The sequence below is a fragment of the Rhizobium sp. CF142 genome (assembly GCF_000281145.1).
In the GTDB taxonomy this organism is placed as follows: Bacteria; Pseudomonadota; Alphaproteobacteria; order Rhizobiales; family Rhizobiaceae; genus Rhizobium.
The window spans coordinates 110,728-167,243 of record NZ_AJWE01000098.1 but is presented as its reverse complement, the minus strand read 5'-3'; the positions used below and the strand labels follow the sequence as shown (position 1 = coordinate 167,243).

Sequence of the window (56,516 nt, the reverse complement as noted above, 5' to 3'; positions counted from 1 at the left end):
TCGAAGCGATTGGCGGTCGCAACGGGTGACGTCTCGGAGAGGCCGTAGCCCTCGGTGACATGCGAGCCCGTCACCTTCAGCCAGCGCTCGGCCACCGGCCGCTGCACGGCCATGCCGCCGCCGAGCGACATGACGAGAGAGGAGAAATCGAGCTTGGCGAAATCGGCATTGTTGAGCAGCGCGTTGAAGAGCGTGTTGAGGCCGGGGAAGATATGAATGTTCGACTTCTCGAATTCCTTCACCAGTCCCGGAATATCGCGCGGATTGGCGATCAGCACATTATGGGCGCCAAGCGACATGCCCATCAGCGAGTTCACCGTCAAAGCGAAGATATGATAAAGCGGCAGCGCGCAGAGGAAGTTCAGTACGTCAGGCTGCTTCTTCTTGTCGAAGGCGGATTTCAACCAGAGCTGCAACTGCATCTTGTTGGCAAGCAGGTTCTGGTGCGTCAGCATCGCGCCCTTGGCAATGCCTGTCGTCCCTCCCGTATATTGCAGGAAGGCAATATCGCTGCCGGTGAGCGCGACGGGCGCAAGCGCCCTGTTCGCTCCCTCGGATAGTACCTGCCTGAAACTTTTATGCTGCGGAATGGACCAGGACGGAACGAGCTTCTTCACCCGGCGGACGACGAAATTGACGATATGCCCCTTGAGCCCAAGCATTTCGCCGAGAGAGGTGACGACGACATGGCGCAGGTCCGTCTTGTTGATGACCTGCTCGACGGTGCGGGCGAAGTTCTCCAGAACGAAGATCGCCTTGGCGCCGGAATCGTTGAGCTGATGCTCGAGCTCGCGCGGCGTATAGAGCGGGTTGACGTTCACGACGACGAGCCCGGCGCGCAGGATGCCGTAGACCGCGACGGGGTTCTGCAGCACGTTCGGCATCATCACGGCGACACGGTCGCCCTTCTGCAGGCCTACACTTTGCAGCCAGGCAGCCACCTTGCGGGTTTGCACCTCGAGCTCGCGATAGGTCATCGTCTTGCCCATGCTGGAAAAGGCTTTGCGGTTGGCAAAACGGGCACAGTTCTTTTCCAGGAGATCCGGAAGCGATGAGAATTCCAGTGGGGGAATTTCGGCCGGAACGATGTCCGGATAGGTGGCAAGCCATGGTTTTTCCGGTTTCGCACCACCAGGGTGGACGGAAATACTGTTCATTGTGTCTCTCTCCCATTCGGCCGCCGAAACCGGATGACACCGGTCGATCGGAAGATCCTCCATCCTCCGTCAAGGCAGCTTATGCCATTGCTTGAGCGGTTCAAGCGGATTGAGGCTACAATAACCTTAACGTAAACGTCAATATCGCGAGTGTCGCATATGAACGGCATGCGGCAGGGAACTTTGAGGCATAGGGCACGTTTTCTCGATGTGGAAGAACCACGAGGAAACGACAAGGAGGTGCACAATGCTGAATCAGGATACTGACGCCACCCGACGCGACCCGAATGTGAAGGATACCCCGACGCTGATCGCCAGCGACCGCGTTGAAGGCACCCGCGTCTATGGCGCCGATGGCAAACACATCGGTTCCATCGAACGCCTCATCCTCGGGAAGCAGGACGGCCGCGTCGCTTATGCTGTTCTGAGTTTCGGCGGCTTTCTCGGCATCGGCAGTGATCACTATCCGCTGCCGTGGGAAAAGCTGACCTACGATACCCAGCTGGACGGCTATCGCATCGATCTCACCAAGGAGCAGATCGAAGGCGCGCCGAGCTACGCGGATGATGATGACACCTGGTACAACGATAATGGCCGCCGCGTTTATGATTATTATGGCGTGCCGCCCTACTGGATGTAACACCGTCCGCGAGGACGAGCCGGTAGAGGCCCCGCCAGAGCGGGGCCTTTCAGTTTTTGTTCACGAGATCATTGGCAGTGCGAAGCACTGTGCCAACCACGATATCTTCGGCCGACAGGGACTTGTCGGTCGTCACACGGAAGATATGGCTTTCACCCGGCAACAGGGTCACCAGCATGGAATCCACCACCGCCGCCGGATCGAGCCGATCCGCCATCAGGCAGAGATCTTTCAGGAAGCTCTTGGCGGTGACCGTAACCTCATAGCAGCCAGCCGATTTTGCCAGTGAAATGTCGAGATCAGGGGCCGGCAGCTTCAGGTCGATATCCTCGACGAAATAGTGGAAGGCGCGCTTGTCGAGCATCTGGACAACGATGACTTCCTCATCCGCCGTGCCGGCTTTTGCGATATCCTCAGGCAGCGGGAATTCCTTCGCTTCGAACCGGTCGCAGAGCAGCCGCCAGAATTCGAATTCCGCCAACACCGTGCCATCGAGCCGCATCCGCCTGCCGCTGATCTTTGAGCGCCAGAACAGTGTCTGCTCGTTGACCGCGACAGCCGACAGGCCGTCGCCACGCGGCTGGATCGTCAGCAGGCGAGGATGGAACGCCTGTTGCATCGCATACCAGAGCGGCTTGCGCCGACCGGCAGAATCCAGCGCTGCCCATGACGTGACCGGCCAGCAATCGTTGAACTGCCAGATAACAGCGCCCTTGCAGATATCGCGATGCGAGCGCATGTGCTCGACGGCGAAGCGGATGGCACGCGCCTGATTGAGTTGCGTCGCAAAATGCCAGTCATCCATCGTCTGCGGCACGGGCAGGTGTCCGGCAAGCCCCTTGATGAGCTTGTCATTGCCTTGCGTCGCCTTTTGATGATGGAAGACGCCCCGCGATTCCGGCGTCAGCGGTTCGTCATGCACGCTCTCCTGCAGCGTCGCCCATGCCGGCGGCGCCTGCCAGCCGAATTCCGAGCAGAAGCGCGGAATGTAATTGCGGTAGACCTCGTAACCGACGTCGTTCCACACGTCCCAGATATGCTTGCAGCCATGCCGGTCGTCATTCGGCTCGATATTCATGGAGCCGGAATAGGGGCTGCCGGGATAGTAGGGCCTGATGGGATCGAGTTCGGCGCAGAGCTTTGGCAGGACATCGAGATAATAGCCGAGCCCCCAGCTGACACCGTCCTTGATGATCGGCCGCCAGCCCCACTCGTCGAAACCCCAGATATTCTCGTTATTGCCGTTCCAGATGATGAGCGATGCATGCGGCATCAGTCGCACCACATTGTCCCGCACCTCGGCGACGATTTCGCTGCGCAGCGGCTCTTCCTCTGGATAGGAGGCGCAGGCAAAAAGAAAATCCTGCCAGACGAGCATGCCGGCCCGGTCACAGGCTTCGTAGAATTCGTCCCGCTCGAAGATGCCGCCGCCCCACACACGCAGCAGATTGATATTGGCAGCCTTCGCCTCATCGATCCGCGCCGCATAGCGTTCCGCCGTCACGCGCGAAGGGAAGCAATCGTCCGGTATCCAGTTGGCGCCACAGGCAAAGATCGGCACGTCGTTGATGACGAAGGTAAAGGCCGAGCCATGCGCATCCGGCGACGTATCGAGCCGCAGCGACCGGAAGCCGATCTGCTTCGAATAGCCGTCGAGGACATCTCCGCTCTCGTCTTCCAGCCGGATCTCCAGCGGATAAAGCGGCTGCGCGCCGAGATGATGCGGCCACCAGAGCTGCGGCGAGGGCACGCGAACCTCGAAGGAAACCTCATCGGCATCCGCTTCGACCGTGACCGTCTGCGTCACGCCGCCGATTTCGGCCGTGAGTTTCGTTGGCCCGGCCTCGCCGTGTCTTGCGAGCCGCGCATGCACCTTGACCAGCCCATCGCGGCCCGCAAGCGCTGCCGAAACCCTTGTAGCGGCAAGCCGCGCCCGATCCCAGCTCTCCAGCCGCACCGGCTTCCAGAGCCCGGCCGTGACAAGCGTCGGACCCCAGTCCCAACCGAAATTGCAGGCCATCTTGCGTATCAGGTTGCCTGGTCCCGGATAATTGTTGGGCCGGTAGCCGTAATGCTTCTCCATCTCGGCGCCATAGGCATAGGCGGAATGGAAGGTGATGCTGAGCTCGTTTGCACCTTCCCGCAGCAGCGACGAAACGTCGAAGCGATAGGTGCGGTGCATGTTGAAGGTGCGGCCGATCTCCTCGCCGTTCAGGCGGATCGTCGCAATCGTATCGATGCCGTCGAAGACGAGTTCCTGCACCTGGCCGTCATTAGGCTCGGCTTCGAAATCCAGCCTGTAGACCCATTCCGTCTTGCCGATCCAGTCATTGGTGATCTCGTTGATATCGAGATAGGGATCGGGGATCAGCCGGTTTGCGAGCAGGTCCAGATGCACGCAGCCAGGCACCGTTGCCGGAATCGAAGCCGGCAGGTTGCTTCTTCCTGTATCGTTACAGGAAAGCGTCCAGCCGTTATGAAGGTCTCTCCTCCCAATCATTTCAGCCTCTTATGTTCATTGAAAACGGCCGTGGCGCTGCAGCACCTCGATCTTGTAGCCGTCAGGATCGGTGATGAAGAAGAACAGCCCGAACAGCTTGCCGTCGCGGTTGAGTTCCACGAGCTTGCCGGGGTTGAGGCCGAGATCCGTCAGCCGCTTGTGCTCGACCTGCACTTCCTGAACGGAAACAGCGAGATGGCCATAGGCATCGCCGAGATTATAGGGCGCCGTGCGACCCTTGTTGATCGTCAGCTCCAGCTCGAAGCCGGTCTCTTCATTGCTCATATAGATCAGCGTGAAGGTCTCGAAATCGACACGGTCGGCAACCGCGAGCCCGAAGACTTTGCTGTAGAAATCGACCGAGCGCGCCTCGTCCAGAACGCGGATCATCGAATGGATCATCTTGGCCAAGGCGGTCTCCCATCGCTGACATTACCGCTGCCTTGGTAGCCGTCCTCTCAAGCCGGACGCAAGCCCATTCTGCGCGTGATGACGCCTTCGAGCATGCCGACGACATCATAGATCAGCACAGCCATCAGGCCGACGATCAACCCACCCTGCAGAATGAAGGCGGTATTGTCGGAGATCAGGCCGGCAATGATGACCTCGCCGAGACCTTTTGCCGCAACCGTCGAGCCGATCGTCGCCGTGCCGATATTGATGACGGTTGCGACCTTCAACCCTTCGAGGATCAGCGGCAATGCCAGCGGTAGCTCAACCTTGAAGAGACGCTGCGTCCCGTTCATGCCCATGCCATCTGCGGCATCCAGCACCTGTGGCGACACCTGCTTGAGGCCGGCGACCGTATTTTCGAAGATCGGCAGCAACCCGTAGAGGAAGAGCGCGATCAGCGTCGGCGCAGCACCAAAACCGGTGGCGGGAACGGCAAGCGCCAGCACCGCCACGGGCGGAAAGGTCTGGCCGGCATTGGCAATGGCGCGCGACAGCGGCAGGAAATCTGCTCCGCTCGGGCGGGTGACGAAAATGCCGCCGAGCACGGCAAGCACCGCGCTGCCGATAATCGAAATGAAAACCAGCTCCAGGTGCCCGAGCGCCAGCGAGGCGAGGCTGTTCTGCATATAGACCGGCGGTGCATTGTTGTTGGTCAGCGGCACCAGCATGAAGGAGAGCCACTCTGTCCTGAAGATCAGGATGAGCAGCATCACCAGCGCCAGCGCGCGAAACAGGTTGGCGAGGATGAATTTCATGCCTTGCGGCCCAGTTCGAGCAGCCGACCCATGGAGATCGAACCAACGGGCGCCTTGTTCGCATCCTGCACGGCCGCCTCGTCGACACCCTGCCAGATCATTTCGGCGAGAGCATCGCGAAGACTGAGCGACTGCGCCAGCGAATAAGGCAGGCCCGGCTTGGCCGGCTGCATGCTGTCCTTCAGTGGTGTCAGCGACATCAGCTTCAGCGCCCGGTCGGATGTGCCGGTCAATTGCTGCACGAAGGGATCGGCCGGTTCTGTCAGGATCTTCTCCGGCGTCGAGCATTGCAGAAGCTTGCCGCCGCTCATGACGGCGATCTGGTTGCCGAGATGAAAGGCCTCGTCCATGTCATGCGTGACGAGCACGACCGTGGTGCCGAACTGCTTCTGGATCGCCAGCAGATCGTCCTGCGCCTTGCCGCGAATAACGGGGTCGAGCGCGCCGAAGGGCTCGTCCATCAATAGCAGCTCAGGCTCGGCTGCCAGCGCCCGGGCGACGCCGACGCGCTGCTGCTGGCCACCGGACAGCTGATGCGGATATTTCTCGGCAAAGATCGCCGGGTCGAGATTGAAGAGGCCGAGCAGTTCCGTCACCCGGCTGCCGATGCGGGCCGTATCCCAGCCGAGAAGCTCCGGCACGGTTGCAATATTCTGCGCCACCGTCCGGTGCGGAAACAGGCCGTGTCCCTGGATGGCATAGCCGATCTTGCGGCGAAGCTCGGTCGCCGGCAGGTCCATGATGTTTTGCCCGCCGACGAAGATCTGTCCCTCGGTGATCGGCACCAGCCGGTTGATCATCCGCATCAGCGTCGACTTGCCGGAGCCCGACGTGCCGACGATGACAGTGATCGAGCCTTTTTCGACGCTCATCGAGACATTGTCGACGACGGTTGCAGAGCCGTAGCGCTTCGTGACGTTCCTGATCTCGATCTTGCTCATGCGGCTGGCCCCTGGATGCTTTCGATGACCGCATCAAGGATGACGGCCGAGGAGAAGGCGAAGAAAACGGTCGGCACGGCGCCGAGAAGAACGAGGTCCATGGCCGTCTGGCCAAGCCCCTGGAAGATGAAGATGCCGAAGCCGCCACCGCCGATCAGCGCGGCGATCGTTACCATGCCGATCGCCTGCACCAGCACGATGCGGATGCCCGTGAGGATGACGGGAAAGGCGAGCGGCAGGTCTATGCCGGTCAAGATCTGCCGGCGTGTCAGTCCCATGCCGGCTGCAGCATCACGCACTGAGGGATCGACGCCTTCGAGGCCGACGACCGTATTGGCGACGATCGGCAGCAGTGAGTAGAGCACGAGCGCAATCAGCGCCGGCGCGGTGCCGATGCCGCGAATGCCGATATCGGCCGCAAGCGGTACGTTTGCGGCGAGATAGCCGAGCGGCAGCATCAGGAGGCCGAAGAGTGCCAGGCTCGGAATGGTCTGGATGAGGCTCAGTGTCCGCAGCACGATCGCCCGCAGTTTCGGCACCCAGAAACAGAGGATGCCGAGTGGCAGCCCGAGAATGATGGCGATTGCGAGCGAACCGAGCGCCAGGAGCAGGTGAGAGACGGCTTCGGTCCAGAACTGGTCGGCCCGTGTCGAAAATTCCCGGAGGATCGACAGGCTGTCGAGCAGGCCGGACGAGAGGCAGATGGCGAGCAAGGCTGTGTAAGCGACAAGGGACGCAACACGCATCCACGGCGTCAGCTTTATCTTCACCAGCGCGTCGGAGATGATGAGGCCGATGACGCCGAGGAGCACCCAGAAGCTGCCGCCGGGCGTCATGCGCGCCACGGTGCTGCCTGATGGTGTCGCGGCCGTCGCCGCAAGGCCGATTGCAGCAATCAGTGCGGCAAGGCAGAGCGTGCCAAGTCCCAGGCGAATGAAAGCGTTGCGCAGGAAAAGCGTCGCCAGGGCAGTGGCAACAAGGAGGACCATCAGGATGACGACGGAAGGCTGGGGAAGAAGCTGTGTCAGCAGCATCGGCTTGCCGGCAGCGATACGGTTTGCCTTCACATAGATGAAAGGCAGAAGAGCCGTCGCCACAATGCCGCCTGCCACCAGTACCACGCCGAGCCGGTCCAGCTTGCGGACCGCTAAGGTTTCTTCCATCGATCCAACCCTGTCCGGAGAGTGCCCCGCCCGAATGCCGGGCGGGGCACTACAGCGCCGCGCGTCTTTTCAGACGCGCAAAGGACGCTATAGCACTTGAAACTGCTGCATAATTTTATCCTTAAATCGATTCCGATTTAAGGAATTAGGCAGTAGGCAATTACTTCAGGAACCCTTTTTCCTTCAGATAGGCTTCGGCAACGGACTTCGCCGGCTCACCATCGACCTGGATCTTGGCGTTGAGCTTGCGCAGCTCGTCTGCCGTCAGGCTCTGGAAGATCGGGGTAAGGATTTCCTGGATCTTCGGGTTTGCCTGCAGCACGGCTTCGCGGATGATCGGGGTCGGTGCATAGACCTGCTGCACGCTCTTGTCGTCTTCGAGAACCGTCAGCTCGGCCGCCTGAATTGCGCCGTCAGTACCATAGACCATGGCGGTATTGACGCCGTTGGTCTGGTCGGCCGCAGCCTTGATCGTTGCAGCGGTGTCACCGCCCGAAAGCACGACTTCCTGATCCGGCTTCAGCGTGAAGCCATAGGTCGTCTGGAAGGCAGGCAGGGCGCCGGCGGAGTTTACGAATTCGGCCGAAGCCGCGAGCTTGGCGGCGCCGCCGCCCGAAACCCACTTGCCGAAGTCGGACAAGGTCTTGAGCTTGTTCGGGCCGGCAACGTCATTGCGCACGGCGAGCGCCCAGGTATTGTTGGCGGGCGAGGGTGTCAGCCAGACGATCTTGTTGGCGTCATAGTCCAGCTTCTTTGCCAGCTGGTAACCCTGGTCGAGGTTCTTCCAGGCGGCGTCATCGGCCTTGTTGAAGAAGAAGCCGGCATTGCCGGTATATTCCGGGTAGATATCGATTTCGCCTGCGGTGATCGCCTTGCGCACGACAGGCGTAGCACCAAGTGCGATGCGGTCCTGCGTCTTGATGCCATTGGCATTGAGCGCCAGCGCGATGACGTTGCCGAGCAGCGTGCCTTCCGTGTCGATCTTCGATGAAACGACGACGTCTGCGGCGTGGGCCGCGCCGGCCGCAAAGGCGGCAAGCGAAACGGCAAGTGCGAATTTCTTCAGCATGATTATCCCCTTGGTTGAACACCGTTAAACGTCGCGAAAGCCCCGGACGCGAAGCCTGCGCGCATAAAACCCGCCGGCATGGTCAGCCATCAGGCCATCATGCCGGAAATACGTGCGTCATGGAAATAGTGTGCCCGCCCGAAAAATCGATGACCGAAAAATCGATGCCCGAAAATCGAAGCAGCCCCCTCCAGTATTCGCTCTCGCGACGCGATTATGGCGGCGAATGCAAACCGTTGCGCGGAATTGCATTCCCTTTTCCAAGGTCGGCGCGATTTGTTTTTGTCCCCTTGCGTGTTTCCACGGTGTTCCGGTGCTTTTGATCGGTTCTGTCGCCGCCCGGATTTCTTATGGAGTGAACGATAGCCTGCACCTCTATGGGCAGGGATATCTTTTTTCACGAACACGTCATATCCTCCGCCTTTTCAGTAGTTTCCGGAGAAAGCCTTGCATCTCGGCGCCCTCTTCATCGCAAGCCATGTTCTCTCTTCCGGCTCCATGCGCGAAACGGCGCGTCGCTTCAACATCTCCGTCTCGACCGCGTCGGCAGCGATCGATAGTCTGGAGACGGAACTCGCCCTGAAGCTCGCCGAACGTTCCTCGGGCGAACTGGTCATTCTGCTTGCCGGAGGCAGAGTTCTGGAGGGATTGGCGCCGATCCTTGCTGCTACAGCGCAGCTTGGCGACAAGCTTGGCTATCGTGAACCGGAAGCTTACGGACAATGGGCCGCCCGCATCCCCGTCAAGCTCGTCACCATGGAGCGTTATCTGGAGGTTGCCGATCAAGGCAGCATCAACAGGGCAGCACGCCGCCTTCGTCTTGGTCAGCCGCAGCTTTCATTGCAGATTGCCAATCTTGAGAAATTCTTTGGAGACCGGCTCTTCGAGCGTCAGGCACAAGGCTCGGCGCTGACGGAGGAGGGCCGCTTTGCCTATACCGTCTTTTCAACCATCAGCCTCGCCTGGAACGAGTTGAAATCCGCTGCGGACGAACGCTATCAGCGCACCGCCCGGTCGCTCCGCATCGGCGCCATTATCCCCACAGGCTCGGAAAGCTGGGTTGCGCGCTGCCTGGGTAGCCTCGTTGCCGAGTGGAATGCCGGCCGCAACAAGAATGCTTTATCGCTGGTCTCGATGACTGCCGACGATCTGCGTGAGGCGCTGAAATCCGGGCGCATCGATGTTGCGATTCTCGATTCCGTCTTCGGCCTGGAAAGCTTCCGTCATCGCGAATTGCTGCGCACCGATATGGTGGCGATCGCCCCGCTCGACAGTATGGAAGCAACCGCCAAGGAACTTGTGGCCAGCCATCCGATCTGCACGCCGAGCCCACGCACTGGCATCGGCCACGCCGCCATGACCTTCGGCTACGACCGCACCCTGCATCGTCGTTTGAGGGATCGCGATATTACCGCGGCGGATTCACTGCCCGTCATCGTCGATCTCGTCGCCAATCACGGCTACGTCTCCTTTCTCGGCCGCGTCAGCGCCATGCCGATCGCAGACCGGGTGCGTATCGTCGAACTCGCCGAGCCGATGCTGATGTCCTACCACGTGGCCTTCAATCATCGGAGAGCCGCCGCTGACGCTTGCGACCTGCTGATTGCGACCGCGGCAAAAATTGTCCCGGCACCCGTCGCGCAAAATGCCGCCTTCGCATAAACAAGCTGTGGCAGGCCGCAGCCTGCGAAGATGAGTACGACATGTACGCCATTGGCACCGTACAACTTCAGTGATCGGCGGAACTCGAATGCACGCTCTCCTATACCTTCTGGCCGGCCAGGCGTAACGCTGCCTGCGCTACGAGGTGGGCGATGCGGTCCGACAACTCCGGGTCCGATACGGCTCGGGCAACCGTAACGCCGCCGCTCAACATGGCGAGCAGCACGATCGCCCGATCTTCTTGCGAACCGATGGGAGTGCCTGAAGCATCGTTCTCCGGCAAACCTGCGGCGACCTCGTCGATTAGGCGCATCAACTCCGCCGTATAAGCAGCGCGGGTATCGTCATCGGCGCGCATCACGTCAGTGGAAAGGCTCGGCAAGGCGCAACTTTCGCCGAGATCGCAGGTCCGTTTGTAACCGAGATAGAATTCCACGAAGGTCGTCAGCCAGTTTGCCTGGTCGCTGCCTTTGAGCGCTGCAATCCCTTGCCGCAACTCTTCCAAGCCTGACAGCACGGCGGTGCGGAAGGCTTGGCTCTTGGACTTAAAGTGCCCATAGAAGGCGCCGTTGGTCACGCCAGCAGCCTTGGTCAATGCTTCGATGCCGCCGCCACCGTAGCCCTCCTTTCGGAAAACTCGACCCGCTGCTGCCACGATCTTGGATTTGGTCTCCTCTTTATGCTCTGGACTGTAGCGCATAGTCATCCTTATTGAGAGTGATCACTCTTTATGGCTTGCATAGAGAGCGATCCATGTTTATGGATAGAGAGTGTTCGGTATATATGAAATGCCGTTCTCGTTCAAATGAGGAGAACCCTATGCCCATTACGCTCACCGTGCCCGAAGGACTGCTATCGTCACAAGCGCAGGCTGAGGTCTTTTCCGGACTGACAGACGCGCTTCTCGAAGTCTCGGAACTGACTGGAAATGCCTTTATGGCGGCCAACATCGTCGGCTCGATCAACGTGTTGCCGAAGGAGCACGTACTTGCCGGTGGCAAGATGGCGGCGGCAGCTTTTGTCGAACTCAAGCTTCCCGAGATCGCGCTGACGACGCCCGAGGCGAAAAGCGCTTTCATTAAAAAGGCAACGGATATCGTTGAAAAGGCAGCCGAGGGACGGCTGAAGCGTGAACATATCTGGTCAAATGTCGTCTACGCTCCTGAGGGAGCTTGGGGCATCGGTGGCCGCAGCTACGACAATGCCAGCTTGATCGAGGCCATAGTGGGCACCGATGTCGCCCCGTAGCGTTTCGCATCACTAGTTCCTCAAGGCCAGACTGCGAGACGCGAAGATTTCGCGGTCTGGAAGATTATTGGGAGGTCACGCCATGCAGCTTGCCAACTACCTCTTTTTTACCGACCAGTGTGAAGCAGCGCTCGACTTCTACACCAAATGTGGCCTTGGTCGGGTCTCCGCACTCATGCGTCATGGCGACCACGGAGTGCCGCTCGCCAGCGAAGGCATGCGCGGAAAAGTCATGCATTCCCGCTTCGAGGGACCGGGTCTTCTTTTCTTTGCCTCGGACAATCACGATGCCGAGCCGATGCGAGGCTCCGCCCACATGCTCATCATGGACGATCGCGCCACTACAGATGAATTATTCGCGACACTTGCAGATGGCGGCAAGATTACTACACATCTCGCGGTGCAGCCGTGGGGGAGTTATTACGGCAAACTCACCGATCGATTCGGTGTCCAGTGGATGTTGGACTGTCTATCGTAGACTGCCCTGCGATAGACATACAGTGATCGAAACGTAATAGCTGCCACGCAGAATATCGCGCCGTAGCCGGCAATTGGCGGCATTTGGCGGAAGAAGAGGGATTTGATGACAGTTTTGCTGGAAGTATGCGTCGATAGCGCTCAGGGCCTCGAGGCGGCAATCGAAGGCGGCGCCGGCCGCATCGAGCTCTGCTCGGCGCTGGAGCTTGGCGGGCTGACGCCATTGCCGAGCCTGATGCGGATCGCGGCGCAAGCGCCGATCCCCGTCTATGCAATGATCCGCCCGCATGCCGGCCCCTTCATCTTCGATACGACGGATGAAAAGGCGATGCTGGCCGATATCGATGCTGTCAGGGCCGCAGGCCTCGCCGGCGTCGTCATCGGCGCCAACCGACTGGACGGCACGCTCGACATGCCGCTCATTCATCGCCTGAAGGCGCATGCTGCCGGCCTCGGTTCGACGCTGCATCGCGCTTTCGATCTGGTGCCCGATCCGGATGCAGCACTGGAACAGGCGGTCGAGCTCGGCTGCGAGCGCATTCTCACGTCGGGCTGCGTACCGAAGGCGGTGGATGGGCTCGAAACGCTGAAGCGCATCTCCGCCAAGGCAGCCGGCCGCATTTCCATCATGCCGGGCAGCGGCGTGCGCCCCACAAACGCCGTCGAGATCCTGCGAGCAACGGGTGCGCACGAGATCCACGGCTCCTGCAGCTCCGCCGTTGCCAGCGCCGATCCGCGCGCCGTCTCCTTCGGCTTCGATGTGCCGACCTCGAACCGCACCGATGTCGCGGTCGTCAGGCAGATGCGCGCGGCGATCGATACGCTTTAATCAGCGACCTTGATGACGGCCTTGATGAGGCCGCTCTTCTCATGCGCCCAGCGGGCGAGATCGCGCGGCGCATCGGCAAGCGTCGTGCGGTGCGTGATCAGCTTGTCGACCGGAACGAGACCCTTGGCGATCGAATCCGCGACGTGTTCGAAATCGACGCGCGTCGCGTTGCGGCTGCCGATGACCATCATTTCCCGCTTGTGGAATTCCGGATCGGAGAAGCGGATATCGTCTTTCACGACGCTGACGAGCACCAGCGCGCCGCCATGGGCCACAAAGCTGAAGGCTTTCTCCATCGAAGGTCCATAACCCGTCGCATCGAAGACGACATCGAAACCGTCGCCGTCAGTCTTCGCCTTCACGGCATCCGCTGTGCCATCATTGGCGACGATCCCCGACGCAAAGCCGAAGCGCTCCGACGCCATCTGCAACCGGTCAGCGCTCGTATCCAGCAGTGTCACATCATGACCGGCAATGCGTGAGAAGATCGCAGCACCTAGGCCGATCGGACCTGCGCCGATAACGAGCGAGCGGCAACCGGCTGATGCCATGGAGCGGCGCACGGCATGTGCTCCGATTGCCAGGAATTCGGTGGTTGCGGCCGCCTCGAGGCTGAGGCCCTTGGCGGCATAGAGATTGCCAGCAGGCACTACGATTTCCTCGCAGAAAGCACCATCCGTATGCACGCCGAGAACCTTGATATTGGTGCAGCAATTGGGCTTGCCCTGCCGGCAGGCGACACAGGTTCCGCAGGAGAGGTAAGGATTGACGATGACGGGCGTGCCGACCGCCATCGCCACTCCGTCGCCGGTCTCCAGCACCGTCGCTGAGATCTCGTGTCCCATGACGCGCGGATATTCGAGAAATGGGTGCTTGCCTTCGAAGATATGATAATCCGTGCCGCAGATGCCGACATGGCTGACCGCAAGCCGCACCCAGCCGGGAACAGGTTTTTCGGGGGAAGGGCGCTCGACGAGATCGAGGACGCCGGGTTCGCGGCAAAGGACAGCTTTCATGATGGTTCTCGCATGGCTGAAATGAAGAAAGCCGGCCTTTGGGCCGGCTTCGTTTTGCATCCCGCTCAGTTCGTCCGGCGCCGGCGAAGCTGGTCGAAGTAGACGATGACGATGATCAGCAGGCCGGTGATGATGCGCTGCCAGAATGAGTTGACGTTCAGGAGGTTTGCGCCGTTGTTGATGGTCGCCAGAATGAAGGCGCCGATCAGCGGACCATGCACGGAGCCGACGGCTCCGAAAAGAGAGGTGCCGCCGATGACCGAGGAGGCGATCGCCTGCAGTTCCCAGCCGTCTGCCTGCGTCGCGTTACCGATGGCGATACGCGAAGCGAGCAGCACACCGACGAAAGCCGCAAACGAAGCCGAAAGTATATAGGCCAGGTAGATCATCCCCTTGACGTTGACGCCGGAAAGGCGCGCCGCTTCGGCATTCGAACCGACGGCGAAGAGATAGCGCCCCCAGCGGCTCAGATGCAGGAAGACGAAGGAGGGGATCGCAACCAGGATGACCATCCAGAACAGGCTTGGAACGCCAAGGAAATCGGCGCGGGCGAAGTTGCTGAAACCCTCGTCGGTGATGCTGATCGTCGAGCCGTTGGTGATCAGCAGGCCGATGCCGCGCAGCGATGTCAGCGTCGCCAGTGTGATGATGAAGGGCGGCAGGCCCATATGCACGATGCCGAAGCCATGGAAGGAGCCGATCGCGACACCGATGGCGAGCGTCAGCAAGATCGCCGCCCAGAGCGGTACGCCCGCCTGCAGGAGCCAGGCGATGATGACAGTGCAGAAGCCGACGATTGCGCCGACCGAAAGGTCGATGCCGGCGGTGATGATGACGAAGGTCTGGCCGAGTGCCAGGATCGCCGTCATCGCGCCCTGGCGCAGCAGGTTGGAAATGTTGAGCGGCGTCCAGAAGCTCTCGGTGACGAAGCCGAGCACGACCCAGAGGAAGATCAGCAACCCGATCAGCGTCAGGCCGAACAGAATGTTCATCTTCCGGCGCGGCGGCGGCGCGACGATTTCGGTGGGGGTGACAGTCATGAATTTTCTCCCTCTTATTCTTCTGGCTCAGACGCCGATCGCTTCGCTGAGCACTTCTTCATGCGTCGCCGCGTGGAAATCATGGCTTGCAACGAGCTTGCCGCTGCGGAAGACGTGCAGCCGGTCGGCCAGTTCGTAGACCTCGGGCAGGTAGGAGGAGATCAGGATAATGCCTGCCCCTTCCTTCAGCAGCTTGGCGAAGAGCCGGTAGATTTCCGCCTTGGTGCCGACGTCGACGCCGACGGTCGGCTCGTCGAAAATGAAAAGCCGGGCTCCGTGGCTCAGCCACTTGCCGATGACGATCTTCTGCTGGTTGCCGCCGGACATGCTGGACGCCGGAACGCGCCGGCTCGGCGTCTTGATGCTGAGATCGCGAATCTGCTTGTCGGCATTCGTCGATTCTCGTGCGTGATTGATAACCGGGCCGTTGCTGAGGCGTCCGAACACCGGCAGGTTGATATTGAGGCCGATCGGCAGGTTGAGGCAGAGCCCCTGGTCGCGCCGGCTTTCGGGCGCCAGCGCAATGCCGAGCTCCATCGCGGTGCGTTCGTTCCTGATATCGACGCGCTTGCCCATCCAGTGGATTTCGCCCGCACTTGTCGGCTGGCGCCCATAGAGCCCAAGCGCGAATTCGCTGCGCCCGGCGCCGATCAGGCCATAGAGCCCGACGATCTGTCCTGCCTTGACGCTCAGCGACACGTCTTCGAAGCCCGGGCCGCTAAGACCCCTGACGTCGAGGATCGTCTGGCCGATCGGAATGTCTTCCTTATGGTAGATCTGCTCGATCGAGCGGTTGATCATCAGCGCGATCAGCTCGGCCTCATTGGTCTCCCCGATCAGGCGCGTGCCGACATGCGTGCCGTCGCGCAGCACCGAGACGCGGTCGGCTAGCTCGAAGACTTCTTCCATGCGGTGGCTGATATAGACGATGGTGACCCCTTCGCCCTGCAGGCGGCGGATCAGCTTGAAGAGCTGTGCGGATTCCTGGCGGGTGAGATAGGCGGTCGGCTCGTCGAAAATGAGGAACTGCGTGCCGCGCATGGCCGCACGCGCGGTGGCGACGAGCTGCTGCTGGCCGATCGTCAGCGAGCTCAGAAGCGCACCGGCCGGCAGGCCGAAGCCGAGATCGTCGAGGACGGACTGCGCCATCTTCTCCATCTGCTTCCTGCGCATCAGCCCGTAGCGGTTGACCTCGTCGCCGAGGAAGAGATTGGCGGCAACCGTCAGGTGCCGGCAGAGCACGACTTCCTGGTGGACGGCGTTGATGCCGCGGGCGATCGCCTCGTTCGGCGTCGATAGCCCCACCGGATGGCCGCACCACAGTACCTCGCCGGCCGTGCGGGTGATGACGCCGGTGAGCAACTTGATGAGCGTGGATTTGCCGGCGCCGTTTTCGCCGACGATGGCGTGGATTTCACCGGCAAGGAAGGTCAGCGTCGCAGGCTTCAGCGCCTGCACGTGACCGTAATTCTTCTGCAGGCCTTTCAGTTCGAGGATGGGCGATCCGGCGGGAATTCGATTGGCTTCTTTCAGCGTCGCGCTGTCATCGTGGCGATGACTGACCTCTTCCAGTCCGACCATGGACCTCTCCTCCTCTTGTCACGTCTGCTCCATCCCTGGTGAACCATACCATGGATGAGAAAGGCCGCGCCGGTTATTACAGCGCCGCGCGTCTTTTAAGACGCGCAAAGGACGCTGTAACACTTTGAATTGCTGCATAATTTTGTCCTTAAATCGATTCCGATTTAAGGAATTATGCAGTAGCCGGCGCGGCCGCCTGTGGTTTTACTTGATCTTCGGGTTCAGGAGCGCGTCGATCTTCGGCTCGGCCATGTTCGCCTTGGTGACGAGGTTTGCACCGGTGTCGACGTTCTGCTCGACCTTCTCGCCCTTGGAGACGGCAAGAGCGGTCTTCACGCCGTCATAGCCCATGCGATAGGGGTCCTGAACGACGAGGCCGGCGATCGCACCATCCTTGAGGAAGCCGACCGTCTTGTCGTCGCTGTCGAAGCCGATGACCTTGATCTTCTCGCCGAGCTTGTTTTCGGCGATTGCCTGGCCCACACCCTGCGCCATGATGAGGTTCGAGGCGAAGACGCCGACGAGCTTCGGGTTTGCCGTGATCAGGTCGGTCATCATGTTGAGGCCGGTCGTTGCCTGGCCGTCGCCGTACTTGTCGGCAATCACCTTGAGGCCCGGATGCTTGGTCTTCACCTGATCCAGGAAGCCTTCGCGGCGCTGTTCCAGCGAGCCGACGCCGGGAAGGTTGGTCAGGATGACGACTTCGCCTTCTTCCTTGCCGGTGGCGGCCTTGATGGCGGCGGCAAGACCGTCAGCAGCGATACGGCCGCCCTGGGTGTTGTCGGTGGTCAGGAACGACTTGAATGCCTTGGAGTCGGCGCCAGAGTCGATGCCGATGATCGGAACAGACTTGGCAGCTTCATCGATCGGCTTGCCGAGAGCCTTGAACTCGGTCGGCGAGATGACGATGGCGGCGGGCTTGCCGGCGACGGCGTTCTCAAGAATGCTGATCTGGCCGTTGATGTCGGATTCGGCCTGTGCGCCGAGTTCCGGCACTTTGACGCCGAGATCCTTGCCGGCCTTGCGGGCGCCCGCCAGAACGATCTGCCAGTAGAAGGACGTCGTGTCCTTGACGATGATCGGGATCGTCACCTCGGCCGCAAAGGACGTGACCGGCATCGCCGTCGCAATGACAGCGGCGCCTGCAAGTGCCGTAAAGGCACGGCGAGACAGAATGGATTTCACGATGCTCATAAGGGTTCTCCTCTCAGGGTGCGTTCTCCTCCAATGAAACCGGACCGCTGAACGCAGGCGGACGATTTTTATCGATAAAAAACATTTACGATGTGAAGCTAGCCGAGGCGAAAGCAAATTGCAAGTGTGCCGATTTCGCTTTTTTACCCGCTAAATTGTCTGCCAAGCAATTGTTTTTATTTCAAATACATAAGGACCTAAAATAAGGTCCTCAGTCGAATTGCACCTCGTGCGGGTGTACGACACCCTTCTTCAAAATCAGGTTGCCGTAAAGCCTGAACTCGGTGGTCGCGACGATATAGGCTGCCTTCCGCGCCATCTCATAGAAGGCGAAGCGTTCGACGGAGGCGATGGAAAAATCGCCGGCGCGCCGGGTGACGATCTCCTGGAATTCGGCGCAAACCTCCGGCACCGCCTTGGGGTCGCCAACGACCTCCATCCGCCATGCCGACTGCGGCACGAACGTATCGAGCGGCATATGCGTGAGGATCGCCTCGGCCATCGCAGTCGCGCTGACGCCATCGGCCCGGATGACATCAGGACCCATGCTGCTCGATGGGAAATTGGCGTCGGCAATGACGATATCGTCGCCATGTCCCATGCTCTTCAGCGCATAGAGCAGGTCGGGCCCGAGAAGCGGATGAATACCTTTAAGCATGGTGTCTCCTTAGACCCGCACGGCTTCTTCGCCGAGCGGCGCGGCAACCAGTGTGTAGGGCTCGAATTCGGGATAGATGTCGGCGGGAAGCTGCGGCTCGAAATTTTCCATGTTGCGCGTAAGGCCAGAAGGCCTTGCCGTGCCGATCAGCACCGAGGAGACGACGGGGTCGCGCAGCGGAAACTGCAGCGCAGGGGCGGCAAGCGGCAGGCCGTGGCGCTTGGCCACCTCTTCCATCGCGCCCACCTTGGCGAGCACTTCGTCCGTTGCCGGCATATAGTCGAAATGCGAGCCCGGCACCGGGCCGGTCGCAAGGATGCCGGAATTGAAGACGCCGCCGACGACGAGCGAGGTACCCTTTTCCCGGCAAAGCGGAATGAGTTCGGCAACGGCCGACCGGTCGAGCAGCGTATAGCGCCCGGCCATCAGGATCGTGTCGATATCGGCATTGCGCATCACGTCGAGGCAGACGGGCACTTCGTTGACGCCGAGGCCGAACGCCTTGATCGCGCCCGAGGATTTCAGCTGTTCCAGCGCCTTGACGCCGCTGTCGAGGAAATTCTTCAGATGCACGGCGTTCTTCGCCCCGCCATGCGTATAGGCGCCGATATCGTGCACGAACAGGATATCGATGCGGTTCAGGCCGAGGCGCGCATAGCTGAATTCGACCGAGCGCATGATGCCGTCATAGGAATAGTCGTAATCGGCATCGAAGGAGAGCGGGTCGACATAGCTGTAATCAGGAACGGTGCCCGTCGGCACCGGGCGCAAGAGGCGGCCGACCTTGGTGGACAGCACATAATCATTTTCCGGCTTGTCGCGCAGGAAATCGCCGACCCGCCGTTCGGCGAGCCCGAGCCCATACCACGGAGCGACGTCGTAATAGCGGATGCCGTGGTCCCACGCCGTTTCCAGCGTTTCCATTGCCTGCTCACGCGGGCAGGCGCGGTAAAGGCCGCCGAGTGCAGCGGCGCCGAAACTGATTTCGGTCACCTCGAGCGCCGTCTTGCCGATCCTCCTCGTCTTCATCATTCCTCCTTGTGAAGACCTGAAATCAATAAGTCATATTTAGAGCGTGGCGCCGAGATGCCACGGAACAAATTCGTTATCGCCGTAACCGAAAATTTCACTTTTCGTCTTCTTGCCGGAGGCCGTGTCGACGATCAGGTCGAAGATCTCGCGGCCCTTGCCGCTGATCGTCGCGTCACCCGTAACGATCGTGCCGCAATCGATGTCCATGTCCTCTTCCATCGAGGTGAAGAGCGCCGAATTGCTGGCGAGCTTCAGCGACGGCGCCGGGCGACAGCCGAAGCAGCTGCCGCGGCCGGTCGTAAAGGCGATCATGTTTGCGCCGCCGGCAACCTGGCCGGTCGCAGAAACCGGGTCGTAGCCGGGCGTATCCATGAAGACGAGACCGGGGGCGGTGACGCGCTCGGCATAACCATAGACGGCGGTCAGCGGCGAGCGGCCGCCCTTGGCAACGGCGCCGAGCGACTTTTCGAGAATGGTCGTCAACCCGCCGCGCTTGTTGCCCGGAGACGGGTTGTTGTCGAGCGAGGCGCCGTGCAGGGCGACATAGTCTTCCCACCAGGCGATCTTCTCATCGAGCTTCTTGGCGACATCGTCGCTGACGGCGCGGCTGCGCAGCAAATGCTCCGCGCCGTAAATCTCGGAGGTTTCCGAAAGGATTGCCGTACCGCCGGCTGCCGCCAAGAGGTCGGCTGCAACACCGAGCGCCGGATTGGCGGTAATGCCCGAAAAACCGTCGGAGCCGCCGCATTGCAGACCGATGATGATCTCGCCGATCGACATCGGAACGCGCTTTTCACGGCCGACATCGGCGGCGATTTCGCGCAGCACGCCCATGGCGCGCTCGACCGCGCGGCGCGAACCGCCGGCGTCCTGAATGTTGAAGTGCCGCTTGGAGGCGCCGGCACCGCTCTGGCCGTAAAGCGTCAGCTGGTTGACCTCGCAGCCGAGGCCGATCATCAGCACACCGCCGAAATTCACATGGCGGGTGTAACCGGCGAGCGTCCGGTGCAGCACGTTCATGCCGTCACCCGTCGAGCTCATGCCGCAGCCCTGGTCGTGAACGATCGGCACGAAGCCGTCGATGCCGTCATAATGCGGCAGGATCGTCCTGTTGGCCTCGTCGGCAATTGCCCGGCAGACCGTGGTGGAACAGTTCACGCTGGCGATGATGCCGATATAATTGCGCGTCGCCGCCCGTCCGTCGGCGCGGCGGTAACCCATGAAGGTACGCGCCCTGTCCTCGGCACTTGCTTCTTCCGGAGCCGAGTTGGCCGTTGCAGCAAGGCGGTCGTTTTCGAAATGCAGATTGTGGCTGTGAACGTGATCGCCGGCTTTCACATCCGCTGTCGTGCGGCCGATCGCCTGGCCGTATTTCACGACCGGCGTGCCAAGCGGAATGTCGGTAAGAGCAATCTTGTGGCCGGGGTCGATCTTCTGCCGCGTCGTAACGCCGGCAACGGGCGATCCTTCGGCAATCGGCGCCGTCGCGACCGCGACATTGTCTCCGGCCGACAGGATGATCCAAGGCTGTCTGTCCAATTTCATCTCCCTGACGAAACGTTCGCTTCTGCGCCCGTTACATCGACGAATGCGCATTGATTTTGTTTTTTATCTACAATAAACATTTTCAAGTCAACGGGAATATTGATCCTGTGGACGAGGGAGGCAAACGGCCGCAGGCGATCCAAAACTAAGATAAAGGTCGCTTGAAGAGGCTCCTGGTCCGGCTGTGCCCGTTCCTGGTGGGCGGGTATCATCCCCAGGTCTCTTGGGCCGCGTCGCTCGGGCGAAAAGCCCATATCACTCGGGCGGAAAGCAAGGTCTGATGGCAAGGCAGAATACGGTCTTCAAGGAAGCCTATAACCGGTATGCGGCAGCATTGCGCACGGATACGGCGCTGCCTTCGGAGCCGGAAATCGCCGCCCAGCTTGGTGTGAGCCGCAGCACGGCGCGCGCCATCCTGACGCGTCTCAGCGACGAGGGCATCATCCGCTGGAACAAGCGCCAGAAGATCGTGCTGCGCCAGCCTGTTGACCGCGACTTCTTCCCCTCGGAGGAAACGGATTCGCTGCATGACATCATCGAACGCAGCTTCATGCAGCGCATTCTCTCCGATGAAGCAGCCCCCGGCATGCAGATCAACGAGCTGGAGCTTGCCCGCGAGATCGGCACGGGCACCACGAGCGTGCGCGAATTCCTGATCCGCTTCTCGCGTTTCGGCCTGATCGAAAAACGGCCGAACAGCCACTGGACGCTCAAGGGCTTCACCCGCGAATTCGCGCTGGAACTGGCCGATGTGCGCGAAATGTTCGAGCTGCATTCGGCCGCCGAATTCGGCAAGCTGCCTGCCGACCATCACGCCTGGTCCGATCTTGCTGTTATCAAGGAAGAGCATCTCTCCGTGCTCTCTGACATCAATAACCGCTTCAAGGAATTCTCGGCACTCGACGAGCGCTTTCACCTCTTGATCCACCGCGCCTCGAAGAACCGTTTCATTGCCGATTTCTACGACGCAATCGCCATCATCTTCCACTATCACTATCAGTGGAACAAAACGGCCGCCCGCGAACGCAACGAGCGCGCGATCTATGAACATCTCGATTATATCGCAGCGCTCGAAGCCCGCGATCAGGCAAGGATCGAGGCCGCCTGTCGCGTTCACCTTCGCTCGGCCCGCCAGACGTTGCTGCAGTCCATTCCGCAGAGCGTCACGGAAGGCGCCTGAGCTATCATCATGAAGGGTGTGCCGTGTGGCCCCCTCATCCGCCCTTCGGGCACCTTCTCCCCGATGGGTAGAAGGGGGAGCCCGCGGCACGCTCAAAGGAAACAAGACGCTTCTGTCTGGGCAGGACGGTGCGGCAAAACCCCTTCGCCCCATCGGGGAGAAGGTGCCCGAAGGGCGGATGAGGGGGCCACACCCACCGACCCCAACCGATCAGCCTATCTCTTAATGCGACGCCGCTTCTCTCGCAGCACCCCTCGTCTTCACCCCACGCCCGATCGGAATGAGCCAGGTGGTCGCAAAGGTCAGCACCGCCACCACGACGACACCCCAGAAGCTCCAATGCAGCGCCGCATCGAAGATGCCGCGCACTGCAGGATCGCCGGCGAGTTCCGAAAGGCCGGTCGGCTCGTTCAGGACATTGTGCAGCCTGTCTGCCGCTTCGCCCGTCGCATAGTGATTGATCCCGGCATTCAAGATCGCGCCGAGCACGGTGGCACCCAGCGTATTGCCGAGGCTGCGGGCAAAGATGATCGAGGCTGTGGCGCTTCCGCGCATCGACCATTCCACGCTGTCCTGCACCAGCGCGATGCTGGTGAGGTTGATCAGCCCCATGCCGAAGCCCATGAAGAAGGAGCCGGCGCCGGCCACGGCCGGATGGCTTTCCGGCGTGAGGAACAGAAGGAAGAAGGCCCCGAAGGGAAACATGAAGCTGCCGACCCGCAGCGTATTGCGGATGCCGAACGCCCTGAAGAAGCGGCTGGAGAGCATCACCGACAGCGGCCAGCCGACCACGAGCATGGTCAGCGTGAAACCGGCGACGATCGGCGAGCGGCCGAGCACGCCCTGCACATACATTGGCAGGATCGTCGAAAGGCCGATCAGCGCCATGCCGGCAAGCAGCATGCAGGCATTGCTGGTGGCCACCAGCCGCCGGCTCCAGAGCGCGATGGAAATGATCGGCTCCGGCGCCCGCTTCTCCTGCAGCACGAACAGGATGCCGGTCACGACGAAGACGGCGGCAAGCGATAGGAGAACCCAGGCCGGCGCATTCGTTTCCGTCAGGATCGTCAAAAGCGCGATGATGGAAATCGAAAACAGGACGGCGCCGAGATAATCGATCTTGGCTTGCCTGTGCGCCACGTCTTCCTTCAGGAACATCATGAAGGCGATGATCGAGAAGATGCCGATCGGCAGGTTGATCCAGAAGATCCAGGCCCAGGAGATCGTATCGACGATGATGCCGCCGGCAAGCGGCCCGACGACCGCCGAGGTCGCCCAGACTGTCGCCATCACGCCCTGCACCTTGCCGCGTTCCTCCAGCTTGAACAGGTCGCCGATGATTGTCATCGTCACCGGCTGGATCGCGCCCGCACCCAGGCCCTGCAGCAGACGGAAGGCGACGAGCGAGGCCATCGACCAGGCAAGCCCGCAGAAGAGCGAACCGACGAGGAAAACCAGGATGCCGCCGATCAGCACCGGCTTGCGTCCAAAAATGTCGGAAAGCTTGCCGTAGATGACCGTGGTCGTCGACTGCGCCAGCAGGAAGGCGGAAAAGACCCAGCTGTAGTAGGAAAAGCCGCCGAGCTGGCCGACGATCCGCGGCATGGCGGTCGCCACGATCGTGGCCTCGATCGCCACCATGAAGGTCGCGAGCATGATCGTGGCAACGACGAACGTGCGGTTGGATTGCTTCGATGGTGCGGACATGATGAACCTTTCGGGACTTTCTCCGCGATACGGGAAAACCACTGTCGGCTGGTGGGTGTCGGCTGGTGGGGCAGGTGCAACGCGGGGTGTCGGCAGTCTTTTATGCTCCTGCTGATAGCAGGTAAAGCGCAAGTGATATGCTTTCTTTGGTGTCGACGCTTTAAACCGCTTCCGGCCCTGGCAAATTTCAAATACAACGCATTCCGCGAAGGAAGTTTCGGCGGGTATCCGCCGGAAAAATGAGATCTGGCAGGCCAGGGCTCTCGGATGTCAGGATTGCATTTCCGCCAGGTTATTCCCACTTGAAAACCTGATGCAGGCCTGCGAACCGCTCCATCGCGGATGCGAAGGGTTCCGGATCCGGGCATGGAAATGGCGAGCTGAGATGACGCATGTTTTGGCTGCGAGCGGCGGCGTTAAACAGGTAATTTGCATCAATTGGGGTACAAGATACGGGCCGACTTTCATCAACCGGCTCTATGCGATGGTAGCGCGCAACATCACGCCGCCCTTTACCTTCACCTGTTTCACCGACTGCCGGGACGATCTCCATCCCGGCATCCTGTGCGAGGACCTGCCGCCTCTGGATGTCGAGATGCCCGTCAATACGAGGGGCATCTGGCCGAAGGCAAGGCTTTGGGGACCGAAGCTCGGAGGCCTTGATGGGCCGGTCCTCTATCTGGACCTCGACCTTGTTGTCGTCGCCTCCCTTGATGACTTTTTTAGAGTTGGTGGGCCTGAGGATGTCGTCATGGCCCGCAACCAGACAACGCCTTTCGAAAGGCTCGGCCAGAGCTCGCTCTTTCGCTTTCCGGTCGGCAAGCTCCTGCCGCTGCAGGAAAAGTTCAGGGCCAACCCGCAGAAAGTGGCCGATGAGTATCAGTATGAACAGCGCTTCGTCACCCGCAATGCGCCGGGTGGCGTAAAATTCTTCCCGCGCAGCTGGGTTTTGCATTTCCGGCAGGACTGCCACTGGGCCTTTCCGCTGAACTACTTCCTTGCCCCGCACCTGCCATCCAGCGCCCGCGTCGTCCTCTTCCCGCGCGGCTTCCACCCGCAGAACGCCATCGAAGGGAAATTCGGCCCGAAAGGCCGGGCCGAAACCAGGCTCGATCACATCAAGGGCGTCTTCGACGTCAGCAAACGCGACGGCAAACAGCCCTTCCGCTACCTGCGCCACTATATCCTGCCGACACCCTGGGTGGCGGATCACTGGCATGAGTAAGAACGCAAGGTCCGGATCGCAGCGGAACAATTTCTGACGCCAGATGTTGTAAGCCCAGGGGAAACCTTGGGTGCTCTCATGCGTCCTCTTCTGATCGCAACATTGCTCTCGTATTCATGTTTGACCGCCAACGCGAATGCGTCTGACGCGGACTTTCTGAACTCGCTTGCGGGCGACTGGGATGGAAGCGGAATGGTCCTGACCAAGATCGGCGGCACGAAGGTCAATGTGTCGTGCAATCTGAAATCCAACGCCAGTGCTTCCGCAATTTCCATGAACGGCACCTGTCGCGCCCTCGCCGTCCTCGCAAGAAGCTTCTCGGCCAATGTGAAGGCGGCCGGTCAGCGCTACACCGGCAACTACACGGGGCCCTCGGGCCAGCCTTCCAGGCTTGTCGGCAGCAGGAAAGGCGACGCCCTCAACTTCAATGTCACCTGGGCTCGCATCACCAATGGCGACCGAAGCGCCATCATGATGATCGAAAAGGTGGGGCAGAACGGGCTTCGCCTGCAGACTGTCGATCGCGACCTCGCCTCGGGCCGGTCGGTGGTGACGAGCCGGATTGATCTGCAGCGGCAGTGACTGCCGGGATCGCCACCCAGGCAGTCTTTCCGATTTCCGGATGCATCGCATTGAAATACATCGCGTTTATTATAAACAACCGTCGTCGCGCATTCTGCCTCTCGTCTGAGAAATAGAGGAATGAGCATGAGTGGCAGCGCAATCTCCTACACATTTTTAAGCACCAGCGACGTTCAGAAGATCGCCCCGGTTTCCAACGTGACGCTCTGGCGCTGGGTGCGGGACGGCAAGTTTCCCGCTCCCATACAGGTTTCGAAAAACAATTTCTGGCGGTCCGACGAAGTCGGCGCCTGGATGGACGAAATGTCCCTGAAGCGTGCAGCACCCCGGCAAAAAGCCTCCTAAAGCTCCAGCCGCCGGCTTCCATATTTCATGCGGATATCTGATGGATAGAATATCGCAATACGCGCCGTCGTCGGGGACGGGCGTCTCTCGTGATGTCGAAAGCCTGCGCCGTGACGTGTCCCTGTCTTCGACAGCCGCGCAATACGGCTGCAAGCTCACCCGAAACGGGCATGAATTCGCAACCTGCTGCCCCTTCCACGCCGAAGACACGCCGTCATTTACGATCTTCGTCGGCCAGGATGGCGTCGAGCGTTTCCATTGCTTCGGCTGCGGCAGGAAAGGCGATGTCCTTGATTTCGTGCAGGAGGTGAGGGGCGTCGATCTTCAGGGAGCGATCCGCATTCTCGGCGGCCGCGACACGATCAGGCCTGATATTCCTGCCCGGCCTATCCGGGCGCCCGATATCTATGAGGGGATCGTGCCCGTTCCGCCGCCGGCCGGTCTGCTCCAGGCAGGCGTGCGCCTCAGGCTTTACAATCCGAAGCGCAAGGGTGAGCGCTCCGAATGGGGCGCCCTCACGCCGTCGATGGTCTTTCCCTATCGTCATGCCGATGGCTCGCTGTCAGGCTATGTCCTGCGCCACGATCTCCCCGACGGGGCTAAGGAAACGCCGATGGTCATGTTCGTTCGCCTGCCTGATGGCAGAGAGACATGGTCGCGTTTCCCGTTCCCCAAGCCACGGCCGATCTACGGGCTGGAAACGATCGGTAACGACGGCCAAGTGATGATCGTCGAGGGCGAGAAGTGCCGCGACTGGCTGCACCGGGCAAGCGGCCGAACCGTCCTTTCCTGGGCGGGCGGGACGCAGGGTGTCAGGCACACCGATTGGTCGCCGCTCTCGGGCCGCGACGTGCTGATCTGGCCGGATTTCGACACCCCGGGCCTGTCGGCCGCCGATGAGATCGCCGCCCGCCTGACCGCGCTCGGCGCGCATGTGCGCCTTGTCGGTTTCACGGATGCGGGGGACGCTTCGGATATCGAGCGCTACAATTTCGACGATTGGCGGGTCGGCCTTTTCCCCTGCCGCGGCTGGGACTGCGCCGATGCCGTCGATGCCGGATGGACGCAAAGCCAGCTCGACGCCTTCATGGCCGCAACGCTTCGCGACTGGAGGCCGGAGCCCGCTGATGAAATGGAGGAGGGGCGCATCGTGCCGTTCAAGCGGGCAGTTTCTGTGCAGGCTTCCATAAGCGCGCTTCCCGCACCGGTCCCAGCCAAGGTCGTCGAGGGCGCGTTAGTCCAGGGCGATGAGCCGACGCCAGCAATCACGCCTGCCGGGGCTGTGCCAGGGCGCTTCGGTCGCCTGATGGGCATCGAGCGCTTCGATATCGAACTCGAACAATGGTTGGTCGATCGCCAATGGTTCATCAAGCTCAACCTGCTTTCGGGCGAACTGGAGATCCATCGCAACAGCAGCATCGTTCGCATGAGCGACGCGCGGCTGGCGGAAATTCGCTTCGAGCTCGCCTGCGCGGCCCAAGGCAGGGAGCCGTCCAAGGACAACATTTTCGATGCGCTGATGCTGATCGGCGAGCGGCGCGCCTATCATCCGGTGCACGACTATCTCGCCCGTCTTCAATGGGATCGAAAGCCGCGCATCGACACCTGGCTCGTCGATTATTTCGGCGCCGAAGACACGCCACTCAACCGTGCCTTCGGCCGCAAGATCCTCTGCGCCGCCGTTCGCCGCGTCAGGCATCCGGGCTGCAAATTCGATTACATGCTCGTCGTCGAGGGACCCCAGGGCATCGGCAAATCCTCGGCGATCCTCGCGCTCTGCGATGACCGCGACTGGTTCACCGACCAGCTCGAAATCGGCGCCGACGCCAAAGTGACCATCGAAAAAACCGCCGGCCACTGGATCCTCGAAATGCCCGAACTCGACGGCCTCAGCCGTCGCGACACCAACCGCGTCAAATCCTTCATCCCCACGATGATAGATAGCGCCAGGCTCTCCTATGGCCGCTTTACGAGCAAACGCCCCCGGCAATTCATCCTCTTCGGCACCACCAACGAAAGCCGCTACCTGACCGACACCACCGGCAACCGCCGCTTCTGGATCGTCCGCGCGACGGCGGCTGATCCCTCGGGCATTGCGGCGGCGCGAGACCAGCTATGGGCGGAGGCTGCGGAGAGGGAGGCGGGTGAGAACCTGTGTCTGGATAGTCAGGCATTGCGGAATGCAGCGGCTGGTGTTGCCCATGAATCGTCGGATTTCGGGCCGTGGCTGGAGATCCTTCGCGAGCGCATTCCGGAAGGTCCGCTGAAGATCAAGGCCACGGATGTCTGGAAGCTGGTCGGCTTCGATGGGCCGGAAACCATCAATAAGCTGACGAAGGCTCATCACGCCCATATGCGTGCGGCGATGGTCGGTCTCGGGTTCGAGAAGAAAGATAAGGGCGTCCGCTTCTGCGACGGCGAGAAAAAGACGGCCTATGTTCGCGGCGATCCGGACGAGGCTCGGGAATGGAGCCCTGACAGGCATGAGCCGGCATATGGTTACGGCTCGACTTTCTGACGCGCACTTGCCCTGACAACCCGGCCATCGAGCCGGGTTTTTTTGTTTGCCGACGAATGGCGAACCTCCGCCAGGCAACCTCCTTCGGGCCTGGAACCTCCTCCAGCGAAGGCAGGTTTTGGAGGAGGTTCATGGAGATGGAGGGCGTATGGAGGAGGTAACTTCCTCCGGTTCAAGTTGTTGATTCTAAATCGTTATTACCTGCTGGAGGAGGTGGAGGAGGTTGTTTGCTGGAAGGTGCCGGAAGCGGGTTTGCCGGCTTATAGAGGGCGAAATACAGGGTGCTTCCGGCCACTCTTGGAAAATGCGTTCTAACCTCCGCCACCTCCTCCGTGGATCGATGACTGCGTCAACTTTATCCTGTGCTCGCAACGTCGCATCCAGGATTTAGCACGCGGAATAAGCGTTTTGTTAACGCGTAAAATTCAAAGTTGTGACAACTAATGTCTCGTATTCAGGTTGCTCAGGCATGATGGCCCAAGCTCTTCCGTGCCGCGAATTCCGATGGAGGGAGTTCCGGTACCAGAGGAACAAAAATGACCGCTATCTCTCCAGCGAACAATGCGGCACTGCTCATCCTGCAGCAGACGAACGCATTCTTGCTTCCCAACAAACAGCAAGCCGGGAAATCGGCTGCCGACACTATCGCAGCCATCGCTAACGGCATTTCCAGTCAAACGAGCGCCGTAAAGACCCAGGCCTCATCGACAATCAACAGCGCGCTGCTCGACGTCAAAGAGAGCAACGACGGGATCGTCTCGAGCGCACTTGATTTCCTGGATTCGGACAACTTCAAAACCAGCGATGCCGGTGTTACCGACGTCATCAAGAAGCTCATCAACGACGATGGGGACAAATTTGCCTCGCTGGTCAAAGCCGAAAAGGCGAAGAATCCCAGCATCAGCGATGACAATGCGATGGCCAACGCCATTCAGCGCCTGATCCGGGACAACAGATCCAAGTTCGGTGACGGCGAATTCGTGATCGGCTTCAAGCTTGGAAGCGGTGGCGCGATCATCTCGAACATCGAAGACAAGAATGGAAACAGCACCAGCAAGACCCTTATGACGGGATTGAAGACGGCCCAGTCCTCACTGATCGAGGCGGGGATGATCATCAGCAGGTCGGATGGAAGCAATACGGATGAGTTGAAAACGGCATCCGCAATGCTGAACAACAGCAATTTTGGCAAAGCGTCGAACGACTTGGCGGCCTGGAACGACAAGTGGCGGGATGCGTTTGGCTTTTGAGGCCATCATCATTCCAATATCAATGATGAGGCCCAGATCGAACATCGATCTGAGCCGATTTCGTTCAGGTTCGCTTACGCAAAAAGCAGATCGGAGCCATCGATCGCGGACGGAGAGACGCCGTTCAAGAGCGCGTAGGTATGCACGACGCTGGCGGAGAGTCTTGGAAACGCCTCCTCCGCCACCCCTCTGCGACCGGGCGAGCGGTTTCTGATGATCCAAGCGGATGCATGCCGCGTGACCCAGGAGGCGAATATATGCATCAACTTTTCTTGTGATAACGAGTGTGGGACCGATGCAGGACCATAGATACATCACTCGCGCGAGCTTTATACAGCCAGCTCTGCACAAGTTTTAGTAAGTAAAAATTTACCCGGCGCTGCCATGATGGGTTGTATTTGGCGAGGGGGATAGGTTGCCGGTACCAGGATTTAACGCGCAGGGTATGCTTCCGCCGACCATAGGCGATGATCCTACTACTGCTGATCGTTCGCCATACTTTGTCACAATGCCGGATTTCGTGCGCGCATTCGCAACGTCAGCCGAACGGAAGTCACTTCTACGGAACCTTATTGCCTACAGGTCCTTGATCGCCACCGACGGCTACGAAAACGGCATTCACTTTCTTGATGGCAGTTTTGTCGAAAACGTTGAAGCGATCCGTGGGAGCTCACCGAAGGATATCGACATTTTCACGATGCTGCACGCACCACAGAAATACGTGACGGATATGAGCCTGTGGCAAAGCCACGGTTTTCCATTTTGGTCTTCCGAGATCGCGGATCTCAAGAAAAATAAGGACCGATTTTCACTGGACACCTACGCCCTTTTGATCGAAGAGCATCCACTTGGCATTACGCTCCGGCAGGTAATGTATTGGTACAGCCTGTTCTCTCACCAACGAGAGACATTCGCATGGAAGGGATTTGTTGCCGTGTCGTTCGATAGAGCGCAGGATGCTGAGGCCCTGGCGTTGATAGAGGCGATGTGATGCCGACACTGCTATCCATAGAGGCATTGGAGACTGACCGCCAGTTCGTAGAGAGGCGGCGGACTGAGGATGATAGCCCGTGGGGCACTGCGCGTCTTATGTGGGAGCAGCGCCTTAAAGAGATCGATGAGAAGATCGCTGAAGCGAAGTCGCGCCGATCCAGCTTCGCCAGTGTTGCCCTGATTTTCGATGGTCTTCCTGTGATTGGTCAAGGTGATATCCGTCTTGATTTTACGACTGATGCTTTGGCCTCCTACCAGAAAGTGATTGCAGCGGCTCTCGCGTCGCAAGGCGATCAACCAGTAGCAACGAAGGGTAAGGTAAAGGGAGCCGGCAAGTCGAAGCTCTTTATCCGCGACATTGTGCGCGGATCAATGGGGTTCATTCTCGAAGAGTTGGCGGCGCCACAGGCGGACTTATTTGACACGCCTCTGAAGTCGGCCGTGGAACAAGCCACCGGCCTGATCGAAAAGCTTAATCAGGCGTCAGCGGAAGAATTCAACACTGCGATCGAGGCTTCGTCCCCTCGTCTTGTCGGCGCTCTTCAGAAGTTTACAAAGGTTCTCAAGGATGCCGGCGCAACCACTCGGATTGTAGGAGACGAACGGCGGGTCGCCCTTGGCCTTGAGGAAATCAGCCGCCTTTCGGAGCGCTTCAGCGATGTGGAGGTGATTGAAGAGGACGTCTTACATGACGGTGTTCTTCTGGGGATCTTGCCTGACTCTCATGAATTCGAGCTACAGCTTCCAGAGGATCAGGGGACGCTTAAGGGGTCTGTAACGGACGATCTGACATTCAAATACGTGACTGACCAAGCGTTTAAAGAGCAGTTGCTTCTGAAACCAGTGAAAGCTCTCGTCAAGTACACGAGAACATCGCGCAATGGCCAGCTTATCAAGCAACAGGTGTCTCTCGAGAACCTTGAGCCTCGCACAGAGGCCGATTTACTCACCCAATCCTGAGGTCTATGCGCCCGCAGCAGATACTACAAAATCGGCTAGCGAGGAATGCGCTAATCTTGGCAGCCATGAGATGGATTGAATTCGCCTCTTCACCCCACGTAATTGTTTCTGTCGTGGGTTTTGAATTCATAAAACTCGGTCACTGACGCTCCGACTAGGTTCCGATCATGCGACCACAGGACCATTTTCCCACTGTTCGCGCAGACGCCAAAACGAGTCTGAAGCAATAGTATATATCTTGTCGAAGCGATCCCAGACCATCGGCTGAGTCCTTCGGAGTTTGATCCCTTTCATCTCTGGAACAATTTCCAGCAATTCTTCTACAGCGTTCATATCACGCTCATAAATCTCGTCCTTCAAGGGCGCGGCGTAGCGGCCGGCCCAGTGCAGGGCGATGCCAGATTGAAGCAGATGTAGTTTATCGAGCTGTTCCAACTCCGGAAGTTGAGCGTCTTTCCAAAGCTTGGGTAGATCATGGGTGGCACGCACTTTCGTTACGTGATCCATTGCCATCCCCTGTTCGATCCTCCTGGCAATCACCGCCTTGATGATCAGCTCAAGCGCGAGGGATGATTCACGCCGGAATGCTTCGAAGGCTGCGGTCGTGGTAGAGGAATTATACCCGATCGACTTGGCGGCATCGGCCATGGCTGCCTCTGTCGCGTCCCAAAGATAACGGGCGGCCATCCGAGCATTGTCTGCCTTGGCCCAAAAGTGCAATGGGGCGCGCCTGCTCATCTCAAGTCTGGAGATCGGTTCTTCCACGGCAGTCTCTCGCACAGAAAAAGGCATTGATGATACGCTGCCAAGGTTGGCGTTTCACGCAACAGGTCGCGACCCGATCCACGGCGGGCTGTTGGATCGGCTGCATGCCCCTCTTGCGCCCTTTATATCGGCGCCAGCACCCAAGGAGCATTGCGACCAGATATCAGCGACGCTTTTTCAGCACCGCCAGCAGCTCCTCGATCTCGGCATTCGAATCGAGCATCAAAGCGTGGTTGTCCGCCAGCGAGATAAGCGCCACCAGTGCTTCCTGCGGGCGCCAGCCTGCTTCTGTAGCTTCCTCCAGAACTTTCAGAAACGAAACATACAGCGCATCCTGACAACGCAGGAACCTGTCATCTTGATCTTCCGATAGGTCTGGCGGTGCTATTTTCATTGAATTTTCAGAAAAAATGGTGCCGCTTACGTGACTCGAACACGTGACCCCATCATTACGAATGATGTGCTCTACCGACTGAGCTAAAGCGGCAATCCGGCGGGAGAAGCTTGTCGCCCGCGATTTGCATGGGGCTGATACAGGCATTGTCTGAAGATTTCAAGCACCCTCTTATGCCGCGTGGCAAAAAAGCTGAAGCCTGTGGAAAGGCCCCCATTCAGTGGAAAGGCTTGGCACTTCAGAGCGCCAGCCGGGTGCGGGCGGCCTGATATTCCGCTTCCAGCCGGTCGACCAGCTTTGCGGCCGGCTCCACCGCCTTGATCGCGCCGATGCCCTGGCCGCTGCCCCAGATGTCCTTCCAGGCCTTTGCGCCGCCGGTCGCCTGTTCGAAATCCATCTTCGAGGGGTCGGCGTCAGGCAGATCGTCCGGGTCGAGGCCGGCTGCGCGAATGGAGGGTTTCAGGTAGTTGCCGTGCACGCCGGTGAAATAGTTCGAGTAGACGATATCGGCGGCGGCTCCTTCGACGATCGCCTGCTTGTAGGCATCGGAGGCGCGTGCCTCCTCGGTCGCGATGAAGGGGGTGCCGATATAGGCCATGTCGGCGCCCATCGCCTGTGCAGCGAGGATAGCGCCGCCGGTCGCAATCGAGCCGGCAAGCAGCAGCGGGCCTTCGAACCATTCGCGGATTTCCTGCACCAGTGCGAAGGGGGAGAGCGTGCCCGCATGTCCGCCCGCACCTGCCGCAACGGCGATCAGTCCGTCCGCACCCTTGCGGATCGCCGAATTGGCATGGCGGTTGTTGATGACGTCGTGGAGCACGATGCCGCCATAGGAATGCACTGCCGCATTCACCTCCGGCACGGCGCCGAGCGAGGAAATGACGATTGGCACCTTGTATTTCACGCAGGCCATCAGATCGTGCTCCAGCCGCTTGTTCGACATATGGACGATCTGGTTGACGGCGAAGGGGGCTGCCGGCCGCTCCGGATGCCTGGCATTATAATGGGCGAGATCTTCGGTGATCATGGCCAGCCACTCGTCGAGCTGGCTTTCCGGCCGCGCGTTCAAGGCCGGAAAGGCGCCGATCACGCCGGCCTTGCATTGCGCCAGTGTCAGCGCCGGATGGGAGACGATGAAAAGCGGCGAGCCGATGACCGGCAGTCTCAGATTATCCCGGAGGATCGGGGGCAGGGCCATGCTCTCACCGTTATTGACGTTTACGAAAACGTCAATTGATTATCAGAGCCGGCGCCTGAGGAAAAGAGCGACCGAGGAAAAGAGTGCGGTTCTTTTCTTGCGCCTTTCTCCGTAATCCTGTCCATTTTCATCATATCTAATGGAGAATTCGGAGTGCCCGGCGGCTGCTTTTCCCCCGCCGATGCGCTCTGGAAGGGCTGCAAGGCTTGCGGTTTGCCGCACTTGCCGCTACCGAATTTTGACGGGCATACAATCTCTAAAGCATGTCGCGCAAAAGTGTGCGGCGGTTTTGCGGTAACGACATGCGAAAACAAGAGCCTAAAGCGTGGCAAGCGATCTGAAAGATCGCGACGCGCTTTAGGTGTTGATGCCGGCACGAAACGTGAAGGGCCTGATGTGAGCGGACTAGAAACGGCTATCAGAACTGCGCTGGACAATTCCGACCGTGACAGCGCGGAAGTTCGTGCACGCATCTATCAGTCCGCGCGTCAGGCGCTGGAAGCCGGCCTGCGCAAGCAGGATATCACCGATGCCGATGTGGTGGCCCATCACCGCCACCGCCTCGAAACCACGATCCACACCATCGAGAACGAAGAGCGCGCCCGCCTTCACCCGCGGCAGGGGCCGCCGGAAGTTCCGGTCCCGCCTGTCGTGGAGATCCCCGAGCCCGCCCATCACGTGGAAGAGCCCGTCTATCGTGCGGAGGAGCCCACCTATCGCGAGGGCGAGGATGACCACCTGGCCGTTACCGGCGAAACGCGCGGCTACAGTGCCACCTCCCGGCGCACGGATGATGCAAGCCTGGATGATATCAGGGCCAGCAGCGCCGATCAGCTGGGGGCGGCACCTGATGGAGAGATGCGCGGAGAGACGCGCGCAACGCCGGAGAAGCGCGGCGGCATGGATTTTCGCCCGGAGCGTGCCGCTGTCCGCCGCAAGCCGCGCAAGTTCTTCTCGCGCCTGCTTGTCTGGTGCGTGTTGCTCGCCTTCATCGGCACGGGTGCCTGGTGGGTCTATAGTTCCGGCCTGCTGATGACGGCGGCCCAGCGCGACACCAGCGTCGCCAATCCGCCCGCCAGCACGCAGCCGGAAGATTTTAATGGCGAGGAGAGTGCCGGTAACAGCGCCCCCTCGCATGACGACCAGCCTCTGACGATCGACCCGCAGAACGGCTTCTCGGCAGACTGGATCGAGGTCTTCAAGCCCTCGGATGCCGACAAGATCGCGGCCGGCGCGCGTGCCCGCACGGAAAATGTCACCGAAACCGAAGGCCCGGCCGTCCGCCTGACCTCGCAGAGCGGCAATACGGATGGCAATATTTCCATCACCATTCCGGCCGATGTCCTACAGCAGCTCGCCGGCAAGTCCTCGACCATCGCGCTGACCCTGCAGTCCACCACGGACGAGCCGACACAGATCACCGTCGAGTGCGATTTCCAGTCGCTCGGCAATTGCGCCCGCCATCGTTTCAACGTCACGCGTGAAAAATCGGACGCGCTGCTGCAGGTGCGCTTCGACCGCTCCCTGGCGCCGAATTCTCCGGGCCGGCTGATGATCAACAGCGATGTCGACGGCAAGGCCCGCGGCATCAATCTCTTTGCCGTGCGGATCCTGCCGGGCCAGTAAGCAGCCCGGCTGTCTCGGCCCCGGTTATCTCAGGACGTTTATTTCAGGAAGCCGGGACCGGAGCCGATGATCTTGTCATCAAGCGCGCCGATTGCGTCCTTGTCCTTGCCGTCATAATCCATGGTTTTCAGCATGTGGCGGATGAGGTTGAGCCTCGCCCGGCGCTTGTCATTGGCGCGGATGACGCTCCAGGGCGCAAACTGCGTATGGGTCTCCTTCAGCATGCGGTCGCGCTTCTCGCTGTAGTCGCCCCATTTGGTCAATGCGGCTATATCCATCGAGGAGAGCTTCCAGACGGCGAGCGGATCGTGCCGCCGGTCATGGAACCGCTTGATCTGCATTTCCCGGCCGATATCGAGATAGAATTTGAAGAAGAATATGCCTTCGTGAGCGATGATCTTTTCGAGCTGCGGCGCCTGGTGCAGGAAATCCTCATACTGTTTCGGCGTGCAGAAGCCCATGACCGGCTCCACGCCGGCACGATTGTACCAGGAGCGGTCGAAGAGCACGAACTCGCCCGATGTCGGAAACTGCGCGATATAGCGCTGGAAATACCATTGGCCCTGTTCCCGGTCGGTCGGCTTGGCGAGCGCCACCACGCGGGCAAGGCGCGGGTTCATATGGGCCGAGGAGGCCTGGATCGAGCCGCCCTTGCCGGCCGCGTCGCGCCCTTCGAAGAGCGCCATCACCCGTTTGCCCGTCGCCTGCAGCCAGAACTGCACCTTCACGAGCTCGGCCTGCAACTTCTTGAGCTCCCTGAGATACTCGTCTTCCTTCAGCCTCTCCTTGTAGGGGTAGCCGCCGGATTCCAGCGCATGTTCATCCACCCAGTCGGGCAAGGCGGGATCGTCGATATCGAAGACGCGTCTCTTGCCTCCGATCTCCAGCTCCACGGCTCTGCTTTCGACGTCTTTGGCCATCGTCTCCTCCTGCGCTTGATGATTTCGTTTTTTGTCAGGCGAACATATTTATCATTGAAAATCAAATCCCCTGCGTAAGCAAAGCGCAGACCGATGCCGTGAGCTGCGGCTTTTCGTACAAGTTTCAGAAACGGAAAACTTCTGTCATGAAACGCGGCTATCAGGCAGAGTTTGAATGTAAAGAAAAACGAATCGACGCCGTGAGGGGCAGCTTGGAAGACGACATGCCGTGGACGAAAAGCCTGTTGGCGCGCATCCGGCGCGAGCGCCCGGTTTTGCTGGCGACGCTGCTGAGTGCGCTTGTGGCACTTGCCGCGGGCATGAACAAATGGATCGTGCTCGCCCTGCTGCTCGTAATGGTCGTCACCTCGCTCTTCAACGAGGCGCCGGTCATCAGGCCTGATGTCGCCGAGCCGGTCGAACCCGAGCCCGAAGTGCTCCCGAGCCGCCTGCCGGAGGTCTCTGCCACGCTCGCCGGCCTCGATATCCCGGTCATGGTGCTCTCGGAAGATGCCTCGGTGCTGTTTCAGAACCGCGCCGCCGAAAAGGCTTTCGGCGAGGTGACGCTCGGCTCCCATATCTCGGCGCGGCTGCGCTCGCCGGGCGTCCTGGACATGGTGCGTGAAACCATCGCCACCAACGCCCCGAACCAGATCGAGCATTCCGAGCGCCTGCCGTCGGAGCGCGTCTATATCGTTCGCAGCGCGCCCGTCGAATTCAAGGACGACGAGGGCCTCAACGAGCGCTATTACATCCTCTCCTTCCGGGATATTTCCGAAGTGCGCCGCATCGATCGCATGCGCTCGGATTTCGTCGCCAATGCCAGCCACGAGCTGCGCACGCCGCTTGCCTCGCTGCGCGGCTTCATCGAGACGATCCAGGGCCCGGCAAAGAACGATCCGAAGGCGCAGGCGCGTTTCCTCGGCATCATGTTCGACCAGACGACGCGCATGAGCAGGCTCGTCGATGATCTCCTGTCTCTCTCCAGGCTGGAACTCAAGTCGCATATCGCCCCCGATGAGAAGGTGGATCTCGTGCCGCTTCTCGGCCATGTCAGGGATTCGCTCGTGCCGCTTGCAAGGGATGTCGGCGTCTCGATCAACCTGCACCTGCCTGATGGCAAGGTCGAAGTGCTGGGAGACCGCGACGAGCTCGTCCAGGTCTTCGAGAACCTGATGGAAAATGCCTGCAAATACGGCCAGGAAGGCGAAGTCGTCGATGTCTGGCTGAAGAATGGATCGGGCCAGCCGGTGGAGGTCAGCGTCGTCGACAAGGGGCCAGGCATTCCGGCCGAACATGTGCCGCGCCTGACGGAGCGCTTTTATCGCGTCAGCATCGAAGACAGCCGTTCGAAGAAGGGCACCGGCCTCGGGCTTGCCATCGTCAAACATATTCTGACGCGCCATCGTGCACGGCTGGTCGTTAAATCGGAGGTCGGCAAGGGAACGGAGTTTACAGTGCGCTTCTGACGCAATATGTCGCACACTATTTTAAAGTGTCATATTTTTCTATTAAAAATCAACAATTTAACATGTCATAAATGTTTCATCGATTTGACATAAAAGGACGGTGCTTAAGGCGCTAAGAGAGTCCTGCCGATGAAAAAAGGCAATGCGAGGGCCTCTTCGAGGCCGCACTCACACAAGCCCAAATGCCGGGAGATTCAAATGAACACCTTTAAACTTACTGTTGCCGCGCTCGCTGCAACCGCCGCTTTCGCTGGCGTTGCCGTTGCCCGCGACCAGATTCAGGTTGCTGGTTCGTCCACCGTCCTGCCGTACGCAAAGATCGTTGCCGAGTCCTTCGGCGAAACCTTCACCAAGTTCAAGACGCCGGTCGTCGAATCCGGCGGTACGGGCGCTGGTCTCAAGGAATTCTGCAAGGGCGTCGGTGAAGACACGATCGACGTTGCCAACGCTTCGCGCCCGATCAACAAGAATGAAGCCGAAGCCTGCAAGGCTGCCGGCGTAACGGACATCCAGGAAGTCAAGATCGGTTATGACGGCATCGTCTTCGCAACCGACGCTTCCAACCCGGATGTTGCCTACGTTCCGGCCGACATCTACAAGGCCCTCGCTGCCCAGGTTGTCGTTGACGGCAAGCTCGTCGCCAACCCCTACAAGAAGTGGTCTGAAGTCAACCCGAAGCTTCCGGCTGTTGATATCGCTGCCTACATCCCGGGCGAAAAGCACGGCACCCGCGAAGTCTTCGAACAGAACGTTCTCGCTGCAGGCTGCAAGGCTTCCGGCGCTCAGGAAGTCATCGCCAAGGAAATCGCCGACAAGGCTGCCCAGGGCAAGGCTTGCGTCGCAGTTCGCAAGGACGGCGCTGCTGTCGACATCGACGGCGACTATCCGGAAACGCTGGCACGCATCGCTGCCAACAAGACCGGCGTTGGCGTATTCGGTCTCTCCTTCTACGAAAACAACGCTGACAAGCTCAAGGTTGCGACCATGAGCGGCATCGTTCCCTCCACGGAAACCATCGCTAACGGCACCTACCCGGTTTCCCGTCCGCTGTTCTTCTACGTCAAGAAGGCACATCTCGGCGCCGTTCCGGGCCTGAAGGAATATGTCAACTTCTTCGTATCCGACCAGATGATCGGCCCTGACGGCCCGCTCGCCGAATACGGCCTCGTTGCCGCTCCGGATGCCGAGCGCGATGCGATCCGCAAGGACGTAGAGGCTGGCAAGACCATGTAATGACTTTGCCGGCGCGGCGCTTGGGGGCATCGCGCCGGCATCGCCTTATCCGTCCGGCTCCATTGGGGTGTCGGGCGGATGAAGACTTCTTCTCCATGATGTCGAAGCCGATGGCATGCTCCTGGAGCTGCCGGGCTTTTTGGGGGCTGTGGGCCTGGGGACGTAACGAATGAGCACATCCATCATACTCTTGTGCCTGGTAGTGATCGGCGCCGTTGCCTATATGGCCGCGCGCAGCCGCGCCATGGCACTTTCCGGCGGCAGATCTGCTGCCCTGCATTCGCGGCCGGCCTATTATGGCTCCTATGCCGCGATCTGGGCTGTTCTGCCTTCCCTGATCGTTCTGTTTGCCTGGCTGGCTGTCAGCCCGGGCATCATCTCTTCCTCCGTTCGCGGCGCCTTTCCCGATGACGTGAAGGCGCAGCCGGCCGTCCAGCAGGACCTCGCCTACAGCATGGTCGCTACGGTTGCCCGCGGCATGAACATGCTGACCTCGGATGAGCTTTCCTCCCTGTCAAGCAATCCTGCCGGTCTGCAGGCAAAGCTCAGCGAGAAGGGCGTACCGCTCGCCGGCGAGCCGCAGCCCTACATGATCGCTGCCGCAAAGACCCTGAACTCGGAGAGCATGACGAGCCGCGTCATCATGACGGCGATCGTGCTGCTCATATCTGTCGCAGGTGCTTTCTATGCGCTGCGCTCCGTTGCTCCGCGTTTCCGCGCCCGTAACCGTGTCGAGCGCGTCATGCTCTGGGCGTTGCTCGTTGCATCCTCCATCGCCATTCTGACGACGATCGGCATCGTGCTCTCGATGTTGTCTGAAGCGGGCCGCTTCTTCGCGGTCGTTCCCTTCGCCGACTTCTTCTTCGGAACGGTCTGGGATCCGCGTTTTGCCGGTGCGGGCAGCTCCTCCTTCGGCCAGTTCGGCCTCATTCCACTCCTGCTCGGCACGCTCTATATCGGCCTGGTCGCCATGCTGGTCGCCGTGCCGGTCGGCCTCTTTGCCGCCATCTACATGGCCGAATATGCTTCTTCGAAGGTGCGCTCGATCGCCAAGCCGCTTCTCGAAGTGCTCGCCGGCATTCCGACGATCGTCTATGGCTTCTTCGCGCTCGTCACCGTCGGGCCGTTCCTGCGTGATTTCTCGGCGCAGATCAGCGGTCTTCTGAGCGGCAGCTATACGAACTTCATCCAGGCACAAAGCGTCATCACCGCAGGCATCGTCATGGGTATCATGCTGATCCCTTACGTTTCCTCGCTGTCGGATGACATCATCACCGCAGTTCCGCGGGCACTGCGCGACGGCTCGCTCGGTCTCGGCGCCACACGGTCCGAAACCATCAAGAAGGTGGTCTTGCCCGCAGCTCTTCCCGGTATCGTCGGCGCGTTGCTGATGACCGCTTCGCGCGCCATTGGCGAAACCATGATCGTGGTTCTGGCCGCCGGTGTTGCCGCCCGTATCCAGATCAATCCCTTCGAGCCGATGACGACAGTGACCGTCAAGATCGTCAACCAGCTGACCGGCGACCTTGAGTTCACCTCGCCGCAGACGCTGGTTGCCTTCGCCCTTGGCATCACGCTGTTCTGCATCACGCTTTGCCTCAACATTTACGCGCTCTACATCGTGCGCAAATACCGGGAGCAGTACGAATGACGAATATTGTTTCCCCCATCGCCGGCGTCACCGTTTCCAAGGCGCCCGCCCGTCGTGATATCGGCATCAAGCGTCGCTACGCTGCCGAGCGCCGCTTCCAGGCCTATGGCATCGCAGCCATAGCATTCGGCCTCGTCTTCCTTTTCATTCTGCTCTGGACGGTCATCAGCAACGGCTATACGGCCTTCCTGCAGACGTCGATCACCCTGCCGATCGAATTCACCGAGAAGACGATCGACCCTGATAACAAGCGTGCGACCGACCCTTCGGTGCTGGTCGCTGCCAACTATCCGGTCCTGCTGCGCGATGCGATCGTCAAGCAGCTCGGCGTCAATGCTTCGAGCCGTCCTGATGTGCGCGACGCAACCGCAATGCTGTCCAAAGGTGCGCCCATTCAGCTGCGCGACATGGTCGTCGCTGACCCGTCGATCATCGGCAAGACCGTCAATGTGACTGTGCTTGCAGATGCCAATATCGACAGCGCCAACAAGGGCCAGATCGACCTCAAGGTCGATGAGAAGAACCGCAAGGTCAACGACAAGCAGGTCGGCTGGATGAACCAGCTGAAGGCGAGCGGTGTGCTTCACAAGACGTTCAACACCGGCCTCTTCGTCAACGGCAATTCCAGCCGTCCGGAAGCCGCAGGCCTCGGCGTTGCCCTCATCGGCTCGCTCTACCTGATGCTGATCGTTCTCGCACTTGCGCTGCCGATCGGCGTCGCCGCCTCGATTTACCTTGAGGAATTCGCGCCGAAGAACAGGCTGACGGACCTGATCGAGGTCAACATCAACAACCTCGCCGCCGTTCCGTCGATCGTCTACGGTCTGCTCGGTCTCTCGGTCTTCATCAACTTCGCCGGCCTGCCGCGTTCGGCATCGCTGGTCGGCGGCCTGGTGCTGACCCTCATGACGCTGCCGACGATCATCATCGCGACGCGTGCGGCCCTGCGCGCCGTTCCGCCGTCGATCCGCGCGGCCGCACTCGGCCTCGGCGCCTCGAAGATGCAGATGGTGTTCCACCATGTGCTGCCGCTTGCCATGCCCGGCATCCTGACCGGCACGATCATCGGCCTTGCCCACGCACTCGGCGAAACTGCGCCGCTGCTCTTGATCGGCATGGTCGCCTTCGTCGCCCAGGCGCCGACCACTCCGCTCGATCCTTCCACGGCACTTCCGGTTCAGGTCTACATGTGGGCCAACGAAGCCGAGCGTGCCTTCGTGGAAAGAACCTCGGGTGCCATCATCGTCCTGCTCCTGTTCCTGATCGTCATGAACATCGGAGCTATCCTCTTGCGTCGTCGCTTTGAGCGCCGCTGGTAAACGGAGTAAAGATCATGAACATGTTGACGGAAGCCGCAGTCGAGAAGGCGCTGGACCAGAAAATGAGCAACGTCCCGTATAAGATGATCGGTCAGGATGTCTCCGTTTATTACGGCGAGAAGCGTGCGCTTTTCGATGTCAATCTGAACATCCGCGAAAACACCGTGACCGCGCTGATTGGCCCGTCGGGCTGCGGCAAGTCCACCTTCCTGCGTTCGCTGAACCGCATGAACGACACGATCGACGGCTGCCGCGTCACCGGCAAGATCACGCTCGACAGCGACGATATCTACGATCCCGACATCGACGTGGTCGAACTTCGCGCCCGCGTCGGCATGGTGTTCCAGAAGCCGAATCCGTTCCCGAAGACGATCTATGAAAACGTCTCCTACGGACCGCGCATCCACGGCCTCGCCAAGTCCAAGGCCGACCTGGACCAGATCGTCGAGACGAGCCTGCAGCGCGCCGGCCTCTGGAACGAGGTCAAGGATCGCGTGCATGAATCCGGCACCGGCCTGTCCGGCGGTCAGCAGCAGCGTCTGTGCATCGCACGCGCCGTTGCCGTCAGCCCGGAAGTCATCCTGATGGACGAGCCCTGCTCGGCACTCGACCCGATCGCGACTGCAAAGGTCGAAGAGCTGATTCATGAGCTGCGTGAAAACTACACCATCGTCATCGTGACGCATTCCATGCAGCAGGCCGCGCGCGTATCACAGCGTACGGCAATGTTCCACCTCGGCAACCTGGTCGAGGAAAATGACACCGACAAGATGTTCACCAATCCCGACGATCCGCGCACCCAGGACTATATCATGGGCCGGTTCGGCTGATTTTGGCGATGTGAAGCCTTCCCGATTTTCGAGGACAAAGCCCCATGGCATCGACACATATTTTTTCCGCTTACGATGACGATCTGAAATTCCTGTCCCGGCGCATTTCCGAGATGGGTGGTCTTGCCGAACAGATGGTCGGCGAGGCCGTCCGTGCGCTGGTCAACGGCGACACTGCGCTCGCCCAGAAGGTCATTTCCGACGACGTGATCCTTGATCACGCGGAACGCGAAATCAACGACAAGGCGATCGTCACGATCGCCCGTCGCCAGCCGATGGCCTCCGACCTTCGCGAGATCATGGGTTCGATCCGCATCGCCGCCGACCTCGAGCGTGTCGGCGACCTCGGCAAGAACACCGCAAAGCGCGTCATCGCCGTCCAAAGCACCGGCGTTCCGCGCAAGCTCGCCCGCGGTCTCGAGCATCTCTCCGAACTGGCGCTCGTCCAGCTCAAGGAAGTGCTCGACGTCTATACGACGCGTTCTGCGGACAAGGCCAAGTCCATCCGCGAGCGCGACGATGAGATCGACGCGATGTACACCTCGCTGTTCCGCGAACTCCTGACCTACATGATGGAAGATCCGCGCAACATCACGAGCTGCACGCATCTTCTCTTCTGCGCCAAGAACATCGAGCGCATCGGCGACCACGCGACCAACATCGCCGAGACGATCTACTACATGGCAACCGGCGCCCAGCCGGAGGGCGAGCGTCCGAAGGACGACAGCTCCAATACCGTTGGTGCGGTGACGGAGTAATCCTGACCTGCCGATTGCATGCGCGCCCCGCGCGGGGGCGCGCAAAGGTGCAGCCAATTCCGAGTTTCTGTATGATCTCTTGCTTAAATCGCCCCCGGTTTAAGGATCATGCATTAGGAGACTGACACGCATGATCCCAAGAGTTGCAGTTGTTGAAGATGAAGAGGCGCTGAGCGTGCTTCTCCGCTACAACCTCGAGGCTGAAGGTTTCGAGGTGGATACGATCCTCCGTGGCGACGAGGCCGAAATCCGGCTTCAGGAGCGCACGCCCGACCTGCTCATCCTGGACTGGATGCTGCCGGGCGTTTCCGGCATCGAGCTCTGCCGCCGGCTGCGCATGCGGCCGGAGACCGAGCGCCTGCCGATCATCATGCTGACGGCACGCGGCGAAGAGAGCGAGCGCGTTCGCGGTCTCTCGACCGGCGCCGACGATTATGTCGTCAAGCCGTTCTCGACACCGGAACTCGTCGCTCGCGTCAAGGCGATGCTGCGTCGCGCCCGTCCGGAGGTTCTCTCCACTGTTCTGAAATGCGGCGATATCGAGCTCGATCGCGAAACGCATCGCGTTCATCGCAAGAGCCGCGAAGTCCGCCTCGGCCCGACCGAATTCCGCCTGCTCGAATTCCTGATGTCGTCGCCGGGCAGGGTCTTCTCCCGCTCGCAGCTCCTGGATGGCGTCTGGGGCCACGATATCTACGTGGACGAACGCACCGTCGACGTCCATGTCGGCCGCCTGCGCAAGGCGTTGAACTTCTCCAACATGCAGGATGTCATCCGCACCGTCCGCGGCGCGGGATATTCCATGGAAGCCTGATCCGAGTGATCGGAGGTCACGAACGGGTCGCTCGCTTGTCGGGCGGCCCGTTTGTCTATCTGGCACCCCTAGCTCCTTATGAAAGCCGACACCACGCGCCGAAAGCGAACATCGAAAGGATCTGCTTCCTACAGACGGATGCGCACAAGAATTCGATCAAGAGCCTTTTGCAGAGCCGCAGTGCCGCCAAACGCGCGAAAGTCTTCGAGAACCTGTTCATTCAATCCGCCCTTGGTCGAATGCTCGCCGATGAGTTCATCGAAACTCGCGACAGGTTTTGAACGGGCAGCATGGGCGAGGCCGGAAAACAATTGACGGAGGTAGGCGTCGCCAGCCGTTCTCGAAAGCCCTTGGCTCTGCAGCCAGGTCGACGTCGCGTCCAGGATGCCGAAATAGCTGGCCATCAGGCAGCTCGCCGTCGCGAGAAGTTCGAACTCCAGCTTGTTTTCAACCTGGATCGCCGTTCCGAGCGCCGAAAAGAGGGCGTGGGAAACCTCGTCGGGCGGGTAGATCGCAGTCGCGCCCTGAAGATCTGCGACAAACGGAAGTGGAATTGCCAGGCTCAGGCGAACTGGCTGATCGATCCACGCCCGCAGTTGATCCATTGGCGTGGCCGCGACAAAGCTGATGACATGGTGGCCCGGCCGAAATCGGAGCGAGCGGACGACCTCCTCGGCAATTTGCGGCCTCACTGCCACGAATACGAGATCGGATTGGTCGAGAACATCCTGGTTGCCTAAAGCGATCGACGCATTCTGGTTTGCCGCCGCGAGGCGGGCGGCGACGCTTGCGCTACGGGGTGACAGCACGATCCGTGTGTCGCGAAACGCTGTCTTCCCCAGTCCGGTGACGACGGCCTCGGTAATCGTGCCCGTCCCGACGAACCCGATTGTCATCCGCTTTGGATCGATCTCCATTGGCACCCCTGAGCGACTGTTTGCGCCTCGACGAGAATACCGCATCTATATCAGAAAATCGCGCTACAGCGCCATGACCACCGTTCCATGCCGGTCTAGGGCTGAAACGCATTGGTGGCGTTGGCACATAAGTTCGCATTGTCAGGCATAGTGGGCGGCAGGCAGAGATCGGCCTTCGGCAGATCGTGGTCAGGAGCTGTTTTCCGGCCCTCCTGCGCCGGCTAAAAAATCACCCCTCCGCGCAAGGCGAGGAGGGGTGATGGCACGTTGCGTCTGTTGGAAGATCGCGGATCAGCCGACCCGGACAGCCTTGCGGCGTTCGCTGACCGGCTGGTAGGCGAGGCGCTGGTGATAGTTGCAATAGGGCGAGGAATCCGGGGAGTCGCAACCGCAGAAGTAGAAGTCGTCCTTCATCGGATCGCCGACCGGCCACTTGCAGGTGCGCTCCGTCAGTTCCGTCAGGCCGAGGCGGCGCGAAATCGGCACGACCACGTTCTTGGCCGGCACGTATTCCATTTCCTCGACCGTTTCGATCTCGATCTCTTCCTTCAGCATCGTTGCGCCCTGCTGGCGGGTAACGGTGCGGGTGGTGATGCGAGAGGCATAGTTCGGGGCGCGCGGAGCCGAGGTATTGCGCTTCGGTGCGCGCGCGGCGGTTGCCGTGCCGCCGGCCTTGGCGCGGCCGGGAAGACTGAGCCGGTGAACCTTGCCGATAACAGCGTTTCTACTGACGCCGCCAAGCTGCGCAGCGATCTGGCTGGCGCTCAGCCCTTCCGACCAAAGCTTCTTGAGCTTCTCGACACGCTCGTCTGTCCAGTTCATTGCCCTGTCTCCACCTTTCGCGTTGGTGATGGCAGAATCCCTCACCGTTGCCTCGGAAGTCTCCGAAGCAAGAAACGCCTGATCAATTTTGGTGACTAGTTCCGCCGCATGCAGTCTAGTAATTGAACTTTAACCTAGTGTGAGCCTGACTCTGTGACAAGAGTCGCAGGAATCCGATGAATCCGAATTCGAGGTTTTCCCCAACTTGCTTCCCGGGCGAGTCATTTCTGCAACATTAGCTGTTGATAGACCTGCAAGTCTGATTTGAGGCTTGACGCATGTGCTAAATCCTCAGTTTTGTTGACATTGCAGTGCGAAAAGTAAATAGTGCTCCCTGCCGCCGAAAGGCGGCATTTTTAATTTTTCGGGCCTGGTTTTCTTAGCCGGAGTCCGTTGTCTCGGAGCCTGACCAGGAGATTGCGCCATGGCTGAAGCCTCGCCGCTTTATGATACCTATTCTCGTGCCCCGCTGCGGTTCGAGCGAGGCGAAGGCGTGTGGCTGATCACCGAAACCGGCGAGCGATATCTGGATTTCGGCGCGGGCGTTGCCGTTACCTCCGTGGGCCATGGTAATCCGCATGTTGTGGCCGCCCTCAAGGATCAGGCCGACAAGGTCTGGCATCTCTCCAATATCTATGAGGTGCCGGGGCAGGAGAAGCTTGCCAAGCGCCTGACGGATGCCACGTTCGCCGACAAGGTGTTCTTCACCAATTCAGGCGCCGAGGCTCTCGAATGCGCCATCAAGACCGCGCGTCGTTACCAGTTTTCCAAGGGTCATCCCGAGCGTTTCCATATCATCACCTTCGAAGGCGCCTTCCACGGCCGTACGCTCGCGACCATCGCCGCCGGCGGTCAGGAGAAATATCTCGAAGGTTTCGGCCCGAAGACCCCTGGTTTCGATCAGGTGCCCTTTGGCGATGTCGAGGCTGTCCGTGCCGCTATTACCGACAAGACCGCCGGTATCCTCATCGAGCCGGTGCAGGGCGAGGGCGGTGTCCGCCCGGCAACGTCCGAATTCATGAAAGCGCTCCGTCAGCTCTGCGATGAGCATGGCCTGCTGCTGATCCTCGACGAAGTCCAGACCGGCGTCGGCCGTACCGGCAAGCTCTTCGCCCATGAATGGTCGGGTATAACGCCCGACATCATGGCGGTTGCCAAGGGCATCGGCGGCGGCTTTCCGCTCGGCGCCTGCCTTGCGACGGCGGAGGCCGCTTCCGGCATGAAGGCGGGCACGCATGGTTCCACCTATGGCGGCAACCCGCTGGCCATGGCTGTCGGTAACGCGGTTCTCGATGTCATCCTGGCCGAGGGCTTCCTGCAGCATGTGCGTGATGTCACTCTCGTCTTCCGCCAGGGCCTTGCCTCGCTCAAGGATCGCTATCCTGATGTCATCGAGGACATCAGGGGCGAAGGCCTGTTGCTCGGCGTCAAGGCTGCCATTCCCTCGGCAGAGCTACTGAAGGAAATCCGCGCAGCCCATCTTCTGGCGATCCCGGCAGGCGATAATGTCATCCGCCTGCTGCCGCCGCTGGTCGTAACCGCCGAGGAGGCGCGCGAGGGTCTTTCCCGTCTCGAACGCGCTGCCGAAAGCATCCGTGCCGCCAAGGTCAAGAAGACCGCTTGATAGGACAATGCCCCGCCCGCCGGCGGGCGTAGCAGGTAACGAACAATGGCTTCCCCCAAACATTTCCTCGATCTTTCCGCAGTCACCGGATCCGACCTCAGAACCATCATGGACGATGCCAAGCTGCGAAAGCAGGCTTTCAAGGCGGGTACCGCCGACAAGCCGCTCGCTGGCAAGATGCTGGCCATGATCTTCGAGAAGCCGTCCACGCGAACCCGCGTCTCCTTCGATGTCGGCATGCGCCAGCTCGGCGGGGAGACCTTGTTCCTGTCGGGCACCGAAATGCAGCTCGGCCGCGCCGAGACGATCGGCGACACCGCCAAGGTTCTGTCGCGCTATGTCGATGCGATCATGATCCGCACGACCGACCACAACCGTATGCTGGAGCTCGCCGAGCATGCCACGGTGCCCGTCATCAACGCGTTGACGGACGACACCCACCCTTGCCAGATCATGGCTGATATCATGACCTTCGAAGAGCATCGCGGCCCGATCAAGGGCAAGACGATCGCCTGGACCGGTGATGGCAACAACGTGCTGCATTCGCTGGTCGAAGGTGCTGCCCGTTTCGGCTACCGCATGAACATGGCCGTACCCCTTGGTTCCGAGCCGAAGGATCACTATCTGAACTGGGCCCGCAATGAGGGCGCCGAAATCATGCTTTACCATGATGCTGACCGTGCGGTTGCCGGCGTCGATTGCGTGGTGACCGATACCTGGGTCTCCATGAATCAGGAACATCGGGCTCGCGGTCACAATGTCTTCCAGCCTTATCAGGTCAACGCGCATTTGATGGCGCAGGCCGGCAAAGATGCATTGTTCATGCATTGCCTTCCCGCCCATCGCGGCGAGGAGGTGACGGATGAGGTGATCGATGGCCCGCAATCCGTGGTCTTCGATGAGGCGGAAAACCGCCTTCATGCGCAGAAGTCGATTCTTGCTTGGTGCCTGGGCGCGATCTGAACCATAATCGGATGTCGCGAGTCCAAAACTCGCGGCTGCGCAAGCAGCCGGTGCGCTAGCCGGCTGCTCTGACAAAACAGGAGTGAAAGCCATGGCAGAAGCTGCCGCCGCCCTCGGCGAGTTCGATTTCGCCGGCGATGATCATGTCGTCCCCTTCCAGGTGGAAGGGCTGGATGTGCGCGGTCGCGCCGTCCAGCTCGGCCCGATGCTGGATTCGATCCTCGAGCGCCATCATTACCCGACACCCGTCGCCCGCCTTCTGGCGGAAGTGGTTGTGCTGACGGTGCTGCTCGGCACCTCGCTGAAGTTCGAGGGCAAGTTCACCGTCCAGACCAAGAGCGATGGTCCCGTCGACCTTCTCGTCGCCGATTTCTCGACGCCGGAAAACGTCCGGGCCTATGCCCGCTTCGATCAGGCCCTGCTCGATAAGGCGATCGCGGCAGGCGAAACCGAGCCGGAACAGCTTCTCGGCAAGGGCGTTCTCGCCTTCACCATCGATCAGGGCAAGTTCAGCCAGCCCTATCAGGGCATCGTGGCACTTGACGGTACCTCGCTGGAAGAGATTGCCGGTGTCTATTTCCGCCAGTCGGAACAGATCCCGACACGCGTGCGCCTTGCCGCCGCCGAACTCTTCGACCGCGACGAGAACGGTAAGCCGCGTCACCGCTGGCGGGCAGGGGGCCTCGTCGCCCAGTTCCTGCCGGAAGCGCCGGAGCGCATGCGCCGGCCCGATCTTCATGGCGGTGATGGCGACACGGCTGCGCGCGCCCATGTCGAGGATGATGCCTGGACGGAAGCCCGCTCGCTCGTCGAAACCGTGGATGCCGATGAACTGACCGATCCGCTTGTTGGCACCGAGCGACTGCTCTTCCGCCTCTTTCACGAACGCGGCGTGCGCGTCTACGATCCGCGCGCTGTCTTCGATCGTTGCAGCTGTTCGCGGGAGAAGATAGGCGGCGTGCTGAAGGGCTTCAGCGCCGAGGAAATCGAGGCGAGCCAGGAAAACGGCGAGATCTCGGTCACCTGCGAGTTCTGCTCCACGACCTACCGCTTCCCGGTGCAGGAAGTTGCCGCGGCGGAGTGACTAAAAGCATGTCGCGCAAAAGTGTGCAGCGGTTTTGCGATAACGACATGCGAAAACAAGGTCTAAAGCGTGGCAAGCGAATCTGAAAGATCGCGCCGCGCTCTAGTTAAGCACCCTGAGCAGGCCGGGTGAATCCAAGGAGAAGGCGGGTATGTCGACATCGAACGTCTCGCCTTCGTCCGTCTCCATCTGGTAGTGGCCGAACATCAGGCCGGATGGCGTATCAAGCGGGCAACCGGAGGAATATTCATAGGTGTCACCTGGCTGCAGCCGCGGCTGCTCGCCGACGACGCCGGGGCCGCTGACCTCGTCGATCTGCCCGTTCTGGTCTGTAATGTTCCAGTAGCGGTTGACGAGACGCACGGCGATGCCGGAATTGTTGCTGATGACCACACGATAACCCCAGACATAACGATCGTCTTCCGGGTCGGATTGCTCCTCCAGATAAAACGGCTCGACAACGACTTCGATATCTCGTGTGAGGGCGCGATACATGCCTTACACCTTAGTCAGGATATGTTACCCGTATCTTATAAGAGGCCTCTGCCGTCAAGAAACGGTACAGTGATCGCGGCCTCACCACCCCCGGTTGGACCGCCTTTCGTTCATTAAGCCTAACTCTCAGTGTTAATTTCAAGGCAAATGCTACGGCCGCGGTGCTTTCCGCGGCCGTGCCTTGATGCTCAGGCCGAAACCTTGGCCAGAGCGCGGGCGAAATCCTCGACCAGATCGTCCGTGTCTTCGATGCCGGCCGAGAGGCGTACCGTGCCCGGCGAAATGCCGAGTTCGGCGCGGGCTTCGTCCGTCAGGTTCTTGTGCGTGGTCGTGGCCGGATGCGTGATCAGGCTCTTGGAGTCGCCGAGATTGTTGGAGATCTTGACGATCTCCAGCGCATTCTGCAGCGCGAACGCCGCATCCTTGCCGCCCTTCAGCTCGAAGCAGACGAGCGTCGAGCCGCCCGTCATCTGCTTGGCGATGATATCCGCCTGCGGATGGTCCTTGCGGCCGGGATAGATGACCTTGGCGACCTTGCTCTGATCGGCGAGGAAGTCGGCGATCTTTGCGGCATTCTGCGTTTGCTGCTTGACGCGCAGCGGCAGCGTCTCGATGCCCTTCAGAAGCGTCCAGGCATTGAACGGCGACATGGCCGGACCGGTATGGCGGAAATAGTCATGCAGGTTCTCGTCGATCCATTCCTTGTCGGAAAGAACGACGCCACCGAGGCAGCGGCCCTGACCGTCAATATGCTTGGTCGCGGAATAGACGACGATATGAGCGCCGAGCTCCAGCGGCTTCTGGAAGAGCGGGGTCGCAAACACGTTGTCGACGACGACCTTTGCGCCGATTTGGTTGGCGAGCTTGGCGACGCCGGCAATATCGACCACTTCCAGCGTCGGGTTGGTCGGGCTTTCCAGGAAGAACACCTTGGTCTTCGGTGTAACAGCCTTTTCCCAGTTTTCGAGGTAGCGGCCGTCGACCAGCGTGCAGTCGATGCCGTATTTCGGCGCCAGCGTCTCGACCACCCAGCGGCAGGAGCCGAAGAGGGCGCGCGCTGCAACGATATGGTCGCCGGCCTTCAGCTGGCAGAGGATGGCGGCGGTAACGGCGGCCATGCCGGATGCCGTGGCGCGGGCATCTTCGGCGCCTTCCAACATGCACATGCGCTTTTCGAACATATCATTGGTGGGGCTGCCGTAGCGCGCATAGATGAAACCGTCGGTCTCGCCCTTGAAGCGCGCTTCCGCCGCTTCCGACGTATCGTAGACGAAACCCTGCGTGAGATAGATTGCCTCTGATGTCTCGCCGTACTGCGAGCGGAGCGTTCCGCCGTGAACGAGTTGGGTTGCCGGGCGCCAAGTCTTGCTCATGCCATCACCACTTTCAAACAACAAAAAAACCGGCCGCAAAAGCAGACCGGTTTTCAACCCGGTCTTTTTAGCCACTTATTTAACGTGGCTGCAAGCCGACCGGCCAAATCACCACGGGATAAATTTGCAATACTGCCGTTCTGCGCTTGCGTCAATTCCCCGACTTTGGTTTTGTCGGCGGCAAATTATGGATGGAGCATGATGGCTCGCGAAACTGGAATTTTGGCCGACCGCGCAATTGCCGCGCTGTTTGAAACGGGGCGTCTTCAAAGCGAGCGTGAGCTGGATCGTGACCAGATCCAGCCTGCCAGCCTGGATCTGCGGCTGGGCGCCAAGGCGTTCCGGGTGCGCGCCAGCTTCATGCCCGGCCCTTCTCACCTTGTCGCAGACAAGCTCGACCGGCTGAGCCTGCATGTCATCGACCTCAGCGAAGGCGCGGTGCTGGAAACCGGCTGCGTCTACATCGTGCCGCTGATGGAGCGCCTCGATCTGCCGGCCGACATGTCGGCCTCGGCCAATCCGAAGAGCTCGACCGGCCGCCTCGATATTTTCACGCGCGTCATCACCGATTACGCGCAGGAATTCGACAAGATCCCATCAGGCTATTCCGGCCCGCTCTATCTCGAAATCAGCCCGCGCACCTTCCCCATCGTCGTACGCCGCGGCTCGCGCCTGTCGCAGATCCGCTTCCGCGTCGGCCATTCGGTTCTGGGCGAGCCGGAGCTTCTGAAGCTACACGCGACGGAAACGCTCGTCGCCGCCAAGCAGCCGAACGTCTCCGGCGGCGGCATTGCGCTGTCGATCGATCTGGCGGGCGACGAGGAAGGCCTGATCGGCTATCGCGGCAAACACCACACCGCCGTCGTCGACGTCGACAAGAAGGCCCAGCACGATATCTTCGACTTCTGGGAACCGCTCTACAGTCGCGGCCGCACCGAACTGATCCTCGATCCGGATGAGTTCTATATCCTCGTCTCGCGTGAGGCCGTACACGTTCCTCCGCACTATGCGGCGGAAATGACCCCCTTCGATCCGCTCGTCGGCGAATTCCGCGTCCACTATGCCGGCTTCTTCGACCCGGGCTTCGGCCACGCCCCGGCCGGCGGCCGCGGCAGCCGCGCCGTGCTGGAAGTGCGCAGCCACGAAGTGCCCTTCATCCTGGAAGACGGCCAGATCGTCGGCCGCCTGATCTACGAACACATGCAGGAACAGCCGTCGAGCCTTTATGGCTCAGGCCTCGGCTCCAACTATCAGGCCCAGGGCCTCAAACTGTCGAAGCACTTCCGCATCTGATGCCCGATGGCGCCGTCACTTGACAGCGGCGGCCATCTGTTGGAAGTCTCAAGCATCAGGCGGGTGTAGCTCAATGGTAGAGCAGCAGCTTCCCAAGCTGAATACGAGGGTTCGATTCCCTTCACCCGCTCCAGCTTCCCCTTCCCAAGCTTGAAGGGCGGGACGTCAAAGGCCGGTCTTATTGTCGTGAACCGCCACTGCAAGGCTGATCAAGACTTGCTTGCTGGTCATCGATAACGTGAGCCACGACTTCATGTTGAGGCCGGCTGGTATCAGCCGCGATATCATATTTGCAGAAGTTATGCGGTTTCAAATGGAAGTTTGTTTTCCCGAGGACCGGGTGGCAAGTCACGGCCAACCCCTTATTGTATTCCTGATCGCCACTACTTGACAGCGAGTAGGATATGTTATAATTATATATTACTAATATATGTTTTCGACAATGTGCCTCTACGCGCAATACTGTAGCGCGTGGCGATGAGACATATATTTCCACAAAATCCGCGATTTTTTCTCTTGCCTTATGGGAAGGCGAGAAACCGACGCTGAGCGTCATTTTAGGTTCTCGTTAGTTGTAACTCTAAGGGAGGTTGCAATGGCAGAGCAGCGAAAGTCCGTAATCATCACGTTTAAACCAAAGGATAAACGCCCCGATAAGAAAAAAGACAAGCTCGAGATAGTACGTGCAGCAATTGCCGAAGAGGCTGTGCCTCACTTTCTCGATGCGACATCGCTTACAATTGGGGCTGGACGTCCAGTTTTAGACGATGAAACGGTTGGGTATGACGTCAACCAATATGAAGCGCCGATCGTAAGTGCGAGACTTCTGGAGGGCGAAATCGATGCCCTTCGGAAGAATGGCAATGTCGCGAGAATAGAGGACGACGCTCCCTGCTATGTGATCGGTAACGCCTTGCAGCATCTACAAATCGAGAATCAGCCATCTGTTACGGCCGAAACGATTCCAGTTGGCGTTGCTCAGATTTTCGCTCCGGCAGCGTGGGGAAATTCGCAAGGCAAAGGGATTCGCGTTGGCGTCGTCGATACCGGAATAGATTTCAATCATCCGGATCTGAGGCCCAACTATAGCGGTGGCGCTAGCTTCGTACCCGGTGCGCCAACCCCTATGGATGACCAGGGTCACGGCACTCACTGCGCGGGTACCATCGCTGCGGCAATAAACGGTGCGGGCGTTGTGGGTGTAGCACCGCAAGCTTCACTTTATGCCGCCAAAGTGCTGGACCGCAATGGCAGTGGTCAGTTCAGCTGGGTTATTGCCGGCATAGACTGGTGCATCCAGAACAAGATGCATATCATCAGTATGAGCCTCGGAGGATCTGCGGCGCCCACCGCCTTGCAGACAATTTGCAACCTGGCATGGACCCGTGGTCTGTTGATTGTGGCAGCGGCGGGAAATGCCCAAGACCTCCAGCCGGTGCCGCCGGATCCCAGCAACGTGGGCTTTCCAGGTAAATACAAGAATGTAATCGCCGTCTCGGCAATCGATTCCGGCAATGCCATCACATCGTTCAGCAGCCGGGGACCTGAAGTTGACCTTTGTGCGCCGGGATTGAACGTCTTGTCCACAGCGCCAGGCGGCGGTTACGCGACGATGAGTGGCACAAGTATGGCCTGCCCTCATGTCGCCGGAGCTGCGGCTCTTGCCTGGGGCGCTCACCGTTTCGCGACCAACGAGCAGGTCTGGAACCTGTTGGCTTCCACTGTAGACAATTTGGGAATTCCTGGTTGGGATCCTCTCTATGGCTACGGTCGCGTGAATGCCAATGCCGCTTCGGGAGCGCTTGTTCCGCCTCCAACTGTATTGAAAAGAGGAATTTAGGACTCGCAACGCTTCAGATGCAACCAGCACGGCGTGGACTGCACGGTCGCAGGTCTGGCTCACATATTCATTATGGTTGACAGAATGCGCTTGCCTCTGTGTCGAGTTCGATAAGCTGAACCTCGGGCGTTGCCGCCAGCTGATAGATTTGATCGGCTGTCAGTGTGGCGGCAATGGCTGGGATGCTCTGATATGAATTATTTGCCGTGATGCCGCTTGCCAGGACAGCCTTCATGGCATCTGTACTCTGAAACGTAATTATTACCGGCACAACACGCCCGGTATGTCGAGCAGCGTCTGCCTCTTTCGACAATGCTTCAGTGATCTTATCCATAGTTACCTCTTCTCCAATCCCGAGTCCGAGGTGTTGCGTAAGACCAGACGTACAGCGGACCACCTAGACCAGACTGGGACCCCACGGAGTTGACTTGCAGAGTCGACAAGATAGCGCTCGAAACTCTATCTAGGGTCTATCCTCGTATATCATAAACCGTCGTTCAACCAAAACGACTTCTCAGATAGGTTGTAAGCGACGGAAGATAGGTGCGAGGTATTTGATCCCGGGTTTTGATGGTGCATCATTTTCCTCGGAATGGAGAAACATTCTGGGCCAGGTCTTGCGCCGAAGCGTCACGACGATTGAGGAAATTCGTTGAGCAACGCTAAATAACGAGGTGCAGACGGCTGGGATAAGCTCTATCTCTTTGTGGCGATTGAGCGAACATCATGGTTCGCCCCACCGAACTCTACACCAGAGCCGGTAAGATGAACGCCGCCCAGTTCGTGCGGAACCGGATCGCAGCCGTGCCTATGCTGCCGATGTCGTTGAGTTGACCGGTGCGTTCGATCTCAGAAACGCCATCCATATCAGTCATTCAGCCGGCGATCCTCCGCTTCGATGGGCAGCCGATCCAGCTTCCCCCTTCAATCTCTTCCGAAAATGTTGATCGGCCGGTATCGGCGATGAGCAATCGCCAGCGTCCGGTCCGGGCGAATGATATAGGTCTCCTCGACCTGACGGCCGTATTGGTCGATGAAATCGTGCGGGAAGGTCGAGCCAACAGGTGACTTCGTGAGTTTGGTGCGCGGCTGGCCGTTATAGGTGATGCTGCCGGGAATGGGCTCGATGCCGGGACCGGTATAGTCGACAGTGGTGCAGCCGGCGAGCGCCAGCGCGCCGATGAGGCCAAGTGCGATCAGTTTCATATTGGAAGCCTTTCTTTCCGCAGCACGGTGCTATTGTACCGCAAATCCCGGAAAGCTCACGATACAAACGGTGCACGTGTCTTCAACCCTTCGGGAGAGCTTCGGCAAAAGGTTGCCGTCGGTGATGACTTCGCTCCTCTGAAGTCGCTCGACCGAGCATATTGCCGCTCTCGGCCCGATCTGCTAGAGCGGCACTGTCGAA

At 59.9% G+C, this 56,516-nt stretch carries 53 protein-coding genes, 2 tRNA genes, 1 pseudogene and 1 riboswitch (1 of these 57 running past the window's edge); of the genes and pseudogenes, 28 read left to right on the top strand and 28 right to left on the bottom strand.

What is annotated here, in order from left to right:
* On the bottom strand, positions 1-1,157 hold the 5' portion of the coding sequence (locus PMI11_RS21940; protein WP_007821381.1) for a long-chain fatty acid--CoA ligase. Its footprint begins 544 nt before the window's first position; 1,157 of the gene's 1,701 nt are visible here — the first part of the coding sequence; the start codon lies at positions 1,155-1,157; its stop codon lies off the left edge, out of view.
* A 247-nt stretch (positions 1,158-1,404) separates the two neighbouring features.
* Here PMI11_RS21940 and PMI11_RS21935 point away from each other — a divergent pair, with 247 nt between their 5' ends.
* Positions 1,405-1,797 carry a PRC-barrel domain-containing protein gene (locus PMI11_RS21935; protein WP_007821379.1) on the top strand — a complete coding sequence of 131 codons (393 nt, stop codon included), beginning with the start codon at positions 1,405-1,407 and terminating at the stop codon, positions 1,795-1,797.
* 49 nt (positions 1,798-1,846) lie between these two features.
* Here the strand turns inward: PMI11_RS21935 and PMI11_RS21930 are convergent, their stop codons facing one another.
* The 6 genes from PMI11_RS21930 to PMI11_RS21905 all read right to left on the bottom strand — a co-directional run bounded on the left by PMI11_RS21930 (position 1,847) and on the right by PMI11_RS21905 (position 8,678).
* A complete protein-coding gene (locus PMI11_RS21930) occupies positions 1,847-4,297 on the bottom strand; it encodes a glycoside hydrolase family 2 protein (protein WP_007821377.1) in 2,451 nt (816 codons plus the stop codon).
* A 15-nt stretch (positions 4,298-4,312) separates the two neighbouring features.
* The gene (locus PMI11_RS21925; RefSeq protein WP_007821374.1) at positions 4,313-4,708 is read right to left on the bottom strand and encodes a VOC family protein; all 396 of its coding nucleotides are present in this window, start codon (positions 4,706-4,708) and stop codon (positions 4,313-4,315) included.
* A gap of 47 nt (positions 4,709-4,755) precedes the next feature.
* Positions 4,756-5,505, bottom strand: a complete 750-nt coding sequence (locus PMI11_RS21920) for an ABC transporter permease (RefSeq protein WP_007821372.1) — start codon at positions 5,503-5,505, stop codon at positions 4,756-4,758.
* On the bottom strand, positions 5,502-6,446 hold the full coding sequence (locus PMI11_RS21915; RefSeq protein WP_007821370.1) for an ABC transporter ATP-binding protein: 945 nt from the start codon (positions 6,444-6,446) through the stop codon (positions 5,502-5,504). Before PMI11_RS21915 ends, PMI11_RS21920 begins: the two co-directional genes overlap by 4 nt.
* Positions 6,443-7,609: an ABC transporter permease gene (locus PMI11_RS21910; protein ID WP_007821368.1), complete on the bottom strand. Its 1,167-nt coding sequence runs from the start codon at positions 7,607-7,609 to the stop codon at positions 6,443-6,445. Before PMI11_RS21910 ends, PMI11_RS21915 begins: the two co-directional genes overlap by 4 nt.
* Positions 7,610-7,769: 160 nt before the next feature.
* Positions 7,770-8,678 carry a glycine betaine ABC transporter substrate-binding protein OsmF gene (locus PMI11_RS21905; protein ID WP_007821366.1) on the bottom strand — a complete coding sequence of 303 codons (909 nt, stop codon included), beginning with the start codon at positions 8,676-8,678 and terminating at the stop codon, positions 7,770-7,772.
* A 447-nt stretch (positions 8,679-9,125) separates the two neighbouring features.
* On the opposite strand from PMI11_RS21905, the gene PMI11_RS21900 reads away from it, so the two are divergent.
* Positions 9,126-10,340: a LysR family transcriptional regulator gene (locus tag PMI11_RS21900; RefSeq protein ID WP_007821364.1), complete on the top strand. Its 1,215-nt coding sequence runs from the start codon at positions 9,126-9,128 to the stop codon at positions 10,338-10,340.
* Between the two features lie 100 nt (positions 10,341-10,440).
* Here PMI11_RS21900 and PMI11_RS21895 read toward each other — a convergent pair whose 3' ends face one another.
* On the bottom strand, positions 10,441-11,040 hold the full coding sequence (locus PMI11_RS21895; protein WP_007821363.1) for a TetR/AcrR family transcriptional regulator: 600 nt from the start codon (positions 11,038-11,040) through the stop codon (positions 10,441-10,443).
* Between the two features lie 119 nt (positions 11,041-11,159).
* Here PMI11_RS21895 and PMI11_RS21890 point away from each other — a divergent pair, with 119 nt between their 5' ends.
* The 3 genes from PMI11_RS21890 (at position 11,160) to PMI11_RS21880 (ending at position 12,894) form a co-directional block, all read left to right on the top strand.
* A complete protein-coding gene (locus PMI11_RS21890) occupies positions 11,160-11,588 on the top strand; it encodes a tautomerase family protein (protein ID WP_007821362.1) in 429 nt (142 codons plus the stop codon).
* Between the two features lie 82 nt (positions 11,589-11,670).
* Entirely contained in the window at positions 11,671-12,066 is a 396-nt protein-coding gene (locus tag PMI11_RS21885) for a VOC family protein (protein WP_007821361.1), read from the top strand.
* A 105-nt stretch (positions 12,067-12,171) separates the two neighbouring features.
* The gene (locus PMI11_RS21880; protein WP_007821360.1) at positions 12,172-12,894 is read left to right on the top strand and encodes a copper homeostasis protein CutC; all 723 of its coding nucleotides are present in this window, start codon (positions 12,172-12,174) and stop codon (positions 12,892-12,894) included.
* Here PMI11_RS21880 and PMI11_RS21875 read toward each other — a convergent pair.
* The 7 genes from PMI11_RS21875 to PMI11_RS21845 form a co-directional block, all read right to left on the bottom strand.
* The gene (locus PMI11_RS21875) at positions 12,891-13,910 is read right to left on the bottom strand and encodes a zinc-binding alcohol dehydrogenase family protein (protein WP_007821359.1); all 1,020 of its coding nucleotides are present in this window, start codon (positions 13,908-13,910) and stop codon (positions 12,891-12,893) included. The two genes, PMI11_RS21880 and PMI11_RS21875, sit on opposite strands and share 4 nt — an antisense overlap.
* A 65-nt stretch (positions 13,911-13,975) precedes the next feature.
* Positions 13,976-14,950 (bottom strand): ABC transporter permease, encoded by a 975-nt coding sequence (locus PMI11_RS21870; RefSeq protein ID WP_007821358.1) that lies wholly within the window; start codon positions 14,948-14,950, stop codon positions 13,976-13,978.
* 27 nt (positions 14,951-14,977) lie between these two features.
* Positions 14,978-16,531: a sugar ABC transporter ATP-binding protein gene (locus PMI11_RS21865; RefSeq protein ID WP_007821356.1), complete on the bottom strand. Its 1,554-nt coding sequence runs from the start codon at positions 16,529-16,531 to the stop codon at positions 14,978-14,980.
* A gap of 204 nt (positions 16,532-16,735) precedes the next feature.
* On the bottom strand, positions 16,736-17,725 hold the full coding sequence (locus PMI11_RS21860) for an ABC transporter substrate-binding protein (RefSeq protein ID WP_007821354.1): 990 nt from the start codon (positions 17,723-17,725) through the stop codon (positions 16,736-16,738).
* Positions 17,726-17,936: 211 nt separating this feature from the next.
* Positions 17,937-18,383, bottom strand: a complete 447-nt coding sequence (locus PMI11_RS21855) for an RbsD/FucU family protein (RefSeq protein WP_007821353.1) — start codon at positions 18,381-18,383, stop codon at positions 17,937-17,939.
* A 9-nt stretch (positions 18,384-18,392) separates the two neighbouring features.
* Entirely contained in the window at positions 18,393-19,412 is a 1,020-nt protein-coding gene (locus PMI11_RS21850; RefSeq protein WP_007821352.1) for an aldo/keto reductase, read from the bottom strand.
* A gap of 39 nt (positions 19,413-19,451) precedes the next feature.
* Positions 19,452-20,954: a UxaA family hydrolase gene (locus PMI11_RS21845; RefSeq protein WP_037071863.1), complete on the bottom strand. Its 1,503-nt coding sequence runs from the start codon at positions 20,952-20,954 to the stop codon at positions 19,452-19,454.
* Positions 20,955-21,240: 286 nt separating this feature from the next.
* Here PMI11_RS21845 and PMI11_RS21835 point away from each other — a divergent pair, with 286 nt between their 5' ends.
* Positions 21,241-22,140, top strand: coding sequence for a GntR family transcriptional regulator (locus PMI11_RS21835; RefSeq protein ID WP_007821350.1), 900 nt, complete (start codon positions 21,241-21,243; stop codon positions 22,138-22,140).
* 222 nt (positions 22,141-22,362) lie between these two features.
* On the opposite strand, the gene PMI11_RS21830 is transcribed toward PMI11_RS21835, so the two are convergent.
* A complete protein-coding gene (locus PMI11_RS21830; protein WP_007821342.1) occupies positions 22,363-23,847 on the bottom strand; it encodes an MDR family MFS transporter in 1,485 nt (494 codons plus the stop codon).
* Positions 23,848-24,232: 385 nt separating this feature from the next.
* Here PMI11_RS21830 and PMI11_RS21825 point away from each other — a divergent pair, with 385 nt between their 5' ends.
* From PMI11_RS21825 to PMI11_RS21785, 7 genes are all read left to right on the top strand, one after another.
* A complete protein-coding gene (locus PMI11_RS21825) occupies positions 24,233-25,072 on the top strand; it encodes a hypothetical protein (RefSeq protein WP_007821340.1) in 840 nt (279 codons plus the stop codon).
* Positions 25,073-25,150: 78 nt separating this feature from the next.
* On the top strand, positions 25,151-25,654 hold the full coding sequence (locus PMI11_RS21820; protein ID WP_007821333.1) for a hypothetical protein: 504 nt from the start codon (positions 25,151-25,153) through the stop codon (positions 25,652-25,654).
* 126 nt (positions 25,655-25,780) lie between these two features.
* A complete protein-coding gene (locus PMI11_RS36040; RefSeq protein ID WP_007821332.1) occupies positions 25,781-25,999 on the top strand; it encodes a helix-turn-helix transcriptional regulator in 219 nt (72 codons plus the stop codon).
* 40 nt (positions 26,000-26,039) lie between these two features.
* The gene (locus PMI11_RS36035; RefSeq protein ID WP_007821323.1) at positions 26,040-28,517 is read left to right on the top strand and encodes a VapE domain-containing protein; all 2,478 of its coding nucleotides are present in this window, start codon (positions 26,040-26,042) and stop codon (positions 28,515-28,517) included.
* Positions 28,518-29,053: 536 nt separating this feature from the next.
* Positions 29,054-29,767, top strand: a complete 714-nt coding sequence (locus PMI11_RS21800; protein ID WP_007821321.1) for a hypothetical protein — start codon at positions 29,054-29,056, stop codon at positions 29,765-29,767.
* A 415-nt stretch (positions 29,768-30,182) separates the two neighbouring features.
* The gene (locus PMI11_RS21790; protein WP_037071860.1) at positions 30,183-30,758 is read left to right on the top strand and encodes a DUF6932 family protein; all 576 of its coding nucleotides are present in this window, start codon (positions 30,183-30,185) and stop codon (positions 30,756-30,758) included.
* Positions 30,758-31,720, top strand: coding sequence for a hypothetical protein (locus PMI11_RS21785; RefSeq protein ID WP_007821306.1), 963 nt, complete (start codon positions 30,758-30,760; stop codon positions 31,718-31,720). The genes PMI11_RS21790 and PMI11_RS21785 overlap by 1 nt, the downstream gene beginning before the upstream one ends.
* A gap of 165 nt (positions 31,721-31,885) precedes the next feature.
* On the opposite strand, the gene PMI11_RS36705 is transcribed toward PMI11_RS21785, so the two are convergent.
* The 4 genes from PMI11_RS36705 to PMI11_RS21765 all read right to left on the bottom strand — a co-directional run bounded on the left by PMI11_RS36705 (position 31,886) and on the right by PMI11_RS21765 (position 34,077).
* Positions 31,886-32,485, bottom strand: coding sequence for a hypothetical protein (locus PMI11_RS36705; RefSeq protein WP_157179667.1), 600 nt, complete (start codon positions 32,483-32,485; stop codon positions 31,886-31,888).
* Between the two features lie 163 nt (positions 32,486-32,648).
* Complete coding sequence (locus PMI11_RS21775; RefSeq protein WP_007821285.1) at positions 32,649-32,879, bottom strand: hypothetical protein; 231 nt, start codon at positions 32,877-32,879, stop codon at positions 32,649-32,651.
* Between the two features lie 17 nt (positions 32,880-32,896).
* Positions 32,897-32,972, bottom strand: a tRNA-Thr gene (locus PMI11_RS21770).
* A gap of 145 nt (positions 32,973-33,117) precedes the next feature.
* A complete protein-coding gene (locus PMI11_RS21765; protein ID WP_007821283.1) occupies positions 33,118-34,077 on the bottom strand; it encodes an NAD(P)H-dependent flavin oxidoreductase in 960 nt (319 codons plus the stop codon).
* Between the two features lie 396 nt (positions 34,078-34,473).
* On the opposite strand from PMI11_RS21765, the gene PMI11_RS21760 reads away from it, so the two are divergent.
* Positions 34,474-35,703 carry a hypothetical protein gene (locus tag PMI11_RS21760; RefSeq protein WP_037071859.1) on the top strand — a complete coding sequence of 410 codons (1,230 nt, stop codon included), beginning with the start codon at positions 34,474-34,476 and terminating at the stop codon, positions 35,701-35,703.
* 38 nt (positions 35,704-35,741) lie between these two features.
* On the opposite strand, the gene ppk2 is transcribed toward PMI11_RS21760, so the two are convergent.
* Complete coding sequence (gene ppk2, locus PMI11_RS21755) at positions 35,742-36,623, bottom strand: polyphosphate kinase 2 (RefSeq protein ID WP_007821281.1); 882 nt, start codon at positions 36,621-36,623, stop codon at positions 35,742-35,744.
* Between the two features lie 245 nt (positions 36,624-36,868).
* Between ppk2 and phoR the strand changes: the two genes are divergently transcribed.
* The 7 genes from phoR (at position 36,869) to phoB (ending at position 44,697) form a co-directional block, all read left to right on the top strand.
* A complete protein-coding gene (phoR, locus tag PMI11_RS21750; RefSeq protein WP_037071875.1) occupies positions 36,869-38,092 on the top strand; it encodes a phosphate regulon sensor histidine kinase PhoR in 1,224 nt (407 codons plus the stop codon).
* 198 nt (positions 38,093-38,290) lie between these two features.
* Complete coding sequence (locus PMI11_RS21745) at positions 38,291-39,325, top strand: substrate-binding domain-containing protein (RefSeq protein ID WP_007821279.1); 1,035 nt, start codon at positions 38,291-38,293, stop codon at positions 39,323-39,325.
* A gap of 169 nt (positions 39,326-39,494) precedes the next feature.
* On the top strand, positions 39,495-40,976 hold the full coding sequence (pstC, locus tag PMI11_RS21740; RefSeq protein ID WP_007821278.1) for a phosphate ABC transporter permease subunit PstC: 1,482 nt from the start codon (positions 39,495-39,497) through the stop codon (positions 40,974-40,976).
* Complete coding sequence (pstA, locus tag PMI11_RS21735) at positions 40,973-42,295, top strand: phosphate ABC transporter permease PstA (RefSeq protein WP_007821277.1); 1,323 nt, start codon at positions 40,973-40,975, stop codon at positions 42,293-42,295. The genes pstC and pstA overlap by 4 nt, the downstream gene beginning before the upstream one ends.
* Before the next feature lie 14 nt (positions 42,296-42,309).
* Entirely contained in the window at positions 42,310-43,125 is an 816-nt protein-coding gene (gene pstB, locus PMI11_RS21730; protein ID WP_007821275.1) for a phosphate ABC transporter ATP-binding protein PstB, read from the top strand.
* Positions 43,126-43,169: 44 nt separating this feature from the next.
* Positions 43,170-43,883, top strand: coding sequence for a phosphate signaling complex protein PhoU (gene phoU, locus PMI11_RS21725; protein WP_007821274.1), 714 nt, complete (start codon positions 43,170-43,172; stop codon positions 43,881-43,883).
* A gap of 130 nt (positions 43,884-44,013) precedes the next feature.
* Positions 44,014-44,697 carry a phosphate regulon transcriptional regulator PhoB gene (gene phoB / locus PMI11_RS21720; protein WP_003570612.1) on the top strand — a complete coding sequence of 228 codons (684 nt, stop codon included), beginning with the start codon at positions 44,014-44,016 and terminating at the stop codon, positions 44,695-44,697.
* A gap of 128 nt (positions 44,698-44,825) precedes the next feature.
* Here phoB and PMI11_RS21715 read toward each other — a convergent pair whose 3' ends face one another.
* Positions 44,826-45,614, bottom strand: coding sequence for a pyrroline-5-carboxylate reductase (locus tag PMI11_RS21715; protein WP_007821269.1), 789 nt, complete (start codon positions 45,612-45,614; stop codon positions 44,826-44,828).
* 291 nt (positions 45,615-45,905) lie between these two features.
* Positions 45,906-46,436, bottom strand: a complete 531-nt coding sequence (locus PMI11_RS21710; RefSeq protein WP_007821268.1) for a GcrA family cell cycle regulator — start codon at positions 46,434-46,436, stop codon at positions 45,906-45,908.
* A gap of 424 nt (positions 46,437-46,860) precedes the next feature.
* On the opposite strand from PMI11_RS21710, the gene PMI11_RS21705 reads away from it, so the two are divergent.
* The 3 genes from PMI11_RS21705 (at position 46,861) to PMI11_RS21695 (ending at position 50,107) form a co-directional block, all read left to right on the top strand.
* Entirely contained in the window at positions 46,861-48,060 is a 1,200-nt protein-coding gene (locus tag PMI11_RS21705; RefSeq protein ID WP_007821267.1) for an aspartate aminotransferase family protein, read from the top strand.
* A 45-nt stretch (positions 48,061-48,105) separates the two neighbouring features.
* Positions 48,106-49,023 carry an ornithine carbamoyltransferase gene (gene argF, locus PMI11_RS21700; RefSeq protein ID WP_007821265.1) on the top strand — a complete coding sequence of 306 codons (918 nt, stop codon included), beginning with the start codon at positions 48,106-48,108 and terminating at the stop codon, positions 49,021-49,023.
* Positions 49,024-49,114: 91 nt separating this feature from the next.
* Positions 49,115-50,107, top strand: coding sequence for an Hsp33 family molecular chaperone (locus PMI11_RS21695; RefSeq protein ID WP_007821264.1), 993 nt, complete (start codon positions 49,115-49,117; stop codon positions 50,105-50,107).
* A gap of 102 nt (positions 50,108-50,209) precedes the next feature.
* On the opposite strand, the gene apaG is transcribed toward PMI11_RS21695, so the two are convergent.
* Both apaG and PMI11_RS21685 read right to left on the bottom strand, forming a co-directional pair.
* Positions 50,210-50,602: a Co2+/Mg2+ efflux protein ApaG gene (gene apaG, locus PMI11_RS21690; RefSeq protein ID WP_007821263.1), complete on the bottom strand. Its 393-nt coding sequence runs from the start codon at positions 50,600-50,602 to the stop codon at positions 50,210-50,212.
* 188 nt (positions 50,603-50,790) lie between these two features.
* Positions 50,791-51,975 (bottom strand): O-succinylhomoserine sulfhydrylase, encoded by a 1,185-nt coding sequence (locus tag PMI11_RS21685; protein WP_007821262.1) that lies wholly within the window; start codon positions 51,973-51,975, stop codon positions 50,791-50,793.
* A gap of 46 nt (positions 51,976-52,021) precedes the next feature.
* Positions 52,022-52,100, bottom strand: a riboswitch (SAM riboswitch).
* A gap of 73 nt (positions 52,101-52,173) precedes the next feature.
* Here PMI11_RS21685 and PMI11_RS21680 point away from each other — a divergent pair.
* From PMI11_RS21680 to PMI11_RS21670, 3 genes are all read left to right on the top strand, one after another.
* A complete protein-coding gene (locus PMI11_RS21680) occupies positions 52,174-53,268 on the top strand; it encodes a 2'-deoxycytidine 5'-triphosphate deaminase (RefSeq protein ID WP_007821261.1) in 1,095 nt (364 codons plus the stop codon).
* Positions 53,269-53,327: 59 nt separating this feature from the next.
* A tRNA-Gly gene (locus PMI11_RS21675) sits at positions 53,328-53,401 on the top strand.
* Between the two features lie 462 nt (positions 53,402-53,863).
* Positions 53,864-55,108 (top strand): S8 family peptidase, encoded by a 1,245-nt coding sequence (locus tag PMI11_RS21670; protein ID WP_007821259.1) that lies wholly within the window; start codon positions 53,864-53,866, stop codon positions 55,106-55,108.
* 70 nt (positions 55,109-55,178) lie between these two features.
* Here PMI11_RS21670 and PMI11_RS21665 read toward each other — a convergent pair whose 3' ends face one another.
* Entirely contained in the window at positions 55,179-55,442 is a 264-nt protein-coding gene (locus PMI11_RS21665) for a protease inhibitor I9 family protein (protein WP_007821257.1), read from the bottom strand.
* Positions 55,443-55,769: 327 nt separating this feature from the next.
* Here PMI11_RS21665 and PMI11_RS37415 point away from each other — a divergent pair.
* Positions 55,770-55,918 (top strand): annotated as a pseudogene (locus tag PMI11_RS37415) (IS481 family transposase); the annotation flags it as partial.
* Here the strand turns inward: PMI11_RS37415 and PMI11_RS38415 are convergent.
* The gene (locus PMI11_RS38415) at positions 55,855-55,983 is read right to left on the bottom strand and encodes a hypothetical protein (RefSeq protein WP_007821255.1); all 129 of its coding nucleotides are present in this window, start codon (positions 55,981-55,983) and stop codon (positions 55,855-55,857) included. The pseudogene PMI11_RS37415 and the gene PMI11_RS38415 overlap by 64 nt on opposite strands.
* A gap of 49 nt (positions 55,984-56,032) precedes the next feature.
* Complete coding sequence (locus tag PMI11_RS21660; protein WP_007821253.1) at positions 56,033-56,314, bottom strand: hypothetical protein; 282 nt, start codon at positions 56,312-56,314, stop codon at positions 56,033-56,035.
* Positions 56,315-56,516: the final 202 nt, after the last annotated feature.

Bases quoted from the DNA above. Each gene is read 5' to 3' on its own strand.
- PMI11_RS21855 (WP_007821353.1), bottom strand. From the start codon at position 18,383: ATGCTTAAAGGTATTCATCCGCTTCTCGGGCCCGACCTGCTCTATGCG.
- PMI11_RS21695 (WP_007821264.1), top strand. From the start codon at position 49,115: ATGGCAGAAGCTGCCGCCGCCCTCGGCGAGTTCGATTTCGCCGGCGAT.
- PMI11_RS21905 (WP_007821366.1), bottom strand. From the start codon at position 8,678: ATGCTGAAGAAATTCGCACTTGCCGTTTCGCTTGCCGCCTTTGCGGCC.
- PMI11_RS36040 (WP_007821332.1), top strand. From the start codon at position 25,781: ATGAGTGGCAGCGCAATCTCCTACACATTTTTAAGCACCAGCGACGTT.
- PMI11_RS21680 (WP_007821261.1), top strand. From the start codon at position 52,174: ATGATGGCTCGCGAAACTGGAATTTTGGCCGACCGCGCAATTGCCGCG.
- PMI11_RS21930 (WP_007821377.1), bottom strand. From the start codon at position 4,297: ATGATTGGGAGGAGAGACCTTCATAACGGCTGGACGCTTTCCTGTAAC.
- pstA (WP_007821277.1), top strand. From the start codon at position 40,973: ATGACGAATATTGTTTCCCCCATCGCCGGCGTCACCGTTTCCAAGGCG.
- PMI11_RS21850 (WP_007821352.1), bottom strand. From the start codon at position 19,412: ATGAAGACGAGGAGGATCGGCAAGACGGCGCTCGAGGTGACCGAAATC.
- PMI11_RS36035 (WP_007821323.1), top strand. From the start codon at position 26,040: ATGGATAGAATATCGCAATACGCGCCGTCGTCGGGGACGGGCGTCTCT.
- PMI11_RS21915 (WP_007821370.1), bottom strand. From the start codon at position 6,446: ATGAGCAAGATCGAGATCAGGAACGTCACGAAGCGCTACGGCTCTGCA.
- argF (WP_007821265.1), top strand. From the start codon at position 48,106: ATGGCTTCCCCCAAACATTTCCTCGATCTTTCCGCAGTCACCGGATCC.
- PMI11_RS21920 (WP_007821372.1), bottom strand. From the start codon at position 5,505: ATGAAATTCATCCTCGCCAACCTGTTTCGCGCGCTGGCGCTGGTGATG.
- PMI11_RS21785 (WP_007821306.1), top strand. From the start codon at position 30,758: ATGCCGACACTGCTATCCATAGAGGCATTGGAGACTGACCGCCAGTTC.
- PMI11_RS21935 (WP_007821379.1), top strand. From the start codon at position 1,405: ATGCTGAATCAGGATACTGACGCCACCCGACGCGACCCGAATGTGAAG.
- PMI11_RS21865 (WP_007821356.1), bottom strand. From the start codon at position 16,531: ATGGTCGGACTGGAAGAGGTCAGTCATCGCCACGATGACAGCGCGACG.
- PMI11_RS21800 (WP_007821321.1), top strand. From the start codon at position 29,054: ATGACCGCTATCTCTCCAGCGAACAATGCGGCACTGCTCATCCTGCAG.
- PMI11_RS21745 (WP_007821279.1), top strand. From the start codon at position 38,291: ATGAACACCTTTAAACTTACTGTTGCCGCGCTCGCTGCAACCGCCGCT.
- PMI11_RS21830 (WP_007821342.1), bottom strand. From the start codon at position 23,847: ATGTCCGCACCATCGAAGCAATCCAACCGCACGTTCGTCGTTGCCACG.
- PMI11_RS21860 (WP_007821354.1), bottom strand. From the start codon at position 17,725: ATGAGCATCGTGAAATCCATTCTGTCTCGCCGTGCCTTTACGGCACTT.
- PMI11_RS21890 (WP_007821362.1), top strand. From the start codon at position 11,160: ATGCCCATTACGCTCACCGTGCCCGAAGGACTGCTATCGTCACAAGCG.
- PMI11_RS21765 (WP_007821283.1), bottom strand. From the start codon at position 34,077: ATGGCCCTGCCCCCGATCCTCCGGGATAATCTGAGACTGCCGGTCATC.
- PMI11_RS21775 (WP_007821285.1), bottom strand. From the start codon at position 32,879: ATGAAAATAGCACCGCCAGACCTATCGGAAGATCAAGATGACAGGTTC.
- apaG (WP_007821263.1), bottom strand. From the start codon at position 50,602: ATGTATCGCGCCCTCACACGAGATATCGAAGTCGTTGTCGAGCCGTTT.
- PMI11_RS21670 (WP_007821259.1), top strand. From the start codon at position 53,864: ATGGCAGAGCAGCGAAAGTCCGTAATCATCACGTTTAAACCAAAGGAT.
- PMI11_RS21885 (WP_007821361.1), top strand. From the start codon at position 11,671: ATGCAGCTTGCCAACTACCTCTTTTTTACCGACCAGTGTGAAGCAGCG.
- PMI11_RS21715 (WP_007821269.1), bottom strand. From the start codon at position 45,614: ATGGAGATCGATCCAAAGCGGATGACAATCGGGTTCGTCGGGACGGGC.
- PMI11_RS21910 (WP_007821368.1), bottom strand. From the start codon at position 7,609: ATGGAAGAAACCTTAGCGGTCCGCAAGCTGGACCGGCTCGGCGTGGTA.
- PMI11_RS21825 (WP_007821340.1), top strand. From the start codon at position 24,233: ATGACGCATGTTTTGGCTGCGAGCGGCGGCGTTAAACAGGTAATTTGC.
- PMI11_RS21895 (WP_007821363.1), bottom strand. From the start codon at position 11,040: ATGCGCTACAGTCCAGAGCATAAAGAGGAGACCAAATCCAAGATCGTG.
- PMI11_RS21685 (WP_007821262.1), bottom strand. From the start codon at position 51,975: ATGAGCAAGACTTGGCGCCCGGCAACCCAACTCGTTCACGGCGGAACG.
- PMI11_RS21835 (WP_007821350.1), top strand. From the start codon at position 21,241: ATGGCAAGGCAGAATACGGTCTTCAAGGAAGCCTATAACCGGTATGCG.
- PMI11_RS21665 (WP_007821257.1), bottom strand. From the start codon at position 55,442: ATGGATAAGATCACTGAAGCATTGTCGAAAGAGGCAGACGCTGCTCGA.
- PMI11_RS21870 (WP_007821358.1), bottom strand. From the start codon at position 14,950: ATGACTGTCACCCCCACCGAAATCGTCGCGCCGCCGCCGCGCCGGAAG.
- PMI11_RS21710 (WP_007821268.1), bottom strand. From the start codon at position 46,436: ATGAACTGGACAGACGAGCGTGTCGAGAAGCTCAAGAAGCTTTGGTCG.
- pstC (WP_007821278.1), top strand. From the start codon at position 39,495: ATGAGCACATCCATCATACTCTTGTGCCTGGTAGTGATCGGCGCCGTT.
- PMI11_RS21875 (WP_007821359.1), bottom strand. From the start codon at position 13,910: ATGAAAGCTGTCCTTTGCCGCGAACCCGGCGTCCTCGATCTCGTCGAG.
- phoB (WP_003570612.1), top strand. From the start codon at position 44,014: ATGATCCCAAGAGTTGCAGTTGTTGAAGATGAAGAGGCGCTGAGCGTG.
- ppk2 (WP_007821281.1), bottom strand. From the start codon at position 36,623: ATGGCCAAAGACGTCGAAAGCAGAGCCGTGGAGCTGGAGATCGGAGGC.
- PMI11_RS21660 (WP_007821253.1), bottom strand. From the start codon at position 56,314: ATGAAACTGATCGCACTTGGCCTCATCGGCGCGCTGGCGCTCGCCGGC.
- pstB (WP_007821275.1), top strand. From the start codon at position 42,310: ATGAACATGTTGACGGAAGCCGCAGTCGAGAAGGCGCTGGACCAGAAA.
- PMI11_RS21820 (WP_007821333.1), top strand. From the start codon at position 25,151: ATGCGTCCTCTTCTGATCGCAACATTGCTCTCGTATTCATGTTTGACC.
- PMI11_RS21880 (WP_007821360.1), top strand. From the start codon at position 12,172: ATGACAGTTTTGCTGGAAGTATGCGTCGATAGCGCTCAGGGCCTCGAG.
- PMI11_RS21705 (WP_007821267.1), top strand. From the start codon at position 46,861: ATGGCTGAAGCCTCGCCGCTTTATGATACCTATTCTCGTGCCCCGCTG.
- phoU (WP_007821274.1), top strand. From the start codon at position 43,170: ATGGCATCGACACATATTTTTTCCGCTTACGATGACGATCTGAAATTC.
- PMI11_RS38415 (WP_007821255.1), bottom strand. From the start codon at position 55,983: ATGACTGATATGGATGGCGTTTCTGAGATCGAACGCACCGGTCAACTC.